Here is a 57,671-nt window from a genome sequence, read left to right on the forward strand (position 1 = left end):
CGTAAACGTATGCAGGCTGCTTTTGATGCCTTCGAGGTGCAGGAAGATTTGCTTGCCGAACGCCTTCTGGCATTTTTGCGCCAGCGCGAGGGCGTCCGCATCATCGGCAAAGCGCACATTCGCGATCGTGTGCCAACCATCAGCTTTGTGGTCGAGGGCGTGCAGTCCGAGGCTGTAGTGCGCAGAGTCGATGAGCACCGCATCGGCATTCGTTTTGGTGACTTCTATGCGCGGCGACTTATCGAAGCCCTTGAGCTTGACCGTTTTGGCGGGGTAGTGCGGGTGTCGTTGGCGCATTACAACACGTTGGAAGAGGTAGACCGGCTCATCACTGCGCTGGATCAAGCAATCACCGCGTTGCGTTGACGCACACACTTCAAACTTTTACGAGCCTTCCCCATGGCCTTACCTGAAACCTTGCCAGAGCTGCGTGACTGTATCGCGGCCCAGCATGAACAACTGACAGGTCGTCTGCGCGATGCTGCCCGATTCCTGATCGACAACCCGCATGAGATCGCACTGAACACAGTGGCCGAGCTGGGTAAGCGTTCGAGCATCGCACCGTCGGCTTATATTCGGCTGGCTCAGGCGCTTGGTTTTGCAGGGTTCAAGGATTTGCAGCGCGTGTTCCGTGCGCCGCTGCAACAGGCTGCCGATACGCACAGCGAGCGAATTCGCCACTTCGGTGGTGAAACCTTGCTGGAGGATCCGAGTGATGTTGGGGGAATTCTGCGCGAATTCAGCCAGGCCAATATCGTTTCTCTCGAACACCTGGCCGAAGGCGGTGAACAGGCCAATATCGAAGCGGCCATCGTCCATCTGCAAGGAGCGCGCACCACGTTCGTCATCGGTATGCGCCGCGCCTTTCCAGTGGCAGCCTACCTGAGCTATGCGTTGAGTCGCGTGGGCCGGCGAACCGTACACATCAGCGGCGCTGGCGGCACGCTGCCCGAGCAGGTCAGCGCCATTGCCGATGATGATTTATTGATCGCCGTCAGCTTTCCGCCCTACGCCAATGACACCGTCGAGGCCTGTCGACAGGCGACGCAAGCTGGCGTGACGCTGGTTGCAATCACTGACAGCGTTCTCAGCCCCATCGGGCAGATCGCTGACACCGTGATCGAGGTCAACGACGCCGAATTATTGGGCTTTCGCTCGCTCACGGCGTCGTTCTGTATTGCGCAAACCCTGGCCATGGGACTGGCCTTCAGCGAGAGGCAGTCGGACAGCGGCACCCTTAGCCATGATCGGCTGGAAGATATCGACTGTTAAGTCGCAACTTTCACCGCGTACTTATTCAACCCGTCACTTCAGGAGAATATCCCGATGGTTTCACCTGCACGCGATTTAGTGGGTTACGGCAGACAACGCCCACAAGGCACCTGGCCCAATGGCGCACGACTGGCCATCAGCCTGGTGATCAACTACGAAGAGGGTTCCGAGCGCTCGCTGGCCATGGGCGATCCAGACCAGGAGTCAATGACCGAATGGGGCAGTTATTCGATACCCGACGGCACTCGCAACCTGGCGATGGAGTCGATGTACGAGTACGGCTCACGCGTCGGGATCTGGCGAATTCTGGATATTCTTGACCAGCAATCGGTGCGTTCCACGTTTCATGCTTGCGCAGTGGCGTTTGAACAGAACCCGGATGTTGCACGCGCCGCAGTCGCCGGTGGTCATGAAATCTGCAGCCACGGCTATCGCTGGGAGGAAGTGTTTCGCCTGACCGAAGAGCAGGAGCGTGAACACATGCGCCTGGCCATCGAGTCATTCGAGCGCACGTGCGGCAAGCGTCCTGTCGGCTGGTATTGCCGCTACGGCGCCAGCGTCAACACGCGGCGCCTGGTCGCGGAGGAGGGCGGTTTTCTCTACGATTCCGATGCCTACAACGACGATGTTCCCTACTTTGTCGAGGTCGAGGGCAAGCGCCATCTCGTGGTGCCCTACACCGCCGACGTGAACGACTTTCGCTACTGGAACTCGCCGGGATTGTCGCAGGCATCGGACTTTTTCGAGTACATGAAGGAAAGCTTTGAGGTCCTCTATGAAGAGTCTGCTGAAGGTCCACGCATGATGTCGATCGGGCTGCATCCACGCATGGTGGGTCGTCCTGGCCGGGTCCGGGCGATAAAGCAATTCATCGAGTACGCCAAGCAACACAGTGGTGTCTGGTTTGCCACGCGCGAAGAAATCGCCCGTGCCTGGCATGAACGAACCGAGGCTTAAGGCTGAGTCGCTACACTGACATCTCTGCCAAAGGAGTCACCCATGTCAAAGCTATATCCCAGTATTGATCCTGAGGGGCTGGTCGAGTACTCAGTGGTCTACACCGACCGCTCGCTCAACCACATGTCGCAGTCATTTCAAGCCGTGATGAAGAACATTTCCACGACCCTGAAACAGGTCTACAACGCCCAGGCTGTTGCGGTGGTCCCGGGCAGCGGTACATTCGGCATGGAAGCGGTGGCGCGACAGTTTGCCACCGACCAGCAATGCCTGGTGATACGCAACGGCTGGTTCAGTTATCGCTGGAGCCAGATCCTTGAGATGGGCAACATCCCGGCGGCCACTACGGTGCTGAAAGCCCGACCGGTCGACACCGGTCGCCAGGCTGCCTACGCCCCACCCCCTCTGGACGAAGTGCTGGCAGCCATTGAGGCTTCGAGGCCGCTGATTGTCTTCGCCCCCCACGTTGAAACCTCATCAGGGATTATCCTGCCCGACGAGTACCTGCGGGCCGTCGGCGACGCCGTGCATGCGGTGGGTGGCCTGTTCGTGCTGGACTGCATCGCCTCAGGCACGCTTTGGGTTGATATGCACAAATGCGCAGTCGACCTGTTGATCAGCGCTCCGCAGAAAGGCTGGAGCGCCTCCCCTTGCTGCGCCCTGGTGATGCTCAGTTCCTTGGCCCTCGAGCGCATCGAGCAGACGCATAGCAGCAGCTTCGCCTGCGACCTGAAAAAGTGGCTTCAGATCATGCAGGCCTACGAACAGGGCGGACATGCCTACCATGCGACCATGCCCAGCGATTCCCTCGCGCGGTTTAACGAAGTGATGAAAGAGACGCAAGCCTACGGTTTCGACAAGGTCCGCGGCGAACAACAGGCTCTGGGCGATCGGGTGCGCGCAATGTTGACCGGCAGAGGCATCAAAAGCGTGGCCGCAGCCGGCTTTCAGGCCCCTGGTGTAGTGGTGAGCTACACCGATGATGCCGACATCAAGAGCGGCAAGAAATTTGCCGACCACGGCCTACAGATCGCCGCCGGAGTGCCGTTGCAATGCGACGAGCCGGCCGACTTCCAGACCTTCCGCATCGGTCTGTTCGGACTCGAAAAGCTGCACAATATCGAGCGCACGGTCAGCACCCTCGCGCAGGCACTGGACGAGGTGATGGTTAACTAAGCCGGCATTCGACACCGTTACCACAGTGGTCTGGGACATGTTGAAAACCGCGGGCTTTGACACGCGCCGCCTGACCGGCTGGGGCTGGTTACTTCTGGAAGAGGCCTGATATGCAACCTTTTGATACGGTGATTCGCAACGCCCGCGTGGTAACCGCCGCGGACACGTTCACCAGCGATATCGGTATTCGTGATGGGCGCATCGTCTCCCTTGGCCTGGACCTGCCGCCAGGTCACCAGGAAATCGACGCGGCAGGCCGGCATGTCACCCCGGTGGCATCGACAGCCACGTGCACCTCGACCAGCCGACTGGCGACGGCTCGGTGATGGCCGATGACTTCTTCAGCGGCACGGTCTCGGCGGCCTGCGGCGGCACCACCACCGTCATCCCGTTCGCCTGCCAGCAAAAGGGCGAAAGCCTGCGCTCTGCCGTCGATGACTACCATCGTCGGGCGGGTAACAAGCCGGTGATCGATTATGCCTTCCACCTGATCGTCACCGACCCCACCCCGCAGGTGCTGCGTGAAGAACTGCCGGCCTTGATTGCTGAAGGCTATACATCGTTCAAGATCTACATGACCTACGATGCGCTGAAGCTGGGCGACCGGGAGATTCTCGAGACGTTGTCGGTCGCGCGCCGTGAGGGCGCCATGGTGATGCTCCACGCCGAGAACAGCGATTGCATCGCCTGGCTTACCGAGCGACTACTGGCGGCCGGGCTGACTGCGCCGCGCTACCACACCGCGTCGCGGCCGATGCTGGTGGAGCGCGAAGCGACCCATCGTGCCATCGCCCTTGCCGAGCTGGTGGACGTGCCGATCCTGATCGTGCACGTGTCGGGTCGCGAGGCCGTGGAGCAGATTCGCTGGGCCCAGAGCCAAGGGTTGAAGGTGTACGCCGAAACCTGCCCGCAGTACCTGTTCCTGACCGCCGACTCGCTGGGGTGTGACGACAGCTTCGAAGGTGCCAAGTGCATCTGCAGCCCGCCGCCGCGCGATGCCGCAAACCAGCAGGTGATCTGGGATGGCCTGGAGAACGGCTCGTTCGAGATTTTCTCGTCAGACCACGCACCCTTTCGCTTCGATGGCCCGAATGGCAAGAAGGCCCACGGTGAAGAGGTGTCGTTCGACCAGATCGCCAACGGCATTCCCGGTGTCGAAACCCGCATGGCACTGCTCTGGTCCGAAGGCGTGCGCAGTGGGCGCATCACCCCACAAAGCTTTGTTGCGCTGACCTCCACTAATGCCGCCAAGATGTATGGGTTGTATCCGCGCAAGGGCAGCATCGCTATTGGTGCTGATGCCGACCTGGTGATCTGGAACGAAGGTGAGTCGGTGCACCTGTGCAACGCAATGCTGCACCACAACGTCGATTACACGCCTTACGCCGGCATGACACTGAGCGCCTGGCCGGCCATAACCCTGTCTCGCGGTGAGGTGGTCTGGGACGGCGAGCCGCGCGGTCAGGCTGGTCGCGGCCGGTTTCTGCCGTGCGAGCGCCCGGCGCCCGCGCAACTGCGCCGACGTAAGACTGAGTTGGCATTGTGAGTGCGGTCGCGCAGGTGGCCGCCATCCTGATTCGTGGTTGGCGTGAGGGGCGCCAACAACCGTTGCCAACCCTGGAACTGGCAAGCGTTGCCGAAGCCTATGCCGTGCAGCACCAGGTAGCGGATGCCCTCGGCTCGTTCGCCTCCGGGCCGCCAGCGGCCTGGAAACTGGGCGGCGCTCCGGGAGGGCTGATCAGCGCCGCCGGGGTACCGGCAATGGCGATACACCCGTCGGGTTGGCAGGTTCCGCCGGGCGATGCTTTCGGTTTCGGGATCGAGGGAGAACTGATCGTGCGCCTGGCGCGCGACCTCGACCAGCACACCGATCTGGCCATGGCCTGTGCGGCGGTCGATGTGTGGATGCCGGGCATCGAACTGTGTGGCACGCGCTGGCTGCACGGCGATCAGGCCGCGCCACTGCTTCGGCTGGCCGACCAGCAACTCAACCGCGCGCTGGTACTCGGTGCACCGCGAACGCTGGGGCAAATGCCGGATTGGTCAAGACAACAGGTGGCGTTGCGGGTGGCCGGGGAGCCTGAATTCGTCGGCGTTGGCAGCCATCCATTCGGTGAGCCGCTGAGTTCGCTGCCGTGGCTGGCGCGTCACGCTGCTGCACTGGGCAGCCCCTTGCGAGCCGGTGACCTGGTGGCTAGTGGTAGCTGGACCGGTATCTACTGGGCGCCGGCCGGGGTGCAAGTGGAAGTTGAGTTTGCCGGGATAGGACGGGTTGCCTTGTCGACTTGATGCGTTTCAAAGGCTTGCAGGAATTCGGCTTGAGCCCGGGCGACATTGATCGTCGTGGCACAGCTCTCTTATAGAGCGTGGCGCGGTTGGCGCACTGAGTTGAAGCAGGATGTGCATTGTGCCGTCCGTTCAGGCCACACAACAGAAGGGTCCACAACTTCGCCAGAACCTCCCTTGCCATGCCGATGGTTCGCTCCTTTCGAATTGGCCTGGTATTTGCTATTCGTTTTCCCATCCGAATGTCGCAGTTGGGGAAGTGAATGTCGCTATCAAGTAATTCGATGCAGTTATCCTTTAGTGAGAAGCGCTGGTTACCCTGGTTCGGCAAAACTGGAAAAATTGCGATGGGCTGGTCGTGTCGGCTCAATCAGTCGGCTTATCCCGTGATCGAACAAACTTTCGAAGCTATCGCTGAAACCCGTGTGGAGTTGCTGCACAACTGGACGCGCGAGCAGTGGGAACACTTGGCTGAATTGGCGGAAAACCTCGGTTGTGATCTCGCCCATCTCGACAGCGCTCCGCTGATGGACAAGCTCAGCCAGGCAGAAGATTTTTCGGAGTTGTTTGTCGTTGATGCCAGCGGCACTGTCATGGTATCGACTTGGAATCGACGCGACAAAACCCGGATCGAGCAAACCCGTGCATTGGCAGAAGGGATGAAAGGGCCGTTTCTCCATGGTCCTTACACCGATCCACTGACCTTGCAAATCGGTCCATCGTCTTCACGCTTCCACGATGAAGTCACGTTGATGTTCTATCAGCCCCTGAAGGCCGATGGAAAAGTCCTCGGCTGCCTCTGCGGTCGCGTGCCAAACGATGTGCTGGGCGATCTTATCCAGCGCGAAGCCGGGCACATTTTTGCCGAGTCGGGCGATAACTATCTGTTCATGGCGCAATCACGCTTTGATCCCGCTATCAAGCCGGGAACCGCGTTGTCACGTTCACGTTTCGAGGACGGTACGTTCACCCACGGTGAAAATTTGAAAAGTGGCGTACACACGCCCTGGAAAACCGTGCAGATCCAGCGACACACCGAACTGGAACTGCGTTTCACCGACCCGGCGACGCAGCAACTGCACCCAGGCGTACGCGAAACCATCCGCACGGGCACCAATCTGTTCGTTACTTATCCGGGTTACTCGGACTACCGGCACGTTCCGGTGGTCGGTAAGGGCGTTACGTTTCAATTGCCAGGATCACCTGACCGCTGGGGCATGATGTGTGAAGCCGATCTGGAAGAGGTATACCGCCGGCGCTCACTCAGCTACGGTTTGATGAAGCCTTATATCGCGACCATGACGGGACTCTTTGCCTGCAATTTCATGGCCCAGCATTACAGTGGTCTGACGCAAAGCTTGATCGATACCGTCGAAGTATCGAGCATGGTATGCGCCACTGTCCTGTTCGGCCTGCTGGGGCCCAAACGTCTTGCGGCAAGGTTGAACGAGATGACGAGTGTGGTAAGGACCATCGCCGAGGGCGAGAGCAACCTTCGTCAGCGTCTGGATACCACGCGCATGGCCAACGATGAGACCGGTGACATGGGGCGCTGGATAAACAGTTTCATCGACCGTCTGGACTCGGTTGTCGGGCAAGTGGTGAAAGCCAGCCACAACGTCGGCACCACCAATCAAATGATGCTGGGACGCAGCCAGCAAGCCGGTATTACGTCCACCGAGGTCGCGCAAGCGGTGCATCGCATGATGATTATCGTCGAAGACCAATTGGGCGAGATCCAACAAGCATCTGCCAGCGCTGAACAAATGAAGCAGGCGATGGATGAAGTCGTCACGCGTTCCCGCGAGCAATTTCTCGCCGTTCAAAAAGGGACGCAGTCCATTCGGGACGTGGTCGAGCGCTCTTCTTCGAGCGTGCAGTTGCTCGACAGCAGGATGAGTCAGATCGGCAACGTCACGGGCCTGATTAGCGATATCACCAACCAGACTAATCTGCTGGCTCTCAATGCGGCGATTGAGGCTGCACGCGCGGGTGAACATGGTCGAGGCTTTGCGGTGGTCGCCGATGAGGTACGCAGTCTCGCCTCACGCACGTCACGAGCTGCCGACGACATTCGCAAGATGGTCGAAGGCCTGCAGAACGAAACGCAACAAGCCGTCAGATTCATGGAGGAGGGCGTCAAGAACGTCGATAACAGCCTGCGCCTGGCCGAAGATGCATCCTCGGAAAATGTGCAGTTGCATCAAGCTGTGGAAAGTATGTTTGCGATCATTCAGCAACTCAACAAGCGCAGCCTCGACTACGGCAAGACAATCAAGAAGGTCGACCAATCCTCCACAGAGATGCGCCAGACAGTGGTCGTGCTACAAAGCAGTGCGGAAACCGTGAGGCTCAATGCCAACAAACTGCAAAAATTAGTCGGGCAGTTTGAGGTGAGTAGCAACATCGAAGGAGTTGCAGCGGCTTAAATCTGGGGAGCCGCCTTGGTGACGTTCACCGCGGTGACCCATTGAGCCAGCGCTCCAAGCGACCCTGCGGCCGCTCGAAGGCGCTCCGGTTACTTCAGGTTGCCGCTGAGGAATTGCTGCAGGCGTTCGCTTTTGGGGTTACCCAATACGTCCTCGGGCGCACCCTGCTCTTCGACCCGTCCCTGGTGCAGGAACAGCACCTGATTCGACACTTTGCGCGCAAAGCTCATTTCGTGGGTCACCATGATCATGGTGCGGCCTTCTTCGGCCAGACCCTGGATCACCTTGAGTACTTCGCCCACCAGTTCCGGGTCCAGGGCCGAAGTCGGCTCGTCGAACAGCATGATCTCCGGTTCCATGCTCAGGGCACGGGCAATGGCGACCCGTTGCTGCTGACCACCCGAGAGAAACGCCGGGTATTGATCTGCAACCCGTGCCGGCAAACCGACTTTGTCCAGGTAGCGCCGGGCGCGATCCTCTGCGTCCTTCTTGCTGACGCCCAGCACCCGGCGTGGGGCCATGGTGATGTTTTCGAGCACGGTCATGTGGCTCCACAGGTTGAAGTGCTGGAACACCATCGCCAGGCGAGTGCGGATGCGTTGCAGTTCTTTGGCGTCGGCCACGCGCATGCCGTGGTGGTCATGGACCATTTTGATCGGCTGGTTGTCCAGGCTCATGGCGCCGTCGTTGGGCGTTTCCAGGAAGTTGATGCAACGCAGAAAGGTGCTCTTGCCCGAACCACTGGCGCCAATCAGGCTGATCACATCGCCGGTCTTGGCGTTCAGCGAAACGCCCTTGAGGACTTCATGGTTGCCGTAACTTTGTGCAGGTTTTCAACGGTCAGTTTGTACATGAACAAGCATCCTGAATTAGTGAGCCGGGCCGAGGAAAGACAACCAACGGCGTTCAGCCAGGCGGAACAGACCGACCAGGGAGAAAGTGACTGCCAGGTAGATCAACGCGGCGATGCCGAACGACTGGAAGGTCAGGAAGGTCGCCGAGTTGGCGTCCCGCGCGACTTTCAAAATGTCCGGGATGGTTGCGGTGAAGGCCACGGTGGTCGAGTGCAGCATCAGAATCACTTCGTTGCTGTAGTACGGCAGCGAGCGACGCAGGGCCGATGGCATGATCACGTAGGTGTACAGCTTCCAGCCGGTCAGCCCGTAGGCCTTGGCTGCTTCGACTTCACCGTGGTTCATGCTGCGAATGGCTCCGGCGAAGATCTCCGTGGTGTAGGCGCAGGTGTTCAGGGCGAAGGCCAGGATGGTGCAGTTCATCGCATCGCGAAAGAACGCATCCAGCACGGGCTGAGCACGTACGGCGGCCAGGCTGTAAATGCCGGTGTAGCAAATCAGCAGTTGGATATACAGCGGTGTGCCGCGGAACAGGTAGGTGTAGAACTGCACCGGCCAGCGCACCCAGACATTGGTCGAGACCCGGGCAATCGACAGTGGGACCGACATCACGAAGCCGAAGAGGATCGAGGCGCTGAGCAGCCAAAGGGTCATGGCCAGCCCGGTGATGTGATTGCCGTCCTGGAACAGGAAAGGTTTCCAGTACTCCTGCAGTAGCTCGATCATCGCACGGCCTCCCGGGTGCCTGCGGCGTAGAAGATTTCCATCCGGCGCAAGACGTAGTTCGAAACGGTGGTTATCACCAGATAGATCAGGGCGGCCAGCAGCAGGAAGAAGAACAGCTGATAGGAGCTCTTGCCCGCGTCCTGGGCCACCTTGACCAGATCGGCCAAGCCAATGATCGACACCAGCGCGGTGGCCTTGAGGATCACCATCCAGTTATTACCGATGCCTGGCAGGGCAAAACGCATCATTTGCGGGAACACCACTAAGCGAAAGCGCTGGGCACGGGTCAGGCCGTAGGCGGTAGCCGCTTCCATCTGTCCTCGCGGTACGGCAAGGATGGCGCCACGGAAGGTTTCAGTGAAATACGCCCCGTAGATGAAGCCCAGGGTAATGACCCCGGCGCTAAAGGGGTTGATTTCTATATAGTCCCAGCCCAGTGCTTCGGTCAGGCTGGTCAGCCACGTTTGCAGGCTGTAGAAGATCAACAGCATCAGCACCAAGTCCGGCACCCCGCGGATCAGCGTGGTGTAGGCCTGCGCAGGGACACGCAGCAGTGCCGATTTCGAAAGCTTGGCGCTGGGCCGATCAGGCCCAGGCCAACGCTCACCAGCAAGCACAGAAAGGATAATTTGACAGTCATCCAGGAGCCTTGCAGCAACAGCGGGCCGAAGCCCTTAAGGCTGAAGCCTGACAGCCCCAGAATCATCAACAGGTTTTCTAGCATTGGGCACCCCTACATCAATCCAAAAAGCGCCCATCCGGAAATGGGCACAGGGTCATTATTTGCCGTTGTAGAGATTCAGATCGCCAAAGTGCTTCTGCTGGACGGCCGCATAGGTGCCATTGTCGTGCAGCGCCTTGATACCTTTGTTCAGCAAGGCCTGGAGCTCGGCGTTGCCTTTGGTGAGACCCACAGCGGTTTTGGCTGGCAGTAGGGGGCTTTCGACTGGCTCACTGACTTGGAAGTCGGCGCCGGGTGGCGACTTCAGGAAGCCCAGTTCGGCTTGCAGCATGTCCTGGATTGAGGCATCGAGGCGTCCGGAAATCAGGTCAGCGTACACCTGGTCCTGGTTGGCGTAGGCCTGGGTCTCTACTCCGGCCTTGTCCAGCACGGCCTTGGCGTAGGCCTCCTGAATGCTGCCTTGCTCGTAGCCGACCTTCTTGCCCTTGAGGGAGGCTGGATCGGTGCCGATGGCCGCGCCTTTCTTGAATACCAGCGCGGTTGGCCTGAGAACAGCTCGTTCGAGAAATCGATGACTTTCTCACGCGCTGGCGTGGCGGTCATGGAAGAGATCACGCCGTCGAACTTGTTGGCCTTGAGGCCGGGAATCATGCCGTCGAAGTCGCTTTCAACCCACTTGCACTTGACCTTTAGCTCAGCGCAGATCGCGTTGCCCAGGTCGATATCGAAGCCCACCAGGCTGCCATCGGCGGCCTTGGATTCGAACGGCGCATAAGAGGGGTCGACGCCAAAGCGCAACTCCTTGTACTCCTTGGCCAGCGCAGAACCGGCAGCCACACACAAAGCTAATGCAGAAAGAGTGAGAAATGCTTTTTTCATTATTTTATTCCCAAGGATCATCGAAAGCGCTTGTGCCGCAAGGGCATGGTGTACTGCGCAGCGAAAGGTCTGATGCACACGCAAACACCTGTACAGACAAGTGTATGCAATCACCCGGCCAATTCGCGGATTGGGCGATTGAGAAAGCGCGTAAAGCGCTCTGGGATGGGCTTGGCAGGAAGGTGAGCGCAGGGGTGAGGCAGCCTGCGGGTTGTTACCAAAGCGGGTTTTTACACCCGGTTGGGGTATGCGGTAACAAAGTGTGAGATTTGGGGCGCTGACTTTCCTGGCTCAATCCTTGTGCTCCTGCAGCATCGACGGTCAGAACGGCGGAGTGTCATCGTAGGCATTGAGTGCTTATGTGTACGACCAGTTCGACCCTGGGAACATGCTGCCCATTTCGGCGCCGGGCCATATAAGAAATATTTTCAGCTCGATTCCAGGGGGAGGCTTCGGTGTCTTCCTGAGGCTTTTGCACGACGCGCTTCCCGACTAGTGATGAATCAATGCTCCTGCAACGGGTTTGTTCGCGGAACCTGCATCAATCTCAATTCACTATTTCGGGTTCTGAAATGCTGTGTTTGTCCGCCAGTGCTTTAGTCGTGCCGTGCTTGCCAGTCATTGGCGACCCAGTTGACGAAGGCTTCTGCGACCGGTGATGGATGCATCGCTCGGGATTGGGCCAGAACCACTCGCTGAGGTGATACGTCCTCGATGACAGGGAGGCATGTCAGGGGCGTGCCGTCATAACAATGATCGCCGACAGGCCGGGTGCAAGACAGCGCCACGCCGTACCCGTGAGCCACCAGACCTCGCTGCATTTCGAAGGTCTGGGTGTACTGCTGGGTGCGCGGCCGAAGGTCATGGGCCCAGAACAGCGACAGGAAATACTCGCGAGTCTGGGCGATGTCTTCGAGAATCAGGCATTCCTGGGCAAGTTCATGGAGCGAGACGGCGTCCTGCGTGGCCAATCGATGATCCTTCGATAACAACGCATAGGGTGTCAGTTCCGCCAGCACCTGCCGGGGGAGGAGGGGGTCCAGCCCCAGGTCGTACGTGAGCGCCAGCTCCGCCTTCCCTGCGGTGATGCTCCTGTGAACGCCCGCCAGATCCGTTTCGAACAGCGTGACCTCAATTTCAGGATGCGCCTTTCTGAACCCCGACAGCAGGCGCGGGGCGTAGTACGGCCCCAAATCCTGAAAGCAGATCAGCGACAGGTTTCCGCGCAGCACTTGAGGCTGGGAGTCAGCCTGAACGCTCATTTTCGCGGCCATGCTCAGGATGTCTCTCGCCTGACTGAGCAAGCGCGTGCCAGCGGGCGTCAACTCCAGCCCTCGACTGACCTGGCGCCGGAACAATCGGTCATTCACGGCATCCTCCAGTTGCGAGATGGCGATGGAAACGGACGGCTGCGAGACATGCCGCGCCCTGGCGGCCGCACTGATGCTCCCATGCTCGGCCACTGCCACGAAGTACTCGAGTTGTCTGAACGAGAAACCTATCAATTTTTTTTATACTCAAGAATAGGAAATATATTCTTTTCCTATTGAAGGCGAAAAGCAATACTCCGATCACGTTACAGCAACGCGGTTACAGATCGGGAGGAATCAGGATTTGAAGTTGCGCCGGCTTATCGAATCAGCCGCAAATTTGTACCACTGAGCGGAGCTGCGTAATGTTTTAACAACGGGCATGGATACGTTCGCGACAGAGCGGTCATTAAATTGATCGACAACGAAAATAACAATTACAAGAGAGAAAGACATGGCCATTTTTACACACGTTAGTGTCGGCACTAATGATTTGAATAAAGCCCGTGACTTCTATGATGAAGTCTTGAGCAAGTTGAATCTCAAACGCATTGCCGACCTTGATGATAACGGTTCGATCTGGGGTGAAGCTGCACCTTCCTTTTTCGTCCTCAAACCTGCCAATGGTGCGCCTGCCAGTGTAGGGAACGGTGTGACCGTCAGTTTCGAAGCACCGAATCGCGCTTCGATCGACGCATTCCACAGGGCCGCCCTGGCCGCTGGCGGTGTCTGTGAAGGTGCGCCAGGTCCTCGCGATTGGGCGCCACATGCCTACGCCGCTTACGCCCGTGATCTGGACGGCAACAAGCTGGCCGCTTACTGCTTCAGGCCCGTCTGAACCCTCGAAGTGCAGTAGGGTCGAGTGACCGTTCGCTCGGCCTGCATGAGTGCGATGTCGGCAGGTTATTGAGTCCTGTCGACAGTCGCGCGGTCACGAGCGCGAGAGATGACCATGGAACTTATTTCCAGCAACAAAACCTTTGGCGGTCATTTAAACAAGTACAGGCATGCGTCCAGCGCTGTGGCGTGCGAGATGACGTTTTCGGTATTTCTCCCTGCGCAGGCTGACGTTGGCCCTCGGCTCCCTGTTCTTTATTGGCTGGCAGGGCTGACGGGCAATGAAGATACCTTCGTTCAAAAAGCGGGTGCGCTTCGCGTCGCAGCGGACTTGGGCCTGATCATTGTCGCGCCTGATACCAGCCCTCGCGGCAGCGAAATTCCTGACTCGGCTCCCGAAGAGTGGGCGTACGGGCAAAGCGCCGGTTTCTACGTCAACGCAACCGAGAAACCCTGGTCCGATCAATACAACATGTACGACTACGTTGTGAATGAGCTTCCCGAGCTGATCGACCGCCATTTCCCGACGTCGGGTCGGTGTGGCATTTCCGGTCACTCGATGGGCGGTCACGGAGCATTGGTCTGTGCATTGAGAAACCCGCAGAAGTATCTCTCGATATCGGCGTTTGAACCGATCTGTAATCCCGCCAGGTCTCCCTGGGGGATCCAGGCTTTTTCGAGCTACCTGGGTGCCGATCGACAATCCTGGCTGTCTTGGGATGCTTCTGAGTTATTGGCGAGTTGCCAGTCGAATTTATCGATCCTCGTTGAGTTTGGCGGCGCCGACGAATACCTCAATGAAGAACTTAAACCGTGTACGTTACTGGGGCGATGAGCAACAGTCGTTGCGAACTCGAGATCAGGGTGCGTCAGGGTTATGACCATAGTCATTACTTCATCGCTTCTTTTATAGAAGACCATCTTCGTTATCACTACAAGAAACTCGTGAGTTAAACATCATCAGTGGGTGATGTTTTTAACGGCCGGTCGACAGTGCGTGTTGGGCGGTAGCGTGTTGGCGAATGATCATTGAACTTTCATTTAATAAGTAACGTATTTGCTTAGAGGTGCCAGATGGAACAAGTCTCAGCATTTAAACTTCCCGCCGGAACGCAGGAGGCGTTTCAACGTGATGGTGCAGTGTGCGTTCGCCAACTGTTCTCTTCAGAAGAGGTGGCGTTGCTGGAAACAGGTATCGAGCAAAATCTCAGACATCCAAGCCCTCGCGCCAAGGTCGCCAGCCGCCCGGACGATCCCGGCTGGTTCTTCGAAGACTTCTGCAATTGGGAAGACATCGATGCCTACAAGGCTTTCATCTTCGAAAGCCGGGTCGGTCATGTTGCCGCGCAACTGATGGGAAGTGACACCGCCAGGCTTTATCACGACCACCTGCTGGTCAAGGAGGCGAACACGCGTCAGCGCACCCCTTGGCACCAGGACCAGCCGTACTACAACGTCGATGGCCGTCAGAACTGCAGCATGTGGATGCCGATTGACCCGGTCGCCCGCGAGTCGACGCTGGAGTTTGTCGCCGGATCGCATCTGGGGCCCTGGCTGATGCCCCGTAGCTTCATGGACAGCCAGGCCCAGTGGTTTCCCGAGGGCACGTTGAGCGACCTGCCTGACATCGAAGCGGATCGCAGTGCATGGAACATTCTGGGTTGGGAGCTCAACCCGGGCGATGTCGTGTTTTTCCACATGCTCACATTGCATGCTTCTGGTGGGGTGGGGGCAACAGACGTCGGCGTGCGTTCTCGGTGCGTTTCCTTGGTGATGACGTTACCCATGCACCACGGCAGTGGAAAACATCCCCGACTTCCCGGGACTCGAAGCGGAACTCGCGGCCGGGGCCAGGATGGAACACGCGCGGTTCCCGTTGCTCTGGTCCAAGCCCTGATCCGAGGCGCGAGTGTGAGGATGACCGGCTATTTGGCGGATGAGGAGGCGAATGGCAGACACCGTCTGTGTGTGATCGAAGAACGTAAATCCCGTGCAAAACCATTGATTAGCTAAGCAGGATAAAAATATGAAGAAGATTGTGTTAGCTACGGTATTCGCTGTCGTTTCGTCCGGTGTCATGGCCAGGGACCTGACGGAAATAAAGTTTGGTGTGGACCCGACCTTCGCGCCTTTCGAGTCCAAGGCGCCTGACGGCAGCCTCGTGGGTTTCGATATCGATCTCGGCAACGCGATCTGCGCCCAGCTCAAGGCCAAATGTGTGTGGGTCGAAACGTCCTTCGACAGCATCATTCCGGCGCTGCGGGCGAAGAAGTTCGACGGGATCATGTCCGCACTGTCGATCAACGAAAAACGTAAAGCGCAGATCGATTTTTCCGATCGCCTTTATAACTCCCCGACCAAGCTCATCGTCAAAAAGGGCAGCGACCTCGATGCGACGGTCGAGTCGCTGAAGGGCAAGCACGTGGGGTGACGCAAGGCACTACGCAGGAGGCCTACATGAAATCGGCCTGGGCCCCGGGTGGTGTCGTCATCAAGTCCTATCAGACGCAGGACCTGGTGTATCAAGACCTGATGTCTGGCCGCCTGGATGCCACGCTGACGGACGCACCCGTGGCGGATATCGGGTTTATCCAGACGGCCAGAGGCGCGGGCTACACCTTTTCCAAGACAGAGGTGAAAGACGAAAAGATCCTGGGCGAAGGCATTGCGATCGGGCTGCGCAAGAGCGACGCCGAGCTCCAGATTGCCATCAACGGGGCGCTCAAGGCGTTGCATGAAAACGGCACGTACAAACTGCTGGCCGACAAGTATTTCTCGTTCGACATCTACAACTGAGTTCACGGTTTTTTTCTGAATTCAACGGTGGGCCCCCAAGTTTTTCCTGGGCGCCCATCGCGCACGATCATTTCATATAGGAACGAGAGCCATGTTTCTAGAAGGGTTCGGGTCGATCATCCTCGACGGGACAATATCCACGATCAAGCTGGCATTACTGTCCATGCTGTTCTCGGTCGTGCTGGGTTTGATAGGCGCATCCGCCAAACTTTCCAAGAGTCGAATGCTACGAAATCTGGCGACGGCCTATACCACGCTGATTCGCAGCGTGCCCGATCTGGTGATCATGTTGCTGTTGTTCTACAGCCTGCAAATGGGGTTGAACAACATCACCGAGGCACTCGGTTTCAATCAGATTGACATCAATCCGTTTCTGGCAGGGGTCATCACCCTCGGTTTCATTTACGGCGCTTACTTCACCGAAACGTTTCGCGGGGCGTATCAATCCGTTCACGCAGGACAACACGAAGCCGCGATCGCTTACGGCCTCACGCCGACGAAAGCGTTCCGCAGAATCATGTTCCCGCAAATGATGCGTTACGCCATGCCGGGCATTGGCAACAACTGGCAAGTGGTCGTCAAGGCGACCGCTTTGGTCTCCATCATCGGTCTCACGGACATCGTCAAGGTGACCCAGGATGCCGGTAAAAGCTCGATGCAGCTGTTCTACTTCAGCCTGGTCGGCGGTCTCATTTATCTGGCGATCACCACCGTGTCCAACGGTGTTCTCGTCTGGCTGCAGATTCATTATTCGGCGGGCGTGAGGAAGGCGGATCTATGAACATGCATGAGTTCATTGCCCAATACTGGAAAGCGTACCTGTGGACGGATGGCTACCAGCTATCCGGCGTCGCCATGACGTTGTGGCTGTTGGTCGCTTCGATCGCCATCGGTTTCCTGCTCTCGATTCCCATGTCGGTAGCGGGGTGGCGAAGAACCCGTTCATTCGCGGGCCGGTGTGGTTTACACCTATGTCTTCAGAGGCACGCCGCTGTATATCCAGATGCTCGTTCTCTACACGGGCGTCTACAGTCTGAGCTATGTGCGTGATCAGCCTTTGTTGGATGCTTTCTTTCGAGAGGGCTTCAACTGCACGTTACTGGCGTTTGCGTTGAACACCTGTGCCTACACGACCGAGATCTTCGCAGGGGCCATTCGGGCCACGCCCTATGGGGAAATCGAAGCCGCCCGGGCTTACGGCCTGTCGTCGTTCAAGGTCTACAAACGAGTAATTCTGCCCTCGGCATTGAGGCGAGCGCTGCCGGCCTACAGCAATGAAGTCATCCTCATGCTGCACTCCACGACCCTGGCGTTCACCGCCACCGTGCCCGACCTCTTGAAAGTGGCTCGAGACGTCAACGCCGAAACCTATGCAACATTCGAAGCATTTGGCGTCGCTGCCGTGCTCTATGCAGTGATGGTGTTTGGGCTGGTCTGGATGTTCCGCAAGGGCGAGTCCCGTTGGCTCGCGTTTTTGAAGCCTCAAACACATTGATGGAGAGCACGATGTACAAGCTGAACGTAGAAAACCTCCACAAGAAATACGGCCCTCACGAGGTGTTAAAAGGCGTCTCTCTAAATGCGAAAGCCGGCGATGTGATCAGCATCATCGGTTCCAGCGGTTCAGGTAAAAGCACCTTCCTGCGTTGCATCAATTTTCTTGAGCAGCCCTGTGCCGGGAAAATCACCGTGAGCGGCGAGGAAATCAGGACCCGGCTGGACATGTCAGGTTCGATGATCGTGGCGGACCCCAGGCAGCTTCAGAAGGTGAGAACCAAGCTGGCGATGGTGTTTCAACACTTCAACCTCTGGCAGCACATGACGGTGCTGGAAAACGTCATCGAGGCGCCCATCCAAGCGCTGGGGCTGAGCCGAAAAGACGCCGAGGAACGGGCTCGCAAGTACCTGGAAAAAGTGGGCCTGGCCGCGAGCGTTGAAAAGAAATACCCGTCCACATGTCTGGTGGACAACAGCAACGGGTCGCGATCGCCCGAGCCCTCGCCATGGAACCTGAGGTGATGCTCTTCGACGAGCCCACCTCCGCGCTTGATCCCGAACTGGTCGGTGAGGTCCTCAAGGTCATGCAGGCGCTGGCCGAAGAAGGGCGAACCATGGTCGTGGTCACCCACGAAATGGGGTTCGCTCGACATGTCTCCAATCACGTCATGTTTTTGCACCAGGGCCTGGTGGAAGAAGAGGGCAACCCTGCCGAAGTATTGACCAACCCCCGGAGTGAGCGCTTGGGCCAGTTCCTGTCGGGGCGATTGAAGTAGCCGTGGCGTATGCGAGTGCGCTGAACCTGGCGCCCTCGCGACCTGTTCAGCCCTTTATTTTCCTAGCGTCTGCCCAGTAGGAGCACGCCAATGTCTTTAGCCATGCCTGAACTGCTTGAAGTGCAAGATGAAATCCAGCAGATACGCCATCTGATTCACTCCCGCCCAGAGCTGGGCTACGAGGAGTATATGACCAGCGATCTGGTGGCCGAACGGCTGACCTCATGGGGTTACGAAGTGAGCCGTGGGATCGCCAAGACCGGTGTCGTCGCGGTGCTGACCCGAGGAAGTGGAACTCGCAAGATCGGGCTGCGTGCCGACATGGATGCTTTGCCGATCCAAGAAGACACGCACCTTCCCTATCGCAGCCAGGTCGACGGAAAGATGCATGCCTGTGGCCATGATGGCCATACGGCGATGCTGCTAGGGGCGGCCTATGCCCTGGCAAAGCGAAGTCTCTTCGATGGCACGCTCACCTTGATTTTTCAACCCGCGGAAGAAGGCCTGGCCGGGGCGCGCCAGATGATCAGGGAAGGCGTACTCGAGCAGTTTCCCTGTGATGCGCTGTTCGCCCTGCACAACATGCCGGGCTACAAGACTGGGACCTTCGGTTTCCGCCCGGGGGCCTTCATGGCGTCAGCCGATCAGGTCGATGTGACCATCCGGGGAAGGGCGGGCATGGTGCAATGCCTCATCTAACCGTCGACCCGATTGTGGTGTGTGCGAGCATCATCATGGCCTTGCAGACGTTGGTCTCCAGAACCGTCTCTCCTCTGGAGATGAGTGTCATCACCGTGGGCGCGATCCACGCCGGTCGGGCGTCCAATGTGATCCCCGACAGCGCGCACATGCTCATCTCGGTGCGCGCGCTGAATCAGCAGGTTCGCGATCAGCTCGAGATCGATATCACTCGCGTGATCGAGTCGCAAGCGGCCAGTTACGGCGCCACGGCAGAGATCAAATACAGCGCTGATTATCCCTTGCTGGTGAACGATCCTGCCGCCACGGCGTTCGCCGCGAGCGTGGCTCGGGATTGGCTTGGCGATTGCGAAGTCCTCGAGAACATCACCCCCTTTAACGGCAGCGAAGATTTCGCCTATTTCCTTCAAGAGCGTCCGGGCTGTTACCTGATCCTGGGGAACGGAGACGGAGAAGGGGGCTGCATGATCCACGATCCCCGATACGACTTTAACGACGAAATACTCATGCGCGGTGCGGAGTTTTGGGTCCGGCTGGCCGAGTCCTTCCTGAAGAAAGATGCGTGAAACATTGACCCCTGTTGAGCGAGGCTTTGACATGAACAAGAAAGTTGCATCAGCACTCACATTGGCATCACTCTTCGTTGTACTCGGTGCCGAGGCCGAGCCCACACTGAAGTTCGGTGTGGACCCCAGCTATCCGCCTTTCGAGAAGAAGATGCCTGATGGATCCCTGAGCGGATTCGACATCGATCTCGGGGAGGCCATCTGCTCAAATCTGCAGGTCAAGTGCGTGTGGGTCGAGCAGAACTTCGACTCGATGATCCCTGCTTTGAAGGCCAAGAAGTTCGATGCCATTCTCTCGGCGTTCAGTGCGACGCCCGTACGCCGTCAGCAGGTGGATTTCACCAACAAGATTTACGTGGCCCCGTCTGCGTTGATTGCAAAAACCGATTCCGGGATTTTGCCAGGTGACGACTCGTGGAAAGGCAAATCTGTCGGGGTCATCCAGGGCTCATTGCAAGAGGCTTACGCAAAAAGCGAGTGGGCCCCGAAAGGCGCTCGTATCCAGTCCTACCAGACTCAGGATCAGATCTTTCAAGACCTGATCACAGGTCGCCTGCAAGCGTCTTTCCAGGCGGCGGTTCAAGGCGATATCGGTTTACTGCAGACGCCTCGAGGCGCTGGTTACGCGTTTGCCGGGCCTCCGATCACGGACAAGAGCATCATCGGAGACGGTGTCGCGATCGGCGTGCGTAAAGGGGAGGACGACCTGGTGCAGAAAATCAACGCGTCGATCGTCGCGATCCGGCAGTCAGGTGAATACGACAAAATCGCCAGCAAATACTTCAGCTTCAACGTCTACGGCGACTGATCCTGTCGTGCTCGAGCAGGCGGACACCCGGATGTTCGCCTGTTCCTGTCCCTCACCATTGCTGAAACGGCGCGATTTCATCCTTGGGCTTTTCAGCGGGAGCGCCAGTTTGCACTTCTCCTGACGGGGCACTGTCAGGCTAGCCGTTCGACCATGGCGACCCATAAATGTCTGTCAGGCTGAGTCCTCTCACATGCATTCGCGACTAGAATTTCACCCAACTATTCTAACGCCAGGTCGGATTTCAATCGTGCAACGTCAAGTCTCGAGCGTTATTTCGGCCTCTGGGAAACCGGTATGACAAATCCGCAAGATAATCCCGAATCCGACGAGGATTTAGCTCAGATGGTTATAGGGCTAGGGCCCTGCACCTATCTATTACTGCTCTTACTAGCATTGATCCTTCTGTTTCCCTTTCTTGAGGAAGGTATATTTGCTCGCACGTTGCTCGGCATTCTGTTTTCGATCGTGCTGCTCGTGGGCGCTTTCGCCACGAGGCAGACTCGGTGGGGGTTCATCCTCAAGCTGGGCCTGGCGTTACTTGGGGTTGGCTTTCAATGGGCAGCGTTGTGGGCTGAAAGTATCGCGATTCTTGAACTTGCCGCGATAGCTTATGCAGCGTCTCTTGCAGTCTCGTTTAGCGCAGTGCTTCGCTATATTCTCAAGCGCGGGCCAATTACAGCCGACAAGCTGCATGGCGCGCTTGCGGGTTACATCATGCTGGCCTTCGTTTGGTCCTTCGTCTATGCCTTGGTCGAGATAGCCAGCGCTGGCTCATTCGGCCCTAGCCACCTCGACTTCGCACAGCCCGGCACTTTCTTCAAACTGATCTATTTTAGCCTTACGACGCTCACAACCACGGTTACGGTGATGTTATCCCCTTGACTAACCACGCCCGCTCACTTGTGATGGTCGAAGAATTTTCAGGCGTCTTTTACGTTGGCGTTGTGATAGCGCGGCTTGCCGGGCTTTATCCATCGAATCAGACCAGGTGACTCTCGATTTGCCTGAGTCACCTGCGGGCATTAGTGATGACTCGTCCCTAATCCAGTAAGCACCTGTTGGGTATCAGCTGCCGTCTGGCGACCCACCTTGAACCATGCGGCGTACAACGCCGGGACGAAGAAAATCGTCAGCAGCGTCGCCACAGTGAGGCCGCCCATAATCGCGATCGCCATCGGCCCCCAAAAGACACTACGTGTGAGCGGGACCATTGCGAGCACGGTGGCCAGTGCCGTCAGCATTACCGGACGCGCTCGGTGAATGGCGGCATCCAGCACAGCATTCCACGTGTCGCGCCCTTGGGCGATCTCGATCTGTACTTGATCGAGCAGGATTACTGCGTTGCGCATGATCATGCCACCCAGTGCGATGACGCCCAGGATCGCGACGAAGCCCAGCGGCGACTGGAATACCAGTAGCGCCGGCACCACGCCGATCAGGCCCAGCGGTGCGGTGAGCATCACCATCCACATGCGGGAGAAGTTCTGCAATTGCAGCATGAGCAACAGCAGAATGGTGATTAACATTAACGGGGCCACCGCGAGTAGCGCCTTGTTGGCCTTGTCACTTTCCTCAACCGCTCCGCCCACGTCGATGCGGTAACCGGTCGGCAGCTTGGCTTCGATGTCCTTAAGCAACGGCTGGATTTCCTGAGTCACCGATACACCTTGCTCGCCATCCTTCACGTCGGCACGAACCGTAATTGCCATATCGCGGTTGCGGCGCCAAAGCACTGGCTCTTCCAGCTCAGTGCGCACTTGTGCGACTTGCGACAGCGGTACAACTGTTCCCTGGCGAGTGTAGAGGTTGATGTCTTTCAGGGTGTCGAGGTTTGAGCGTTCCTCTGGCACGGCACGGGCCACGATGTCGATCAGGTCCTCGTGCTCACGCAGCTGCGACAAGGTTGCGCCGTTCATCACGGTCTGGGTCGCCAACGACACGTCAGACGGCGTGAGGCCAAGCGCGCTCGCCTTGTCCTGATCAAGCTCCACTTTCAGCGTACGCACCGGGTCGTTCCAGTCGAGCTGGAGGTCGCGCACCTTCGGATTGGACGCAACCACGTTCTCCACCTCGCGAGCGATCTGGCGCACCTTCTGGGTATCAGGCCCTACGACGCGGAACTGCACCGGGTAGCCGACAGGTGGCCCCAACTCGAGCCGGGTCACGCGCACCCACGCCTGCGGGAATTGTTGGTCGGCCGAGGCCACCAGCCGTGCACGTACCCGCTCGCGTGCATCCAGGTCCTTGGTCATCACAACGAACTGGGCAAATCCCGGATTCGGCAACTCTGGGTTGAGCGAGAGATAGAAGCGCGGTGCGCCGGCGCCCGTGTAGGCGGTATAGAAACGCACGTCCTCGTCCTTCGCCAGGAGCTCCTCCATGTGCTTGACCTGCTCGGTCGTCGCGGCGAACGAAGAGCCTTCCTTGACGCGCAGGTCAATGACCAGTTCAGGACGCGAACTGTTGGGAAGAATTGTTGCGGCACTAGCTTGATACACGCCAGAGCAAGCACCAGGGCGCCAACCGTCGCACCGATGACCACCCAGCGGCGCTCAATGGCGGCGTCGATCAGGCGGCGCAGGCTGCGGTAGAACTTGGTGTCGTGCGGATCAGCGTGCTGGTGATTGCCCAAGTCGTTGGGCAGCATCTTGACCGCCAGGTACGGCGTAAAGATGCCGGAACAGATCCACGAGAACAGCACCGCGGCACCGACGATCCAGAAAATGCCACCCGCGTACTCGCCGGTGGTGGACTTCGAGAGGCCGATCGGCAGGAAGCCCACGACGGTGATGAGTGCGCCGGTCAGGCGCGGCATGGCGGTGGACTGATAGGAGAAGGCGGCCGCCTTCACGCGGTCCATGCCGGTTTCCATTTTCGCCACCATCATCTCAATGGCGATGATGGCGTCATCCACCAGCAGTCCCAACGCGATAATCAGTGAGCCGAGGGAGATGCGTTCGAGGTTCCAGCCCATCGCCAGCATCACCAGCGCCACGCCGCCGAGCACCAGCGGCACCGTGGCCGCGACCACGAGGCCTGCGCGCCAGCCCAGGCTGGCCAGGCTCACCGCGATCACGATGATCAACGCCTCGGCCAGTGCGTGCCCGAAGTCGTGGATTGCATCCCTCACCGTGGATGGCTGGTCGGCCACGAGTTCCAGTTCCACGCCATGTGGGAGCTCCGACTGGATTTTGGCCACGGCCGTGTCCATTTCCTTGCCAAGGTCCACGATGTTGCCGTCGCTGGTCATCGTAATGCCGAGCATCAGCACCGGCTGGCCGTTGTGGCGTACCGTGTAGGTTGGCGGATCTTCGAAACCACGTGTAACGGTCGCTATGTCGCCAAGCTTGATCAGCCGGCCGCCCGCGGTGATGGGCACGTTGCGGATAGCCTCTTCACTTTTGAACTGGCCGCTCACGCGTACCATGACGCGGTCGCCATGGGTGTCGATCTGGCCTGCGGGCAACATCGCGTTCTGGCTTTTGAGGCTTTCGGCGATTGCCAGCGGTGTAATGCCCAGCGCTGCGAGGCGCTCGTGCGAGAACTCGACATAGATACGCTTGGCCTGTTTGCCGATGAGATCGATCTTTTTGACCATCGGCACCTTCAGCATCTGGCGCTTGATGTTCTCGGCCGCGTCCGTCAGCTCGGCGTGGCCGACGCCATCGCCCTTGATGGCGTACATCAGGCCATACACGTCGCCGTACTCGTCGTTCAGGACCGGGCCGATCACACCGTCAGGCATCTCGAGGCTCAGGTCGTTGAGTTTCTTGCGCGCCTGATACCAGGCTTCGCGCTGGTCAGCCTTGGAAGTGCCGCCGCGCACGGTGAGCGTCATCCCTGCGTAGCCTTGCCGCGCGTAGGTGACCACCTTCTCGAAGTTGTCGATCTGCTCGAATTTCTTCTCCATGCGGTTGAGGACCTGGTCCTGCAACTGCTGGGCAGTGGCGCCCGGCCAGATGACCATGGCGGTCATGGAAGGCACGGAAAAGTTCGGATCCTCGAGCTGGCCGAGCCGGGTGAAGCTGAAGGCCCCGGCCACCGCGACAATGAGCAGCATGAACAGAACGATGGCGCGATGGCGCAGCGCCCAGTCGGTGAGGTTGAAGTTGTTCATCGGGCGGCCTGCTGTGTGGTATTCGCGTCAGCCATTGCCGCATCGGGGAGCGCGACTGTCAGTCCGGACGTCATCTTCTGGACGCCGGCGGTGACGACCAATACGCCAGCCTTTGGCCCGGAGACGAGCACCTCGTCGTTGCGGTAGCCCCAAACGGCCACTCGCTCCAGTTCGACGGTGCCTACCGGATCCTTGCCCGTGGGCGTGACCACCCACAGTGCCGGCTGACCGCCGCTTTGCGTCAGTGCCGTGGCGGGCACTGCCGCCACAGAGACATTTGTCATTTCACGCTCGGCCATCACCGTGGCGGTGGCGCCCAGCGGCAGCGCCTTCACCGGCTTGAGCCGCGCGCGATAAGTGCGCGTCTGCGCTGCAGCCTGCGGCGATAGCTCGCGCAGCGTGACATCGAAGACCTCGCTCGGCGCACTGGCCAGCGAGGCCTTGAAACGCGCGCCCTTGAAGACGGCCAGTTGATCCTCCGGCACGTCGATGACGATCTCGGATTCATCCGGATTCGCAATCGAGACAACCGATTGACCCTCCGCCACGACCTGGCCGGCCTCAAAGCGCAAAGCCGTGACGACACCGCTACGCGAGGCGCGCAATACGGTGTACTTGAGCCGGTTGCGCGCAAGCTCGAGCTTGCGCGCCTCGGCCTCGGCGGTCGCATGCGCGGTTTGGGCATTGGTCTGCGCGCGCTCGGTATCGGCCGCACTGACCGAGCCGTCGGCCTTCAGCGCAGTCAGGCGCTGGCGGTCCGAGTCGGCTTGGCGCGTCTGCTCGACGGAAACCGTCCACTGCTGTCGCGACGCTTCCTCGGCGAGGCGGTAGTCGCTGTCATCCAGTACAGCGAGTATGTCGCCTTCGCGCACAAACTGGCCGACATCGACCTTGCGCTGGGCTACCTTGCCGCCTACGCGGAAGGCCTGGTCGACTTCATGCCGCGACTGTACGGTGCCCACGTAGCGACTGTTGTTGCGGGCATTGTCGTAGCTGATTTCAACGGTGCGTACCGGTCGTGGCGCTTGCACGGTCGGCTTGTCCGGGCTACATGCGCAAAGCATGACGGCGACGGCCAGGGCGCCGGCCGCAGTAAGGGAGGTTTTCAAGGCGGTTCCTTTAGTAAAACGGCAGTTTCTTAGGAAAGTGGTGGCAAGTCGGCTTTGGTGGCTGCGGTCGGAGTGGCGGGTTGTTCGAACACCTGCCAGCCCCCGCCCAGTGCCTTATAGAGCTGCACGCTATCGAGCTGCAGACGGGTGTTGCTTTCGTTGGAGTTCAAGCGTGCCGCCAGGCGCGCGCGCTGCGAATCCAGCAGGGGCAACAGGTCGATCTGACCGCGGGTATAGAGCGACTGGGCGCGGTTCTGCGCAGCCTCGGCGGACGCGGCGGCCAATTGCAGTGACCCGGCGCGGCGCCGCTCCTGCGCCAGCGTGACGAGGGCGTTCTCCACATCCTCGAGCGCCCGTACGATGCCGTCTTCGGCGCGTAGCACGGCCTCTTGTTGAGCACTTTCGGCAGCCTCGTTGATCGCTTGCGTGCGCCCGGCGTTGAAGATTGGCATCGCCAGCAGGCCCGCCACGTTGGTGAAGCGCGCAGCGCCGAGATCGGCGCCATTCAGTTCCAGGCCCTGGCGGCCGAAGGAGGCACCGAGGAAGAGTCGCGGAAACCACTCGGCCGCAGCCTGCTGACGGCGCGCATTGGCTGCGTCGAGCTGCGCCATCAGCGCCAGCACGTCAGGTCGGCGTTGCAGCAGCTCGGCGGGCTGACCGGGCTTGGCTTCGGGCACCGCCGCCACATCGCCACTCGCGGGCTGGATGTTGGCGGTATTGAAGGACTGGTCGGCGACCAGCACGGCGATACGATGGCGCGCCACAGCCACCTGCGTTTCCAGCGGCGGAATCTGCGCCCGCGCCGACAAGGCGTCGGTCTGCGCGCGTTCGACGTCGAAGGCGGATGCCAGCCCTACCTGTTGACGCGCGGTGACCAGACGTAGCGTCTCATCCTGCATCGCCGAGATTGCGCGAAGTGTCGCGACCTGGCGCTGTGCGCCGACCAGCGTGAAGTAGTTGCTGACGACGTCACTCATCACCAGCAGGCGTACGCCGCGCATGCTGTGCTCCGCGGCCAGCGCATCGGCGTCGGCCGCCGCTGCGCCGGCGCGCAAGCGGCCGCTCAGGTCGAGCTCCCACGAGACGTCCAGGCCCGCACTGATGGTCTTGGTATCCGGATAACCCTGTTTCGTGGCCGAGTTGTAGCCGGTGCTGCGGTCACTGCCGGAGACGGATGCTCCGACGCTCGGGAGCAACCAGGACTGGCTGACCGTTTCTCCGGCACGCGCGGCACGCACGCGCTCGGCGGCAATCTTGACGTCGCGATTCTCGCGCGCTGCTCGGCGCACCAGATCCGTCAGCACCGGGTCGTGGTAGACCTCCCACCACGCCGCCTCGGGTTCCATCTCGGAGGCCGTGCTCGCGGCGTAGTTGCTCGGCAGGTCGATTGACGGCTTGACGACCGGCGTGGAACAACCGGATAGGGCGAGGGAGATCGAAGTGGCAAGGGCCGCCGCAATGGCGAACCCGGTCATACGCTCGGTCCGCTGCAAGATCGTCCGACCGGTATGGCAGGACAGCAGATGGGAGGTGGAAAGTCGCGGCATTAGTATGGACTCGTGTAGATTCGAGGTTGCGTCAGCGTAGGGGCGCTATGCGCGAAGTCGTCAGCGAACCGTCGCCGTCCGGTCGCCATTTCGAGCGCTCATTCGTGTTGAAGACGTCACTCGCCGTCGGAATCGGCCGCGTGCACGCCAACCGCCAACGCGAGGTCTGAGGCAATCGACTCCAGCAGCTCGTCGGCAGACGAAAATTCGTGCTGGCGCCCGGTGACCAGATTTTCGAGGCGGCCCACGAGGGCCCCGGGCGCGGCATCGCTACGCAGCTTCACTACGTACGAGCGGCGGCTCGGGTATTTGGATTCAGGGTTCAGGCTCATCGCAGACCAGGGGCAAGAAAGTTCGACGACAGCGTAGGCCGCCCCCTGGGTGGAGTCGTAAGAGAAAGGTCAGACTTCGGTCGTAATGCTGTTCACTTTAGGTTGGGGGCTGCAGGCGCATATTTGGATTGGATTGGGTGTATATCCATTGCTGCGGTAACGGCTGCTGGCGGTTTCGCTGCGTTCGGCCATCGTGGTTTAACGGGGCGCCTGGATCAAAAATAAACGAGGCGGCCTGACACCCGACCTGACTTTAAGTGAACGCATTCCCCTGTAGGAGCGATGCTTGCTCGCGATGGACGTCAACGAAAACGCGCCCTGTCTGAATGATTACGTTGTCTGGACGTTTTTCGCGAGCAGGCTCGCTCCTACAGGCCGGGCGTTCCGTTCTTCCAAGTGATGTAATTGGATGGACTCGCCCACGCCGAGGCGTCAATGCGCCGCGGTGGCAGTCTAATAAGCCAACGACAGCGAGCGCGCACGTTTCACCAGCTCGGTTCCGTCAGTTTCGGGTGACTGGTCAACCAGCGTGGCCAATGCCTGTTGGTCCTCGGCCGTAGCGTCGTGGTGCTCGCATAACTCGACCAGCGCGAGCAGTTCCAGCCACGGTGCTTCCTGGGCGCGAGCCTCCTCAATCGCGCGCCGCACCGCAGCGCTGCCGGCGTCGGGCTGACCCTGCGCCCGCGCGATCGCGGCCTCTAGCAACAATAGCTGCGGCAGGTATACGCGCTCGCCCAGTTCCTCGCCCACCCGAAGTGCTTCCTGTAGCTCGACTTGCGCTGCGTTGCAATCGCCTGCCAGCAGCAGCGCCTCGGCGGCGTAGCCGAGTACTTCGCTGGAACCGGAGCGCATGCCGAGGCTGGTGTGTTCTTCGTAGGCCTCACGGATGCGACGATAGCCATCGCGCGGCGCACCGTTGCGTGCATCGGCCCAGCCGCGCCACCAGCGACAAGCCGTCCGCCCAAGGGCGAGTGAATACTCTTCTACCAACTTCTGCATGTCATCAGCCAGCGCTGCTACACGCAGAGGGTTCCCCAGTCGCACCTCGATCAACACCTCCTGCCAGGCAGCGACAAGCCAGGTCATCGGCTGGCGAAGGGCCTGCGCGCGGGTTCGCGCCTGCTGCATGTGGGTACGGCCTTGCTCAACCAGACCAGAACGCACGAGTTCTAAGGCCAGCATGCCGTGCAGCATGACCTGTGGATCGGTCGCAAAGATATTGTTTGCCCCGATGTCCAGCGGCTCGGCGATCGCGAGGGCGCGTTCTAGCCAGCGGCGGGCCGTCTTTGTGCGCCCCTGGAGGTGATGCACCTCGCCCTGCACGATGCACGCCGCCAGCATGAGCTCTGGATCGTTTGCGTCGCAGCAGAGGGCTTCGGCACGCTCCGCCACCTCCAACGCCAGCGCATAGTCGCCCCGCAGGCCGAGCAGATAGCCGAGTCCGTGCAGCAAGCGACCGCGCATTGGGTGCTCGGGTACATTCGCTAGCAGCTTGTACGCGCGTTCGAACGCGTTCCTGGCTTCGCTGCCGACACCGAACGTGTGGAAAGCCGACACCCCGCGCAGCGTGGCCAAGGTGATTTCGAGCGCATCGCGCTCTGTCCCTTCTGGTGCCTGCGTCAGCAGGACCAATGCGCGCTCAGTAAGGCCGATGCACAAGATCGGGCTGAAGTGCAGCAACGCGGCTTCGGCGGCCTCGGCGTAGTAGCGCAGCGCGATCATCGGCAGCCGAGCGCGGTCGAAGTGCATCGCCAGCTCCGAGGCCGCAACCGGCACGCCGGCCGTACGCTCGTGTTCCAGGGCAGCGCCAACCTGGCGATGGAGTTGGGTGCGCAATGAGCGCGGCGTGCGGTCATAGAGCACCTGGCGGAAGAGAGCATGCCGGAACGAGTGGGGTAGTTCGACCGTCTCTTCAACTTCGGTGGCCCGCGACCGTATGAGCCATACCTGCTCGCGTATCAGCTCCTCACAGGTGTGGGCCACCGAAGCGAGGTCGCGCTCGAGGGCCAGTGAAACCGTCTCGACCCGGAATTCGACCCCGCACACTGCTGCGGCCGAGAGCAGCGCACGCTGCTGCGGCCCAAGCCTGGCGATGTAGTGATCAATGATGGCCGCGAGGTTTTCGGGAACCGCCACACCCGCAAGCCGAGCCTCGATGGTGGCTTCGTCGTCCTTTGGGTCCATCACATCACTGATGATGACGAAACGAACAACGGCACACCATCGGTCCGCTCGTGCAGGGCGCGCACGAAGGCTTCATCGCGCGCCAGCGAGGCTGAACGCAGCGCAATATAGTCTGCGACCTCGGTTTCCGAGAACGGGTCGAGCACCACTTCCTCGCACAAACGCTGCAGGCGCAGTTCGTGGCGCAACGAGCTGAGTGGATGATCGAGTGCTACGACCTCGGCGAGGCGGAAGCTCGACAGCCACATCAATCGCGTGCGGCCACGTCGCCGCGCCACATAGTTGATGAGCTGGACCGTCGCCCGATCGCTCCAATGCAGGTCTTCGGTCACCAGCATTAGCGGGCGCTGCTCTGTGTAGCGGTCAAGCAATTCGCCCATTTCCCTCAGCATGCGATCCGGGCCGACGCCCGCGAGCTCGCGCCGCAATACGTCTCTCTCCTCGGTGGTACTCAGCCACGGCAGTTGCAGTAGCCAAGTCGGTGCCACTGCGCGCATCAGCGCCGGCAGGGTGGGTCGCTGCGGCACAGATCGGCTAATGCCTCCAGCACTGGCAGATACGGTTCGCCGGTGCCGTAGTGCTCCACGCAATGGCCGCGAGCGCAGGCGATGCCGCCAAGGCTGGCGAGGAAATGTTCGATTAACGTGGTCTTGCCAATCCCCGGTTCTCCAGCGAGCCAGACCACGGCACGCTGGCCGCCATCCGCCCGCTCCCACGCCCGTTGCAGTCTTGAGATCTCGTCGGTGCGACCGATGAATGGCGGTGACGGGTGCGCGCCAGCCGCCGGCACCGTCGCGGATGCAGGCGGCATCGAAGGTGCAGGGGAGGGCGCGGCGATGAAGCGATAGCCGCGCCTCGACACGGTCTCGATATAGCGGGGCTGCCTGGGGTCGTCGCCCAGCACCTTGCGCAGATCGCTGATGGCCGTTTTCAGCACCGAATCGCTGACGAACCGATGCCCCCACACGGCATCCAGCAAGGCATCCTTGGTCACCAGTGATCCTGGCTGGCGTGCCAGCACGCATAACAACGTGAAAGGAGTCGGTGCCAATGCCACGGCTTCCCCATTACGCAACAAACAGGCGTTGGACTCGTCGAGCTCGAACTCGACGAAGCAGAGCAAGACTGGATTCGGATGGGGCTGCGGACGTGCCACGGTTGATTCCTAAAGACAAAACAGGGTTGTGCGCCGCGAAGCTTCACCAATGACAACGCTGATCGGCTCTGAAGCCAAGCGTCGTCTGTCGGAAACTGGCACACGCGCAAATTCAATTCACGCCGCACACTTCGGCTCGCCCCTGGGTCTCATCGCGGCTTGGCAATGATCCCAAAAATTTATGACAAAAACATCAATATTGAAATATTCCTCAAATTTGAATACCTTCACCTTGCCTGACGATGAGACCGCGCGTCTCACAACTTCAATCACAACAAGGGCTCGAGATGAACAACAACAAGAAAGTTTGCGAATTGCCTCCTGCCGCCGTCGACGTGCTGGTCATCGGTAACGGTCCGGTAGGTGCGACAATCGCGGCGCTGCTCGGCCGCTATGGGGTCACAACCCTGGTACTGGACAAGGTCCATGACGTCCTTCTGATGCCTCCTGCCATTGCTCTGGATAACGAGGCGCTACGCATCCTGCAACTCGCCGGTTTGTCGGAAGACGCTTTCGAGAAGATCGCTATCCCTGAAGTGAGGATGCACTCCCCGGTGCTCGGGCAATTCGGTCGAGCCAATACTGAGGGTGTATCGACGGTCATCCCAAGCTTGTGACTTTCTATCAACCCGACCTCGAACGAGCGATGCGCGGCCAGGTTTCCCGGCTGAAGTCCGTCACCAGCCTTGGTGGCTTCGAGCTTGAGAGTCTGGTCGAGGTGTCGGATTGCGTCCTCGCTTCGGTACGTGACCAAGACGGGCACTCGCATTCCGTTCGCGCCCAGTACCTGATCGGTGCGGACGGCGCTAGCTCCAGGGTCAGAGCACTGATTGGCCAGGAGTTCGAAGGGCAGACCTATGCGGAGGATTGGCTGATTGTCGATGTCATGAACCGGCATAAATCAGCGATTGATCACATTGAGTTTCTCTGTGACCCGCGGCGTCCAACGCCGCATATGCCAGCACCCGGTGGCAGGGAGCGCTGGGAGTTCATGCTACACCCCGGCGAATCCCGGGAAGAGCTCGAAAGCCCGGAAAGCATAGCCCGACTGATCGCGCCATGGATCAACCCGCAGGAGCTGGAAATCGAGCGCAAGGCGGTGTATCGATTCCATGCGCGGTGCTGCAACAAATTCAGCCAGGGACGCGTTTTTCTCGCTGGCGACGCCGCGCACATCACACCTCCTTTTGTCGGGCAAGGTCTCGTAGCGGGACTTCGAGATGGCGCCAACCTTGCCTGGAAACTGGCCTGGGTCCTTCGCGGCTATGCCGCGCCTGCAATACTCGATACCTATGACGAAGAGCGCCGCCCCCATGCCCAGGCGATGATCAATCTCGCGAACTCATGGGCCGCCTGGTGATGCCCAAGAACAAGATCGCAGCGTTCTTTATTCACGGCCTGATGCGTATGCTGGCGTTGACTCCCGCGACCAGAAGGTACTTCGAACAGCTGGACATCAAGCCGAAGAATATCTTCAAACACGGCCTGTTCGTGCAGCATCGTCGGGGCGACAAGCTGGTACGTGGCAGCCTGTTTCCCCAGGCCTGGATTCGTAACATGCAAAGCAGATCAAACTGAGCGACGATGCGCTTGGCGATAACCTGACCCTGGTTGGATTCGGCGTTGACCCGTTGTCACTGCTGACCGCTGATCAGATCGTTTACTGGGAAAAAATGGGAGGCCACTTCCTGGAGGTCAGAACACGCGGGCAACGATCCGGCGGCAGCTGTGACTTCATCGAAGACGTTAACCATGACATCCTGCCGCTGGCGGTTAAAGGAACGCTCGTCGCGGTTCGTCCCGACCGTATCATCATGCACCACGCCCCTGGCACAGAGGCCGGCCGTCTCCTTCGAGACTGCGGGGGCCTGCTGGCGAGCGAAGACGCCACTGCTGATAGCGTTTCCATTACTATCAACGAGCCCACTAGATTACGAGCTTGATCATGCATTCCCCCATTCTTCCTTTAGATGCTGATGCGCCAGAACCCTCACGCGAGGTCACAAGAAGCGTGAGCGCACCCGTCGCGGCCTGGTGGACGCGGCATTGCGTCTTATCGCACGTAAGGAGGTGGGGGAGATCGCACTGCTCGAGGTCGCCGCGGAAGCAGCGGTTTCCAACGGTACCATCTACAACTATTTTCGGACTCGCGACGAAGTGCTGGAGGCGGTTGGCATCGCCATGGCCGCCGAGTTCTCCGATGCCATTTCCACCAAGAGTACGGACGTACACTGCGGCGCGCAGCGGCTTTCGATCGGCGTGCGCATGTTTGTATGCCGGGCTGCCGACGACCATGAATGGGCCAACGCATTGCTGCGCATCATCCATTTCGATCAGGCCATGCGCTCGCGTTTGGCTGACCATGTACTTGGCGATCTGCGTGAGGGGTTACGTGCGGGCACTTTTGCTTACGAGGACGAAGGGGTCGCCCTGGATATAGTCTTGTCGTGCACAACCGGAGCAATGCGCTCGGTTGTCGAGGGGCGTGCAGTGGCGGAGCACGATCTGCGGGTTGCCGAAATGATTCTCAAGGCTCTGGGCGTAACGCCTGCCAGAGCCAGGAAAATCGCCGGCAAGCCGCTACCGGCTTGATCCGATGTCATCCTTGATTTGCCTGGCTTGATCAATCCACTGCCGATAGCTTTTCGCCTGGCGACGGGACTTCAATTGATTGCCGATTAATGCCATGAGGGGCGACGTGCCGGGTCTTGTGCGTTTCCCTCGACTCAACAAGCCGAGCTGCTTCTTGATCACCGACGCCACTGCAAGCGATGCCAGCGCCTTGTTCTTCCAGCGGACGACGATGGGCTCCACTTCGGTGTCCTGACCCGCCATCCACTGACAGGGTAGGGTCGGCTCGATGGCCAGCGCAGTGGCAAGCCCCACCATCGACACCGAACCGCTAACCACGCGCTCTGCAACCTCCTTTCTACGTACGCCGCCGGTAACCATCAGCGGCATGCGCGCTATTTCTCCTATTTTCTCGGCGAACTCGAGAAAATAGGCTTCTCGCGCCAGTCGGCTGCCATCGCGGGTCTGTCCCTGCATTGCCGGGCTTTCGTAGCTGCCACCCGACAACTCCACCAGGTCGACCGCCTTGGCGTTAAGCATTTGCACCACGCGCGCCGCATCCTCGGCATCGAAACCGCCGCGCTGAAAGTCGGCGGAATTGAGCTTCACCGCGACGCAAAAGCTCGGTGTCACTCGCTGACGTATTGCGTCGATGGTTTGCAGGAGAATTTGCGCACGATTTTCCAGGCTGCCACCCCAGCGATCACTACGCCGGTTGGTCAAGGGCGAAAGGAATTGGCTGAATAGATAGCCATGCGCTGCATGAATCTCCACGCCGGTGAATCCGGCACGCTCGGCCAGTGCTGCAGCATGGGTATAACGCCCGATCAGCTCTTCGATCTCCTGCTCATTCAAGGCCCGGGGCGGCACAAAAGCCTTTGAGAGTCCCGGAATGTCGACAGCAATTGCGGAGGGCCCCCGTGCCGGCTGCCCCATTGATGCCAATAGCTGCCGTCCGGGATGATTGATTTGCATCCAGGCTTGGGCTCCATGGCTGCGGCAAGCATCGGCCCATAGCCTGAACTTGCCCAGGTTACGATCGTCCTCAAGCACTACGCCAGCGGGTCCGGTCAAGGCGTGGCGGTCAACCATCACGTTGCCAGTGATGATCAGACCGGCACCACCCTGCGCCCAGTGTCGATAGAGCTTAATCAGCGCGTCCCCTGGAGCGTGTTCCTTATCTGCCAGGTTCTCTTCCATGGCAGCCTTGGCGATTCGGTTCTGAATCACCGTGCCATTAGGCAATCGAAGCGGTTTAAAGAGCTTGGAGCCGGTCATGTTCTGTCCTTCAGCTAATGAAAATCGGCCAGCCATCGCAAGCGTCATACCGTTTGAGCGCTGTCTGCACAGTGCTTACTCAGGTTGTTGAGATCCTGGTTTCCATCGATGGGCAGGGCTTGATAGCTTGCCGGGAAGGCAAGCTTGAGATACGACACAACTGAACACGCGTGTTCATTTTAGTCAATGTATAGACCTTTGATTGTTCCAGCAACATCAATTTATCCAGCCGGATTGGCGGGTTGCAGGTCGGTTTTCAGGCAGAAAAATCTACATTCTGAAAAATATTGTTGACGTGAAATGAACACGAGTGTTCAATCGAGCCATGAGGTAATCCTGGAGAGAGAACCGTGGAATCCCTGAATCCAACACAGCGCCGCATTCATCAAGCTGCCTTTCGCCTGTTCGCCGAGAGAGGCACCTCACAAGTGAACATCCTCGACCTCGCACAAGAGGCAGGCGTGGCGCGCGGAACGGTCTATAGCAACATTGACAGCATGGAAAGCCTGTTCGAGGCGGTCGCCAGCCATCTCGCGAGGGAGATGCATGAACGCGTCAACAAGAGCTTCAATTCAATCTCCGATCCGGCACAGCGCCTTGCCAATGGTATTCGTCTGTTCATTCGTCGAGCTCACGAGGACTCTCAGTGGGGAGCGTTCATACACAAGTTCGCCATGAGCAATTCTGCGTTGCGCGAAATGTTCAGCAGCCAGGCGACCACGGATCTTCTGAGCGGACTTTCCAGTGGGCGGTACAGGTTTCAGCAGGAGCAACTGCTCTCAGTAATGACGTTGATATCGAGCAGTGTCTTGGGCTCGATTTTCCTCGTGCTGGAAGGTCACAGAACGTGGCGCGAATCGGGCTCGGACACCGCCGAGCTGATTCTGCGGGCATTGGGCGTGCCACCAGAGGAGGCGCGAGCGTTGGCGACCATAGAGTTGCCGGCACTTCCATCTCTCGACTGAGCTCGTAACGGACTTAACTAGACAAACCCCTGGTTTTCAGGGGTTCGGGACAGCTTTGCCCTAAAAACCCGGAAAACAAAAACAATGAACAACAGAAATGAATTGCACCGGTTGGCGACACAACAACCCGCCCGGCATCCGCAGCCGACGATCAAGGCCCAAGCGCTGACTCACCTGATCTTTGAGAGACCGGACTTGAACGAGGCAGCGCGTTTCCTGACCGATTTCGGCCTGACAGTAAATCGTCAGGACGCCGATACGCTCTACCTGCGCGCCACCGAACCCACTTCATACTGTTACCGTATCCATCTAGCAGAACAGGCACGTTTTATCGGATTTGGGCTGGCAGTGCAGTCTCGTGAGGATCTGGAAAAGCTCACCCGAATCCCAGGTGCGTCACCGGTCGCGAAATCGGACCATCCGGGTGGCGGGTACTACGTCAGACTGACCGATCCTTCCGGTTTCATGGTGGAAGCTGTCTGCGACCAGATCCCAGGTAAAACCCTGGCACACCGGGCACCTCTTGCCTGGAATCTGGCGCAGGAACAACCGCGAATCAACGCCACGCAGCGCCCGCCTATTGCCCCGCCTGAAGTACTCAGACTGGGTCACATCGTGATGGAAGTGGCCGACTACCAAGCGACCTGTGCCTGGTATACGCAGCATTTCGGGTTTATTCCAAGCGATGTGCAGGTGCTTCCCGACGGTACGCCTATCGTCGCTTTCATGCGCCTGGATCTCGGTGACATGCCTGCGGCTCACCATACGCTCGCGATTGCGCAAGGGTTCATGGCGACCTATAGCCATAGCGCCTACGAGGTCGTGGATGCAGACGCCGTGGGCATGGGGCAGCGCGTCTTGCGGGAGCAGGGTTGGGAACACTCATGGGGCATCGGCCGACACATTCTGGGCAGTCAGATCTTCGATTACTGGCAAGACCCATGGGGCGATAAACACGAGCATTACTGCGACGGGGATGTTTTCACGGCCGCACAACCTACCGGCATTCATCCCGTTAGCCCGCAAGCAATGGCGCAGTGGGGGCAGCGCATGCCCAAGAGTTTTACAAAACCAAAAATGAGTTTCACCAATCTGCTTGTGCTGATACGCAACTTGCGACGCAGCCCGGATTTAACCATTCGCAAGTTGATGACCCTTATGCGGATGTTCGGTTAGAGCTGCCGCGATGTCGGGCAAATCAACCCGGTATGGCCGGCGGGACGTGCTTAAAGCCGGAGCGTTAATTGCCGGCGGCTCGTTGGTCTACAGCGTTGTCAGCCCCCCTTCAGAACAACACAGTTCTCGCGCCACCGAACGCGAGACAAACGCCGCTCCAGGAGTACCTTCAATGTCTGCTGTACACGTAGTCCGCTTTGAGTTTCAGAACGGTATCCACTGGGGCGTGCTTCGCCAGGGCCGTATCACGATTGTCCCCGGTACTTTTGAAACCACCGGTGACTTCATTAGCCAGAACAGTATCGACGACCTCGCTCAACTCAAGGGTGCGGAGTTGGCTGAGGGCGAAGTAAAACTGCTGTCGCCGGTAACCCGTAACCAGCAATTCGTCTGCCAGGGTGCCAATTACCGTCAGCACATGATCGAGTCAGGCATGGACCCGGACGCGAAGAAATTCAACATGATCTTCACCAAGGCGACCAGTTGCCTGGTGGCCGCTGACAGTGACCTGATCAAGCCGCGCACCGTGCGTTTTCTCGACTATGAGATTGAACTGGGACTTGTGATGAAACGCGCGATCACCGGTTCTGTTTCTGTCACTGACGCCAATCTGCATGAGTTCATCGCCGGCGTTGTCATTGTCAATGACTACTCGGCCCGCGACATTCAGATTCCTCAGATGCAGTTCTACAAGGGCAAGAGCTTCCGCACATTTGGCCCGGTCGGTCCTTACCTGTGCCTTCTGGATGCCAAGGACATGCATTACCTGAAAGCATTGCAGTTACGTTTGACGGTCAACGACCAGGTACGACAGAGCGACAGCACGGCCAACCTGGTTTACGGTCCGGCTGAAACCCTTACCGAACTCTCTGCAGTGCAAGATCTCGCCGTTGGAGACCTGATCGCTACCGGTACTCCTGCGGGCTGTGCGCTAACGATCCCTTCACCTGCAAAACAACGCATTGCGGCCCTGATGCCAGAAGCCACCAAGTGGCAACTTTTCCTCAAGGCGCAAGAGGGCCGGACGCAGTATCTCAAGCCGGGTGACGTGGTCGAGGCGCGCATTCGCAGCGCTGATGGGGTGATCGACCTCGGTGTGCAGCGCAACCGAGTCGTGGAGGAAGCCTGATGGTTGTGCAAACACTGAACGACATCGAAAGTCTCGAACGAGTCCCCTTGACGGAGCGCGGCCTGGCGTCCAGCACTTATGAAGCGTTGCGACATGCGGCCGAGTGCACACCACAGGCGCCGGCGCTAAGCTTCTTCACCGATGCTGCCGATTTCAAGCGCACCTACGAGTGGAACTACTCCCAGCTCTTCGCGGATATCACCCGCGCCGCAAATGCCTTCCATGACCTGGGCATAACACCGGGCGAGGTGCTTGCCTTCATCCTGCCCAACCTGCCGGAAACCCACTTCACTATATGGGGCGGGGAGGCGGCGGGCATCGTCATGGCGATCAATCCTCTCCTTGAGGCCAAGCAGATGGCTGGCTTGCTGAATGCCGCGAAGGCATCGGTGGTGGTGACGCTTGCGCCGACTGCGGGCAGCGATCTGTGGCCAAAACTGGCTTCGCAGCTGGATCAGTTACCCACGGTCAAGTCTGTCGTTTGGGTCAGCATGGAGCCCTATGTCGCCGAACCTGTGCGTGGGGCTCGCAAAGCCATGGCACAGAAGGAACGAGACCTCCACAGCGGTATCGCAATCCACGATTGGCTATCGCTAATGGGAACTCAGCCGCACACACACCTCAAGAGCGGTCGGAAAATCCGCCAGGAGGAGTGCTCCTCCTACATCTGTACTGGCGGCACCACCGGGCTGCCCAAGATCGCGGCGCGTACCCATGGCTCGGAAGTATTCAATGCATGGGCGATGGCCGCTCACATGCAGCCACGCAGCAGTGGCCAGGTCATCTTTTGTGGCCTGCCACTATTTCATGTCAATGGACAACTGGTTACCGGGCTGATGCCTTGGACGCAAGGCGACCATGTGATCCTCGGGACGCCTCAGGGGTATCGTGGCGAGGGGGTGATCCCGCGATTCTGGGAGATGGTCGAACACTTCGGTATCAACTTCTTTTCCGGCGTGCCAACTGTCTATGCAGCACTTTTACAAAATGAATGCCAGGGCCACGACCTATCCAGCCTTCGCTATGCAATGTGTGGCGCCGCACCCATGCCAGCGGAGCTTTTCCGAGAGTTCGAGCGTCGGACCGGGGTGAAGATCCTTGAAGGTTATGGGCTTACTGAGGGCGCCTGCGTTTCCTCAGTCAATCCGCCCCATGGCGAGCGCCGTATCGGCTCCATCGGGATACGGATCGCCCACCAGCATATGCGCGCGGTTTTGCTCGATGATTCTGGAGAGTACCTGCGCGACGCCGACGTGGATGAGATCGGCCTCATCACGATCAGTGGTCCGAACCTTTTCGAAGGCTATCTGGAGGAGCGTCATAACCAGGGTCTTTGGATCGATATCGACGGTCAACGCTGGCTGAATACGGGCGATCTGGGTCGCCAGGATGCGCAGGGTTACTTTTGGCTGACCGGCCGCAAGAAGGAGTTGATTATCCGTGGCGGCCACAACATCGATCCCAAGCAAATCGAGGAGGCACTGCAGGCGCATCCCGCCGTCGCCTTGGCTGCTGCTATCGGCAGCCCCGATGCCTACTCGGGCGAGGTGCCGGTCGCCTACGTTCAACTGCGCCCCGGGCAAGTTTGCAACGCCGAAGAACTTGAGGCGTTCGCTCACCTCAACATCAGCGAGCGGGCAGCCGTTCCCAAGCGCATTGAAATTCTTGAAGCGCTGCCACTGACTGCCGTGGGCAAAATCTTCAAGCCCGCCTTGCAGCAGCGGGAGATTTCCAGAGTTGTCCAGCAGGAAGTGGAACGTATGTGTCTGCAGGAAGTTGAGGTAGAGGTGGTACAGGATGGACGACGCGGGCTGGTCGCACGCATCCGGGCGGGAGGCAATCAGGAGGCCCTGACCCTTCTTCTAGGACGGTATAGCTTTCAAGTGGAGTGGCTTAAATGAGTGCGAGTTCACCTGCGTAAGTTAAGCAAACATGCCCTGGTACTCATCAGCCAGGGCCCTTTTCACAACTTCGATCAACTCCAACCGGCACTGACATGTGCATGGGAAGGCCAAGCCTTGCCTGCGTGCAACCAACAAAAAGAATAAGAGGTGGATAATGAAAGTGAATAACTGCGCGACCCCGTGTTTCTCTGTTCAACAAGGGTTTGCTTTCTGGATCAAGTTAACCGGCGCCGTAGCCATACTCAGCGCTTCAACAACCGCGGGCGCCAATGGCATCGCCTTGAACGAACAAAGTGCAAGCAGCGCGGGAACTGCTTATGCGGGAAGATCGTCTTCCGCGCTGGATGCCAGCACCATCTATGGCAACCCTGCAGGCTTGACCAAATTGAAGCGTAGTGAGATTTCCGGCGGCGCCGCGGTCGTCTCGGCGAGCGACGACATTAGTGATGCGCAGAGCAGTGCTCCAGGAACGAATAAGGGCGACTCAGTACCTTTGGGGGTTGTGCCCTTCCTTTACATGTCCACGCCGCTTGATGATCGTTTTTCGATGGGTCTGGGCCTCTATGTTCCAAGTGGTCTGATCAATGATTACGAGAACTCTTTTCAGGGTCGCTACCATGGCTCCTATAGCACGACCAAGGAGATAACCCTGCAGCCCACCATTGCTTATCGGATCAATGATTACGTGTCCATTGGTGGTGGACCGACCATCAACCATTTCAATGCAAAACTTCAGAATTACCTGGCCACCGGCGCCCTGAACAACGGCCAGGACACACGGGTCACCATGAAAGGCGATGACACGGCACTTGGCTACAACGTCGGCATCTTGTTTGACTTGAGTGATGCGACCAGTTGGGGGATTAACTATCACTCGAAGGTGAGCTATGAACTCAAAGGGCATACTGAGGTTAACGGCTCCCCGAGCGTGATCCCGCTGGACGGAAAGTATGACAACAAGATAGACATCACTATGCCCGAATCCGTGGACACGTCCATCACCCATCATTTCAATAGTCGCTGGACGGGTTACCTGGGGACCACCTGGAAACGTTGGAGCCGGATCAAGAAGATCGAGGCAGACAACAGCGGTCTTTCCCCCGTGGGCGAGGCGGCTGGCCTGGGACGCATGACCGAAGAAATGAACTGGCGCGACACTTGGTCCACCGCAGTTGGCGCATCCTATCAATTGAACCAACAATGGCTGCTGCGCGCAGGCTACGCCTATGATCCGTCGCCCATCACAAATGCCGATCGCAGCGTGCGCGTTCCGGTTGGGAATCGCCAGGCCGTGACCTTGGGCGGTGCTTATTCGCCGAACTCCGATCTGACGATAGACTTTGCTTACGGTTATCTCTGGGATTCCAAAGTTTCAGTAAATCAGGCGAACAACTCCGGTCTTCAACCGCAATACAGTGCCAACTATGAAAATAGTGCGAACGGAGTTTCAGTGCAGGCAACCTATCGGTACTAATCGACCTGACCCAGAGCATTTGCGCCCGATGCGCTCGGCTATCGGTCCAGCAGAGGTGCCAGCAGTGCACACATGCCGCGCCAGTGCGAACCCTCCCAGTAAACCCGTTGGCAGCCGTCGCAGCGCAGGAAGCGCGAATAGAGGGCGCCAACGAGTCAGTATGGCAGGGCTGCAGGATGAGCGAGTCTTGTCCGGACATCTTCTGCGGCAGGCCCCAAACTACGATCGTAATCATGTTGAAATTGACTACGCCATGGAGCCCGCTGATTAACCAAGCGCTGGCAGATTTACGTAGCAACGCAGACTTCAAAACGGCGCATGCGTTCTCACACAGCCTCGACCCAGCGTAGACATTGCCCCTATAAGGTTCCCAAACCAGACGACTTGCGGCCCGCGTTTGTTTCAGACTCTCGCGGGGCGGTCAAGGGTAGGGTCTGTGCGATGGCGAATACAGCCTCAAAAAACGTAAACCCAAGGATCAGGAAACTAGCGCCGTGCGCAACTGCAAAGAGTTGCCATATAGCGAACAGCACTCTCGCCAGCGCGTCATAAAAACCGACACTGCGGCTCGGATTCATAAGCCGCCAGAGTGACCAGACGACTACGACACTGCCCAGCAGGTTTGCGAAAAGCATTCCACTACCGTCCAGGGTGGGCGCCGGGCGGTCCAATGCCAAGGCGCCGGATAACGCAGCGAAACCGTTGAAAACCAGTGACGCTGTCCAGGGCGTCATGAAGCTCGCCGTAACGATAAGATCGTACAAAGCGCTAGCCCGGACGATGTGCAGATTGCTCTTTACGCTGACCATACTCATCCCTCACAGTTTGGACCCGCAGGCTAAAGCCTGGTCTTAGGTCCAGAGTCAACAAGAGCATTGATAATTATGAGAATCGGCGAGGTGGCAACACGCACGGGTGTATCGGTCGACGCACTGCGGTTTTATGAAGAGAAAAAGTTGATCAAGCCTCAGCGCACCGCCAACGGCTATCGGCAATATCCGGAACAGACGCTGCAACTGGTGGGATATATCAAGCTGGCGCAGCAGCTAGGGTTTTCCTTGGCAGAGATTGGCGAAAATTTGCCATTGCTATGGAACAGCGAAGGCGTCTCTAAAGACCTGCTGGCTCAGCTATTTGCAGAGAAAATCGCTTTGTTGGATGAGCGCGTCGGGCAAATGCAGGCTCTGCGCAATCTACTGGCCGAGCGAGCAAGTCAGGTATGTCCTTTGTTGGGCGACGGGTTGATTTCCCCGACCTGAATGTCCGCATTTGGCCGATTCTGTTGAAAAAGTCGGCCGTGGTTTTCGCAGCTGAAAAGTACGCGTCCGAGATTGAAATCTGCAACACCGTGACCATCGGCAGGTCACACTTTAAAGATCATCGGTTTTGTGAAATCACACCACCCATGTATTGATTTAAATCGCGCAGATCTTTAATGCTCCATGAGTACGGCGATAGCTTTACACCATTCTCACGCAAAGTTTTGGGAATCAAATCTCCATTTGGGCGAAGTATTATCGAAGATACAATCACGCCCGGATAATCATTTAATCGTTTTTTGAAAGCGGACGTTGTTAGATCAGGTGTAGGAGGATTGCTTTTATTGGCCAGTGGTCCTGTTGCTTGGAGATCCATTCCGTGGCACATGCTGCATCGCTGTAGATAGAGATTTTTTCCATTAGCATTATCCGCGAAGGATAGTAATGTTTGAGTCAGCGATAAAATTCCTAGCGAAGCAATGAATAATATTTTCATTGTTTTTTTCTTCCTTGATGGAGTCAGCGTCGATTGGACGCGATTTGGTACGCGGGAAAGATATCAGCCATCGCGTCGGCACACACAGTCATTTCTGCTGCTCAACTCGTTTTCCCGGCGCACCCAAGTGACCACTCTTGGACGATTTTTGCCGTCATGACTGAACAAATTACCGACAATCGTAAGCATAGGTATTCACTGAGTTTTTTTTGATTTCGTGCTTGACGCCCCGGCCGTAAAAACGTTTAATTCCGCCGCGGCCCAGATAGCTCAGTCGGTAGAGCAGGGGATTGAAAATCCCCGTGTCGGCGGTTCGATTCCGTCTCTGGGCACCACTACTTCTAAACCCCTGATTCCTAATGGCCTCAGGGGTTTTCTTTTTTTGGCCGCCGCAGCTATGCCATCTGCCGATGCGGATCTTCAGATTATGAGCGCCCCATAGGGATGCGAACCGTAAAAGTGGTACCCCTATCAGCTCCTGAGTCGACTTCTATATCTCCCTGATGGGCACTTACGATTGCGGATGCGATGTAAAGTCCTAGCCCGAGCCCCGCTTCAGCGCCGTACTCGCCGTCGCCGCTATGTAGATGACGAATCATCGGATGAAAAAGGCTCGCTCTTGCGCTGTCCTGGATTGGAAGTCCGGCATTGTGGACCGACAGTTGGGCGTACTCATTACTGGCTTTTAGAGTGACGGTAACAGGCGTGCCGGTCTCTCCGTGCTGGATCGCGTTTTCAATGAGATTAGCGATTACCTGCTCCATCCTGGATTTATCAAACCGCCAGGGCACTGTGTATTTCGACTGAAAATCTATCCGTCGATCCGGGTGGTAGGCACTTGCTTCGTCCACCATCCCCTTACACGTCAGTGCTAGATCATCTGGTTCGATGCGCACTGGAATTCCCGATCCCAACTGAGTGCGCGTGAAATCCAAAAGGTCACCCACGATCTTTATGGAGCGCTTCACACTTGTGAAAATACGCGACACGTTCTTGGTTGGTTTGGGCGGTAGATTCCCAGCGCCTAAAAGGACTTCAGAACTGAGTAATATGGCACCGAGCGGACTTCTCAAATCGTGGCCGAGAACGCCAAGAAATACGTTGCGCGCTGTAGTGACAGCATTGGTGTATGTCACCACCGACTCAGCGAGCGCTTGATCAACTGCTTCATTGAACCGAATGACATCATGAATCTCTTCAGCCTCGGACACATGATCAGGCGGCAACCACAACGCAAGCACGCTGGTACGCAATGCTCTGTATTCGGCAATCATTTGCCCGAGGGTGAAGCCTGAAGAATGACGAAGGTCCGCGTGCGTTTCTGATGAGCTGACCCCAAGTGCGGGAGGGGCACCTCCTTGAGATTTCGCGATCCTTGCTTCATGGCTCTGCGGAGTTTGAAGGTCGGCGGCGATGGTCCGCAGCATTTGTTCCGCATGATCTCGCAGGGCGGGCGAATCCATCCCGTCAGCGGCGGGCGTCAACGTCCTGGCGAAGTCCTCCCACTGCTGAAGGATGGGTTCCATATTTGAAAGGATGAAGTCGGCCAGGCGCATGGTGTGCTCACAGTAATCAGAGTCTTTCTTTAACGGAACTCATTAGGCAATGAGCATAGGAAACTCTCAATGAGCCGTTTAAATCTTTTCGTCATTGACTACAAGTTTTTCGGAAAGTCGAAGAAATGCGGTTGCGCTATCCAAGAATGATGAAGTTGCGAAAAATGCAGCAATGTTTTTTGAGGCAGATCGCCTTGAGGCAGCCCGGGACCTCACTCGTCCTGACGGCGGGTGTAATGCAACAGCCGGTCGGTTTCGGTCTTGACCACCACGTAGCACTCGCAGCTGAGGCGTTCGAGGCGTGCTCTATCGAGTACTGTGATCTGGCCACGGCTGTACTCGATGACGCCTTGGCGCTGCAGTTTGCCCGCCGCTTCGGTGACGCCTTCGCGGCGCACGCCCAGCATGTTGGCAATCAGTTCCTGGGTCATGTTGAGGCGATTGCCGGGCAGGCGATCCAGCGACAACAGCAGCCATCGACACAACTGCTGATCGATCGAATGATGGCGATTGCACAGGGCGGTCTGTGACATCTGCGTGATCAGTGCCTGGGTGTAACGCAGCATCAGCAGGAGCAGATCGCCATGACGATTGAACTCTTTCTTGAGCTTTTGCCCAGGCAGGCGAAATGCAATACCGGCACTCTGCACCACCGCCCTACTGGACGTGCTTTCGCCGCCCATGAACAGCGCGATGCCGATCAAACCTTCGTTCCCGACCACGGCGATTTCAGCTGACGAGCCGTTTTCCGTGACATGCAGCAGGGAAACGATGGCGTCGGTCGGGAAGTAGACGTGCCGCAAGGTATCCCCCGGTTCATACAGCACATCACCCAGCCCCAGGCTGACCTGCTCCAGATGCGGAACAAGGCGCTGGAGGTCGTCGGCGGGTAGCGCCGCAAGCAGATGATTGTGACTTGGCTGGGGTGAGGCAGACATGGCGGAGCACCGTGGCGGAATAGGGGCGTGCCGACTCAGGGTACTCCCATGCTCGCCAAGGCTGGTGATCAATGTCTATTTATCGACGGCATGCTCGTATTCCAGCGCCTGAGGCCTGGGTAATCGGGCGCGACAATCTACCCGGACCCAACGCTCCAGGCCGTCGTCATCCAGTGTCAGTGCAGTGCTGCTGAATGGCTGGCCATCGACGGTCATGGAGGTGACGGTTGAACTGCCCTGACGCACGTCAAAGTGGTACAGGGTTCTGCCAAATCGGTAGTGCAACATGAAGCCCGGCCAGTCGACGGGGATCAGCGGTTCGATGCTCAGATTGCGGCCGCTGCGTTGTACACCCAGCAATGACTCGACAATCAGCCGGTACATCCAGCCGGCAGAACCGGTGTACCACGTCCAGCCACCTCGCCCGGCATGGGGCGCGGCGCCGTAGACATCGGCGGCCATCACGTAGGGTTCGACCTTATAGGTGTCGATTCGAGCGTTGTTGGCAGGCGCGGCGGGGTTGATCAGATCCAGCAGTTCCCACGCTTTGCCGGCTTCACCCAACTGTGCGAACGCCATGCCCGCCCAGACGGCAGCATGGGTGTACTGACCGCCGTTCTCGCGCACGCCAGGCACGTAACCCTTGATATAGCCTGGGTCCAGGGTGCCCTTGTCAAACGGTGGATCAAGCAGCAGCACCGCGCGGATTTCACGTTTAACCAGATGCTCATCCAGGGACTGCATGGCCTTGATTTGGCGGACCGCAGAGCCGGCACCAGACAGTACCGACCAGCTTTGAGCAATGGAATCGATGCGACATTCTTCGTTGCTCGCCGAGCCGAGCAATTGCCCGTCATCGAACCAGGCACGGCGATACCAGGCGCCGTCCCAGGCACTTTGTTCGAGCTTGCGTTGCAGTGTCACCGCGCTGTCGCTGCAGCGTCTGGCAAATTCGTGGTCACCGTGCAGACGAGCGGTCACCGCAAATTGCTCCAGCACCTGATAGCTGAAGAAGCCCAGCCAGACACTTTCACCTTCACCCAGATGGCCGACGCGATTCATGCCGTCGTTCCAGTCACCGGATCCCATCAGCGGCAAACCGTGATGACCGCGGCGCAGGCTATGTTCGATGGCACGCACGCAGTGTCGATACAGGGACTCTTGCAGGGGGGATTCCCCCGGGAGGTCGTAGTAGGACTCTTCGCCAGCAGCCAGCGGTCGTCCTTCCAGGTAGCCGACGGGCTCTTCCAGTACCCCCACGTCTGCGGTCATTTCGACATAGCGGTTGGTGGCGGTCACCAGCCACAAAAAGTCATCGGAGCAGGCGGTGCGAACACCTCGATTCATCGGCGGGTGCCACCAGTGCTGCACGTCGCCTTCCATATACTGATGGCCGGCGCACAGCAACAGATGGGCGCGCACTGCTGCCGGATCGGCGTGGATCATCGCCATGCTGTCCTGCAACTGATCGCGAAAACCGATGGCGCCACCCGATTGGTAGTAACCGCTGCGGGCCTGGAAACGGCAGGCGATGACTTGATACATCAACCAGCCGTTGACCATCACATCGACCGCGGGCGCGCCGGTTTCGATGCGAATGACCCCGAGCAATGAGCGCCAGTGTTCTCGTACTTTCTGCAACTCCGCGGCTGCCACAAGTCTGCCCCGATAGCGCTGTACCAGCTGTGTGGCGGTGTTGCTCGAGGTTGCCGACCCCAGGCGCAGGATGACTTCCTTGCTTTCGCCATCGGTGAGATCAACCGACACTTGCAGGGCGGCACAAGGGTCCAGACCGCCCCCCATGCGCCCGGACAACCCGGCGTGTTGCATTGCTGCCGGTGAGGCCAGGGTGCCACTGCGGCCAACGAATTCAGTACGGTCACCGCTGACACCGTGATCGATCGTGTCGGTGTCAAAGAATGCCACGCGGTCGGAAAACTCCACCGAGTAGGCGTTGCGAGCGAAGAGGGCGCCGCTGGCCGGATCCGATTGGGTCACCACATGCATCGCCGACTTGCTGCGCAGATCGCCCAGCACCCATTCCACATACCCGGTGACCGACAATGAGCGGCTGCGTCCCGAGCGGTTGCGCAGCAGCAGCCGCGAGAATTTGATCGGCGCATCCAGCGCGACATAGATCCACAGTTCGCTGTAAATGCCGTCTTCTTCATGTTCGAACACGCTGTAACCGAAACCGTGGCGGGTCTGGTAGGAGCCTTTTCCGGGGCAGGGTTGAGGCGCTGCGGACCAGAAATGCCCCGTCTCTTCATCACGCAGGTAAATGGCTTCGCCGCTGTGATCGGTGACCGGGTCGTTGTGCCAGGGCGTCAAGCGAAATTCATGAGCGTTTTCAGTCCAGGTATAGGCGCTACCCGCTTGCGAGACCACCGTACCGATTTGTGCATTGGCAATCACGTTCACCCAGGGGGCGGGCGTCGGATTGGCCGCCAGCCCGCTGATGATGTACTCACTGCCATCGGCGCTGAAGCCGCCATACGTGTTGCCCAGCAGCAGTGCGCAGGGGGTCGGTTGTACCAAAGCCGACCCGGACTGATAACGGCGGGTCGCAACGAACGGCGCGTGCACCGGCGATACCTTGCGCCGATGAATCTGTTCGGCCAGGCTGCCCAGGCTTTCGCTCAGCACCAGTCTGGCCACCGCGAGGACCAGCACGCGATCTTCACTCGACATCTGCTGCGCCGGACGCACAAAAACCCCGCCCGGACGATCCAGCAGCGTGGCTTCACTGCCGGAGGTGATCAGGCCCATGATCGCGTCCTGCAGTTGCTGGCGATAACCCCCTCATCTTCGTTCCAGATCAACAGATCGACCACCAGGCCTTTTGCCGCCAGTAGGCGTGGGCCTGAATCAACTGCTGCACCAGGTCTATGTTGTCCAGGCTTTGGATCTGCAGCACAACGATGGGCAGGTCGCCGGAGATGGCCTGACCCAGAGCCCCTGTTGATTGCGGCGATTGGCAATCAGCACGGCGTTGTCGGCGCGCATCGAGGCATTCGCATACAGCAATGACGAGGCCATCTGTTCGAACAGTCGGGCGTCGGACAATGAGATATTGAGCTGACGCAGAAGTACCTGGCTGTGGGTCCACGACAGGTCGAACACCCGGTCGGCGAGGTGGCGGTCGCGGTATTTGTTGATCAGGTAGACGCAGTCATCACGGCTGTCGGCGACACCGGTGACCAGGTCGATGGTGGCCTGCTGGCCGGGTTGCAGGGTAATCCTGCAGCGAATCGCGACCACCGGATCGAGCACCGCGCCTGCGCTGCCTGACAAGCGCTGGCAATCGTCATCGAGAGCAGCTGGCGACACAAGGCTGCGTCCTCGTCCGATGAAGCGGGCGCGATCGGTTTCGTACGAGATCGCATCGATGTCCGCGCCGTGTGCCGCCAGCAAATGGCACATCCACGGCGTCGGTTCATCGCAGGCCCTGGGGCGGCGGCTGCAGACAATGGCTTGAAGCTCAGGCAGTAATTCGGATTGCACGAACAGCTTGCTGAACGCCGGGTGCATGGCGTCGTTGGCCGGGGATGTCAGCACGACTTCGGCATAGGTGGTGATCTCCAGTGTTTTGGCCGATGACGCTCGGTTTGTGACATGCAGGCGGCGCAGTTCGATGTCGTCTTCAGGTGAGACAACAATCTCCAGATGCGTGTCGAAATCCAGATTGCGCGCGCGGAACTCCGCACGGGAGTCGCTGAAGATCGCCTCGTGGCTTTCGGGTTGATGCAAAGTCGGTTGATGCGCAGCCGACCAGACCGTGTTGGTCTGGACATCGCGCAGGTAGCAGAACATCCCCCAGTTGTCTTGTGAAATGTCCTCCTGCCAACGGGTGACTGCCATGTCATTGCGGCGGCTGTATCCACCGCCACCGCTGGTCAGCATGACGTGGTAGCGACCGTTTGAGAGCAACTGCACGGCCGGACGTTTGCGGCCTGGATCAGCGAACACTCGAAGCCCGGTGTCCTGGCCCTGGCCCATATCGCCGAGCACTGGCGACTGTGCGGTTTGCAGGTAGGGCGCGGCGGATTTGGGCACCCGCTCCTGCAACAGCAGCAGGGCTGATTGCAGCGCCGGGTCGGCCTCGAATCGCCGTTGCATGGGTTGATCGAGCAGGCGGCTGGTCAAGGCCAGCAGGCTCATGCCCTGGTGGTGAGCCATGAACGAACGGACCACAGCGATAGTCTGGCCGCGCGGCACGCGGGCCTCGGTGTAATCCAGCGCTTCATACATACCGAAACGCCCTGAGGAGCCTTGCTGGGCAAGGCGTTGCAGGTTTTTGCAGGCCGCCTCGGCATCGACCATCAACGCCAGGGCGCTGGCGTAGGGCGCTATCACGATGTCATCGCTCAGCCCGCGCTTGAGTCCCAGGGCCTGAACGCCGAAGGCGCGATATTGATAATTGAAGTGCGCATCGACGGTGTAGTAACCCGACTCCGAAACACCCCAGGGAATGCCCAGCCTGTTGCCATGTTCGATCTGCACCGCCACGGCTGCGCGGCAAGTCTGGTCCAGCAGGCTGCCGTCATAGTTGGGCATCACCAGCATGGGCATCAGGTATTCGAACATCGAGCCCGACCACGACAGCAGCGTCGGTACGCCAGCGTTCTCACCCAGCAGCCTGCCCATGGTGAACCAGGCGCGTTGGGGGATTTGTCCTTGAGCGATGGCCACGAAACTGGTCAGCCGCACCTCGGATGCCAGCAGATCGTAGTAACCGCTGTCGAGCCTGCGCTCCTCGGCGTTGTAACCGATGACGAACAGGTCACGCTGGGTGTCGTACAGCAGCGAGAAGTCCATCTGCGCAAGCTTCGTTGCTAATAACGCCAGACGCTCCAGGGTCTCCAGGCGCTCGCCGGCAATACTGCGCACGCGCTCGATTTGAAGGTGATGGTCGGCTGCCCAGTCGGCGGGGTTCAGGCCTGCAATCTGACGCAAGGTGCAAGGTGGCGACTGAGGGGTAGCCAGGGGGCAGGGAGTTGAAAACGCTGCAGTTCTTCTGTCCAGTCGCTGCATTGACGGGTAAACGTTTCTCGCCAATAGAGGCTTTCCTCATCGGCGTGCGCTTGCAGGTTCGTGACCGTGATGAGAGCAGTGTGCAACAGCTCTGCCAGCGTCTCGGTGCTCGCGGGTTGCGAGACATCTTCAAGGCCTTTTCTCAGTTGTTCCAGGGTGTCTTCATCCACGCCAGAGGCGCGCTGGGCATCTGCAAGGATATCCAGGGTATCGCGCAGGCCCTTGATCACGGCAGGGCCGAACATCGGCGCGTCTGCAAGTTGCGCAATGCCGGCGCTCAAGGTCAACAGCAGACCCGCCAGGTTGCCGCTGTCGACGGTGGAAACGTAATGCGGGCGTAGCGGTTCGAGGGTCTGCGTGTCGTACCAGTTGTAGAAGTGCTGCCGATAGCGCTCCAGACCGTCCATGCTGTCCAGCGACGCGCCGAGCCGGTACAGCAACCGTTCAGTGCTCAAGTAAGCGAAATCGTGAGCGGCCAGGTGGGCGAGCAGGGACATGCCCATATTGGTCGGCGAGGTGCGGTGGGCAATGGCGGGCCTGGGTTTTTCCTGCACGTTGTCCGGTGGCAGCCAGTGATCCTCGGGCCCGACGTATTGATCGAAGAACGCCCAGGTCTTGCGCGCCAGCAACCGCAGAAAGCGCAATTGCTCCGTCGACGGAGCGAACACCGACTGCTCGGGTATCGAACTGAGCCGCCAGGCGATCCAGGGTCCAACCAACCACGACAGCAGCAGCGGACTGGCGATGGCCAGCGTCTGCGGATCGTCCGCCAGCAGGGTCAGTGAAACCAGTGCCGACACCGGCGCGATCCACATCTGGCGATAGAGGCCGGACAGCCGGTTACCGGTGATGCGCTCCACCTCACGCGAGGGCTGCCATTGCAACAGCCGGCGTCTGCTGAAGCAGATTCGCCAGAGCGAGCGCAGGACCGCATCGACGCTGTAGAACATCTCGAAGGGCAGCCAGGCGAGCGTCAGACAAGCCCGGGCGAGGTCCTGTCCCAGATCACCCAGCAGCGCCCTGAGGAATTGTCCATAGGGCACATCGGCGGGGGCCTGCATCAGATCGGTTACCGCACGGAGCAACGGTTGAATCACCAGCAACCCGATGACCGTAAGCGTCCAGTTCATTGGCTGACTGCTGGCAAACCAGGCCCATGCAAACATCAGCAATAGCGCCAGCGGTTCCAGGCTGCGTCGCAGATTGTCCAAAATCTTCCAGCGTGCCATGACGCTCAGCCTGTTGCGCACCCACTTGTCGTCGGCGTTGCGCGCCCATGGCAGTAGCCACGGCAGCAGTTGCCAGTCGCCGCGAATCCAGCGATGCCGTCGTTTGACATCGGCACCATAGCGCGAAGGGTATTGCTCGTAGACTTGCACATCACTGAGCAGGCCGGATCGTGCATAACAGCCTTCGATCAAGTCATGGCTGAGAATCTGGTTATCCGGCAGGCAACCTTCCAGGGCGCAGGTAAACGCATCCACGTCGTAGATGCCCTTGCCGATGAACGAGCCTTGCTGGAACAGGTCCTGGTAAACGTCCGACACCGCCCGAGTGTACGGATCGACTCCCGCGTCGCTGCCAAACAGTCTGGCGTAAGTCGAGCGGGTGGCGCTGGTCAGGCTGATACCCACTCGCGGTTGCAGCACCGCGTAGCCGGAAACGATCTGCTCGCCAGCACTGTCGAACAACGGACGATTCAACGGGTGCATCATGGCCGCCACGCATTGGCGAGCGACGTCACGCGGCAGCAGGGTGTCGGTGTCCAGCGTAATTACGTAACGCACCCCGCGTAACGGCGTGAGGTCGCCGACGATGGCGTCGAAACGCTCCTGACCACTGCCGCGCAACAGGGCATTGAGTTCAATCAGCTTGCCGCGTTTGCGCTCGTGGCCCATCCACACGCGTTCGCTCGCGTTCCATCGGCGCGGCCGATGCAACAGAAAGAATCGGTCGCTCAATCCGTCCGCGTACTTTTGATTGAGCAGGGTGATTGCGCGGGAGGCGTGAGTGAGCAGCTCGGCGTCTTGCGGCTGAATCTCCTCAGACGCATCCAGAAAATCGCTGAGCAATGCGAAATACAGATTGCTGTCGCGGTTGGCGAGAAAACGAACTTCAAGGCCTTCCACCAGTTCGTCCACATCGGCAAGGCTTGCGATCAGTGTCGGGATCACTACCAGGCTTCGCCCGTCGTCGGGAATACCGCTGGCGAAATCCATTTTCGGTAGCGTCGTCGGCAACATACTGAGCGTCACCAACCAGTTGATCAGGCTGATTGCCAGGCGGCTGGTCATGATCAAACATGGAATCGCCAACACTAGAAACGCCACATCGGATATCCCGTCGCGCCGCGCAGAGGCCAGAAGCGGCCAGGCGAAGATGAGCGTCAGAAAAGCCACCGGCGCCAGATAGAAAATCAGCGGCGACTGCTGCAACAACCGTTTCCAGCGCTCATGAAGCGGCACCCGTGCGTTGATACGTCGCTCCAGCGTCGGCAGCCCGGCGCTGATGAGGTAATACCCGACGTGACGGGCCAGCAATTGGCAGGAGACTGAGTCCGTTGCGGCGGTGGCGAGATTGATCGCGACACGGGCGACCTGGATTTCCGAATGTTTGGGGCTGCGTCGGGCAAGGCGTTCAATGACATGCCGGTAGCTGTCACGAGTGCTGAAATCCATCGCCCGGTAAATCGCCGCCGGGTCTTCACTGAGAATCTGTTCGACATGGCTCATCGACTCGACGAACGTACGCCAGTCTGTGGCGGACAAGAGCCGCAAGCTGCCGATGCTGTTGCTGATGGACACCTGATCCGCAGCCTGTTGTTGCGCATCGAGCTGGACCTGGCGTTCGATGCTGGAACCTGATTCACCGAGCATCTGCTCGATCCAGTTCAGCGGCAGCGCCAGGGCTGCGCTTTGGCCCTGCAGGCGGCGGGTGAATTCGGCGACAAAGGCCGGGGTCATCGGCGGCGCGGAGCGGGCCATGTCGGCAACGGTCAGCACCACGCTTTTGATGTCTCGTTCCGAGGTTTCAATCAACCGCTCGGCCCAGTCATCGGCCAGGTTTCGATCATCGGAGTTGGCCATCACCCGCGAAGCCACGCGCCGCAGGTTTCGATCAACGCCAGACGCAACATGATCGGTATCGCCCACAGTTCGCCCAGCGCCAGTGGCATCACTGTCTGATAGGAAACAATGAAGCGGCTCAGACTTTGCTCATCCACACGACCGTCACCATGGGAGATGGTCTCCAGAGCGATGTCATAGACTCGAGGCAACCCGGCCGACGGGCCGTTGATCAGGCGTGGCAACTCCCGGCTATAGCCTTTGGGCAGGTGCGTTCTGGCGGTGCGAATGTGGTCCTCGACCAGAAAGTAGTTGTCCAGCAACCATTCCGCTGCCGGCGTCACCGCTCGACTGGATAATTGCGCGCTGACCAGCGCCGTGCAGCTGCGTTTTAGCAGTTGCTCGTTGTCATCGAGCCTGCGCAGCATTGAGTCCCGTGCGGACAACGCGCTCAGGCGGTGCTGCCCGGCCAGGGCGATGCCGTGACTGGCCATCTGATCGGCACTGAAAAGCTCCGAGCGCAAGATCGGCTCGTATTCGTATCGGGGTTGGGAAAACTGACCTGTTCGCCAAAAGCCGGACGAGCGGGAAAACACCCTCTTTATGCGTGTCCATATGCTGTTCATAAAGTCCTGAGCCTGAAACGCACGAGTTCAATTGCGCGCATTTTGAGAGGTGCGCCAACGCATTGCGCCAGCACCGAGCAGCGCCTTTAGGACGTAGCTTTTCAGCCTTGAGTGTGAAGACCTGGAGGGCTGGTCGTCTGTTCGCTGGCGAACATAGCCAGCGTTCTTTGGCCCTCATCCTGTAGGAGCGAGCCGGCTCGCGAAAAACGGATGGACAACGCGATCATTCAATGTGGATTTGGAGGGGGCGCGTGCCCACGGTTCTCTGTCGCTGATCGTTCCCATGCTCTGCGTGGGAATGCCGCCAGGGACGCTCCGCGTTCCGCTGACGACGCAAGACTTGAGCCCTGCGCAATGGTGACGCGGAGCGTCACGGGATGCATTCCCACGCAGAGCGTGGGAACGATCAGGGTCCCCTGGTTCACCGCAGATCAAACTGTAGGAGCGAGCCTGCTCGCGAAAAACGACCAGACAACGCGATCATTCAGACAGCGCTGCCGCCACCGGCCACTTCCTGTTCCAGCCAGTCAAGGAACTCGCTAAAGCCGCTTGAGCGCTTCACCCGCTTTGGATAGACCAGCGTGTAACGTCCGCCGGTAACGATGCTGCCTGAATGCACTCGCACCAGTTGCTGTGTGAGCAGCTCATCGCGGGTGAGAACGGCGTCGACCAGCGCGATGCCCTGGCCACATTTCACGGCGACGATGGCGGACTCCAGCGTATCGAACGTCAGATGAGCGTTGTCAGGCCCGGTTGAACCCGGGTAGTACTCTTCCCAGCGGCGCCAGTCCAGGCGATCCATGCTCGCATCCACGAGTCGTGCGGTCTTGAGTACCTCTTGCGGGGTGGTCCCGGCGAGCAATGACGGTGAGCACACTGGTATCAATTCATGGGTTGTGCGTGCGCGTACTACCTTGGCAAAGCGGGTGCGAAGGTTCTGCTCCTCGAAAAAAGCATGCTTGCAGGTCAGCAATCGTCACGTGCGTGGGGTTTTGTGCGCCAGCAATCGCGTGACGAAGCGGAAGTGCCGCTGATGCAAGCTAGCATCGGGATCTGGCGCTCGCTGGAACACGAACTGCAGACTGACCTTGGGTGGCGCAACGACGGCTGCCTTTTCGTCGCGGGAAATGAAGCCGAACGTGATGGATACGGATCGTGGCTGAGCGTCGCGCGCAGCTTTTCAGTCGATACCGTGATGTTGTCGCCGCGTGAAGTGGCAAAAAAACTGCCGGGTTACGCCGTGCCGCAAATGGGTGGCCTGTATACCGCCAGCGATGGTCAGGCGGAGCCCACGCTCGTGGCCCGCGCCTTCGCGATGCGTGCCCGTGAGTTCGGCGCGCACATCGTCGAACAGTGTGGTGCCACGGGCATCGACGTCGCCGCCGGCCAGGTGGTGGGTGTTGAAACCGAGCGGGGTTACGTGAGGGCTAAAACCGTGGTGTGCGCCGCTGGCGTCACAACGTTCCGCCTACTGAAGATGCTCGGCATCTCCCTGCCGCAGCAGCTGGTCAGGGGAACCGTGGCGCGCACCACGTCGGGTCCGACGCTGAGCGGCATATCGACGATCGCCAACGGCGTGGGTTTCCGGCAAAGGCTGGACGGCAGCTTCAACATCGCCGACGACGCCCATGTCGACGTCGATATGACGCTGGGCCATCTGCGCGCACTGCATTGGTATGCGCCGTCGCTGTGGGCACACCGCAAATCGTTTCGCTTCAACCTGAACGGTGCGTGCCTGACGGATCTGCGCCAGCGCATGCCATGGTCGGAATCGTCGCGGCTAGGCGCGGGGATTCACCAGCGCAATCCGCTCATCCCACCCAATGACAAAGGTCTGGGCACGGCCATGCGCGCGCTCAAGGCCGCGTTCCCCGGGCAAGTGAACACGCAGATTGCCGACCGCTGGGCAGGCGCTATCGATGTCTTGCCGGACGGCATTCCCGTCATCGATGCACAAACGTCGCCGCGCGGCCTGGCCATCGCCACCGGGTTCTGCGGCCACGGCTTTGCCATGGGCCCGATCGTGGGCAAAACCCTGGCTGACTGGATCGACTCCGGCGATCCGGGACTGGATATGCGCCAGCTGCGTCTGTCGCGATTCGCCGAGGGCGACGTCAAGCCGCCTTCATCGCTGTTCTAGTCGACACCTGCATGCCAAAGCTCGCGCGTCCGCTCTCAAGCGCATACATCTCGGGGGAAACACGGTGACCACACAAGACATCTACTACGATCCCGCCTCGGTGGCAGGCAAAGCGCCGCCGATCAGCGACGAGACTGACATTCTCATCGTCGGCGCGGGTCCGGCGGGACTCGCTGCCGCATTGGCCGCCGCCGGGCATGGCCTGCGCGTCACACTGGTGGACGAAAATCCGGTCCCCATCGAAACCATGGGCGAAGAGGTGCCGCTGCATTTCGGCGGGAGAATGGGCGCTGCGGTTTCCAACCACAACAGCGTGCTGCAATCGCTTCTCGACGCTCGCCCGCAGATCGCCGAGGCCCTGGAAGCCGGTGTCGACGTGCGGCTCGGCACGGCGGTCTGGGGCTGTTTGCACAACAACCCACCGCGACGTGGATCAAGGGCGCCGTTGCTGGCCTCGCCGATGAAAAAACGCCTGGCTGCTGCGCTTCAAGCAGGTGATCGTCGCCGCTGGAAGGCGGGACATGGGCCTCGCGTTTGACGGTTGGCATCGCCCCGGCGTGATGGGCGTCAGCGCAGCTAATAGACTTGCGACCCTTTACGAGGCGCTGGAAAGCAAGCACGCCGTGCTGGTCGGTAGCGATACGCAAGCGCTAGCGTCGGCCCATGCGTTGATCGGCAAGGGCGTGCACATCGCTGCAATCATTGAACAGGCCGGGCAGGTGACTGGCGATTCAGCGTTGCTTGGCTCGCTCGTCGAGCAAGGCGCTCAGGTATTGACGGGGCATGTCGTTCGCGAGGCGGCCGGGGATGCATTCGGCGTCAAGCGCATTACCGCTGTTGCTGTCGATGCGGCGGGCGCCCCGTGCACGGGTCCTTGAAGGAGATCGAATGCGACACGGTGCTGCTTGGCGTGGCCGCCATTCCCGCGATCGAACTGGTCGAGGCGGCGGGTTGTAGCACGACGTTCAAGGCCGACCGCGGTGGTCACGTTCCCGACACGGACTCTGCACAGCGCACGTCGTTGCCGTTCGTTTTGGTTGCCGGCGACTGCGCTGGTGTCTG

At 59.1% G+C, this 57,671-nt stretch carries 32 protein-coding genes, 1 tRNA gene and 16 pseudogenes (2 of these 49 running past the window's edge); 31 read left to right on the forward strand and 18 right to left on the reverse strand.

The genetic code is table 11. The features are described from left to right. The 8 genes from CES87_RS19820 to CES87_RS34445 all read left to right on the forward strand — a co-directional run. Positions 1-366, forward strand: the end of a protein-coding gene (locus tag CES87_RS19820; RefSeq protein WP_128607444.1) for a cysteine desulfurase-like protein. It extends 870 nt beyond the left edge of the window; only the last 366 of its 1,236 coding nucleotides appear in the window; its start codon lies off the left edge, out of view; the stop codon is at positions 364-366. A 33-nt stretch (positions 367-399) separates the two neighbouring features. Beyond that, the gene (locus CES87_RS19825) at positions 400-1,272 is read left to right on the forward strand and encodes a MurR/RpiR family transcriptional regulator (protein ID WP_128607445.1); all 873 of its coding nucleotides are present in this window, start codon (positions 400-402) and stop codon (positions 1,270-1,272) included. A 54-nt stretch (positions 1,273-1,326) separates the two neighbouring features. After that, a complete protein-coding gene (locus CES87_RS19830; RefSeq protein ID WP_128607446.1) occupies positions 1,327-2,229 on the forward strand; it encodes an allantoinase PuuE in 903 nt (300 codons plus the stop codon). A gap of 42 nt (positions 2,230-2,271) precedes the next feature. Further along, positions 2,272-3,405: an aminotransferase class V-fold PLP-dependent enzyme gene (locus tag CES87_RS19835; RefSeq protein WP_128607447.1), complete on the forward strand. Its 1,134-nt coding sequence runs from the start codon at positions 2,272-2,274 to the stop codon at positions 3,403-3,405. 110 nt (positions 3,406-3,515) lie between these two features. After that, a complete protein-coding gene (locus CES87_RS33370) occupies positions 3,516-3,731 on the forward strand; it encodes a hypothetical protein (RefSeq protein ID WP_256591001.1) in 216 nt (71 codons plus the stop codon). Next, positions 3,695-4,951: a dihydropyrimidinase gene (gene hydA / locus CES87_RS19845; protein ID WP_256591002.1), complete on the forward strand. Its 1,257-nt coding sequence runs from the start codon at positions 3,695-3,697 to the stop codon at positions 4,949-4,951. The genes CES87_RS33370 and hydA overlap by 37 nt, the downstream gene beginning before the upstream one ends. After that, a complete protein-coding gene (locus CES87_RS19850) occupies positions 4,948-5,694 on the forward strand; it encodes a 2-keto-4-pentenoate hydratase (RefSeq protein WP_128607448.1) in 747 nt (248 codons plus the stop codon). The genes hydA and CES87_RS19850 overlap by 4 nt, the downstream gene beginning before the upstream one ends. A 1,775-nt stretch (positions 5,695-7,469) precedes the next feature. Next, a complete protein-coding gene (locus CES87_RS34445; protein ID WP_371858235.1) occupies positions 7,470-8,120 on the forward strand; it encodes a methyl-accepting chemotaxis protein in 651 nt (216 codons plus the stop codon). Positions 8,121-8,209: 89 nt separating this feature from the next. Here CES87_RS34445 and CES87_RS19860 read toward each other — a convergent pair. From CES87_RS19860 to CES87_RS19880, 5 genes and pseudogenes are all read right to left on the reverse strand, one after another. Beyond that, a pseudogene (locus CES87_RS19860) lies at positions 8,210-8,973 on the reverse strand (ABC transporter ATP-binding protein). Between the two features lie 16 nt (positions 8,974-8,989). After that, positions 8,990-9,700 (reverse strand): ABC transporter permease, encoded by a 711-nt coding sequence (locus CES87_RS19865; RefSeq protein WP_128607450.1) that lies wholly within the window; start codon positions 9,698-9,700, stop codon positions 8,990-8,992. After that, positions 9,697-10,424 (reverse strand): annotated as a pseudogene (locus tag CES87_RS19870) (ABC transporter permease). The gene CES87_RS19865 and the pseudogene CES87_RS19870 overlap by 4 nt, the downstream one beginning before the upstream one ends. Before the next feature lie 55 nt (positions 10,425-10,479). After that, a pseudogene (locus CES87_RS19875) lies at positions 10,480-11,261 on the reverse strand (transporter substrate-binding domain-containing protein). 596 nt (positions 11,262-11,857) lie between these two features. Continuing rightward, a complete protein-coding gene (locus CES87_RS19880; RefSeq protein ID WP_128607451.1) occupies positions 11,858-12,766 on the reverse strand; it encodes a LysR family transcriptional regulator in 909 nt (302 codons plus the stop codon). A 259-nt stretch (positions 12,767-13,025) separates the two neighbouring features. Between CES87_RS19880 and CES87_RS19885 the strand changes: the two genes are divergently transcribed. From CES87_RS19885 to CES87_RS19930, 10 genes and pseudogenes are all read left to right on the forward strand, one after another. Further along, the gene (locus CES87_RS19885; protein WP_128607452.1) at positions 13,026-13,409 is read left to right on the forward strand and encodes a VOC family protein; all 384 of its coding nucleotides are present in this window, start codon (positions 13,026-13,028) and stop codon (positions 13,407-13,409) included. 108 nt (positions 13,410-13,517) lie between these two features. After that, a pseudogene (gene fghA, locus CES87_RS19890) lies at positions 13,518-14,362 on the forward strand (S-formylglutathione hydrolase). 120 nt (positions 14,363-14,482) lie between these two features. Next, positions 14,483-15,305 (forward strand): annotated as a pseudogene (locus tag CES87_RS19895) (phytanoyl-CoA dioxygenase family protein). A 129-nt stretch (positions 15,306-15,434) separates the two neighbouring features. Continuing rightward, positions 15,435-16,204: pseudogene (locus CES87_RS19900) on the forward strand (ABC transporter substrate-binding protein). A gap of 91 nt (positions 16,205-16,295) precedes the next feature. Next, positions 16,296-16,985 (forward strand): ABC transporter permease, encoded by a 690-nt coding sequence (locus CES87_RS19905; RefSeq protein ID WP_128607453.1) that lies wholly within the window; start codon positions 16,296-16,298, stop codon positions 16,983-16,985. 2 nt (positions 16,986-16,987) lie between these two features. Beyond that, positions 16,988-17,699: pseudogene (locus tag CES87_RS19910) on the forward strand (ABC transporter permease). Between the two features lie 11 nt (positions 17,700-17,710). Continuing rightward, a pseudogene (locus CES87_RS19915) lies at positions 17,711-18,477 on the forward strand (ABC transporter ATP-binding protein). Positions 18,478-18,567: 90 nt separating this feature from the next. Next, a pseudogene (locus CES87_RS19920) lies at positions 18,568-19,742 on the forward strand (M20 aminoacylase family protein). A 31-nt stretch (positions 19,743-19,773) separates the two neighbouring features. Further along, complete coding sequence (locus tag CES87_RS19925) at positions 19,774-20,550, forward strand: transporter substrate-binding domain-containing protein (protein WP_128607454.1); 777 nt, start codon at positions 19,774-19,776, stop codon at positions 20,548-20,550. 297 nt (positions 20,551-20,847) lie between these two features. Beyond that, positions 20,848-21,545, forward strand: a pseudogene (locus tag CES87_RS19930) (potassium channel family protein). 30 nt (positions 21,546-21,575) lie between these two features. Here CES87_RS19930 and CES87_RS34450 read toward each other — a convergent pair. The 5 genes and pseudogenes from CES87_RS34450 to CES87_RS34455 all read right to left on the reverse strand — a co-directional run bounded on the left by CES87_RS34450 (position 21,576) and on the right by CES87_RS34455 (position 30,998). Then, positions 21,576-24,670 (reverse strand): annotated as a pseudogene (locus CES87_RS34450) (efflux RND transporter permease subunit). Continuing rightward, complete coding sequence (locus tag CES87_RS19940; protein ID WP_128607455.1) at positions 24,667-25,779, reverse strand: efflux RND transporter periplasmic adaptor subunit; 1,113 nt, start codon at positions 25,777-25,779, stop codon at positions 24,667-24,669. The pseudogene CES87_RS34450 and the gene CES87_RS19940 overlap by 4 nt, the downstream one beginning before the upstream one ends. Positions 25,780-25,808: 29 nt before the next feature. Next, the gene (locus CES87_RS19945; protein WP_256591004.1) at positions 25,809-27,254 is read right to left on the reverse strand and encodes an efflux transporter outer membrane subunit; all 1,446 of its coding nucleotides are present in this window, start codon (positions 27,252-27,254) and stop codon (positions 25,809-25,811) included. A gap of 188 nt (positions 27,255-27,442) precedes the next feature. Beyond that, the gene (locus CES87_RS19950; RefSeq protein ID WP_128607457.1) at positions 27,443-27,658 is read right to left on the reverse strand and encodes a hypothetical protein; all 216 of its coding nucleotides are present in this window, start codon (positions 27,656-27,658) and stop codon (positions 27,443-27,445) included. A 453-nt stretch (positions 27,659-28,111) separates the two neighbouring features. Then, positions 28,112-30,998 (reverse strand): annotated as a pseudogene (locus CES87_RS34455) (AAA family ATPase). Positions 30,999-31,285: 287 nt separating this feature from the next. Here CES87_RS34455 and CES87_RS19960 point away from each other — a divergent pair. Next, positions 31,286-32,941 (forward strand): annotated as a pseudogene (locus CES87_RS19960) (bifunctional 3-(3-hydroxy-phenyl)propionate/3-hydroxycinnamic acid hydroxylase). A gap of 2 nt (positions 32,942-32,943) precedes the next feature. Further along, positions 32,944-33,590: pseudogene (locus CES87_RS19965) on the forward strand (TetR/AcrR family transcriptional regulator). Here CES87_RS19965 and CES87_RS19970 read toward each other — a convergent pair. Next, positions 33,579-34,847, reverse strand: a complete 1,269-nt coding sequence (locus CES87_RS19970) for an NADH:flavin oxidoreductase/NADH oxidase family protein (protein ID WP_128607459.1) — start codon at positions 34,845-34,847, stop codon at positions 33,579-33,581. The pseudogene CES87_RS19965 and the gene CES87_RS19970 sit on opposite strands and share 12 nt — an antisense overlap. Before the next feature lie 350 nt (positions 34,848-35,197). On the opposite strand from CES87_RS19970, the gene CES87_RS19975 reads away from it, so the two are divergent. From CES87_RS19975 to CES87_RS19995, 5 genes are all read left to right on the forward strand, one after another. Continuing rightward, positions 35,198-35,812: a TetR/AcrR family transcriptional regulator gene (locus CES87_RS19975; RefSeq protein WP_128607460.1), complete on the forward strand. Its 615-nt coding sequence runs from the start codon at positions 35,198-35,200 to the stop codon at positions 35,810-35,812. 84 nt (positions 35,813-35,896) lie between these two features. Further along, positions 35,897-36,988 (forward strand): VOC family protein, encoded by a 1,092-nt coding sequence (locus CES87_RS19980; RefSeq protein ID WP_128607461.1) that lies wholly within the window; start codon positions 35,897-35,899, stop codon positions 36,986-36,988. Positions 36,989-37,160: 172 nt separating this feature from the next. Next, a complete protein-coding gene (locus CES87_RS19985) occupies positions 37,161-38,117 on the forward strand; it encodes a fumarylacetoacetate hydrolase family protein (RefSeq protein WP_128607462.1) in 957 nt (318 codons plus the stop codon). Continuing rightward, positions 38,117-40,018 carry an acyl-CoA synthetase gene (locus CES87_RS19990; RefSeq protein WP_128607463.1) on the forward strand — a complete coding sequence of 634 codons (1,902 nt, stop codon included), beginning with the start codon at positions 38,117-38,119 and terminating at the stop codon, positions 40,016-40,018. The genes CES87_RS19985 and CES87_RS19990 overlap by 1 nt, the downstream gene beginning before the upstream one ends. A 157-nt stretch (positions 40,019-40,175) precedes the next feature. Beyond that, entirely contained in the window at positions 40,176-41,495 is a 1,320-nt protein-coding gene (locus tag CES87_RS19995) for an outer membrane protein transport protein (protein WP_128607464.1), read from the forward strand. A gap of 38 nt (positions 41,496-41,533) precedes the next feature. Here CES87_RS19995 and CES87_RS20000 read toward each other — a convergent pair. Beyond that, a pseudogene (locus tag CES87_RS20000) lies at positions 41,534-41,647 on the reverse strand (Mut7-C RNAse domain-containing protein); the annotation flags it as partial. A gap of 207 nt (positions 41,648-41,854) precedes the next feature. Next, a complete protein-coding gene (locus CES87_RS20005) occupies positions 41,855-42,304 on the reverse strand; it encodes a hypothetical protein (RefSeq protein ID WP_128607465.1) in 450 nt (149 codons plus the stop codon). A gap of 75 nt (positions 42,305-42,379) precedes the next feature. Here CES87_RS20005 and CES87_RS20010 point away from each other — a divergent pair, with 75 nt between their 5' ends. Further along, complete coding sequence (locus tag CES87_RS20010; RefSeq protein ID WP_128607466.1) at positions 42,380-42,754, forward strand: MerR family transcriptional regulator; 375 nt, start codon at positions 42,380-42,382, stop codon at positions 42,752-42,754. A 118-nt stretch (positions 42,755-42,872) separates the two neighbouring features. On the opposite strand, the gene CES87_RS20015 is transcribed toward CES87_RS20010, so the two are convergent. Next, the gene (locus CES87_RS20015; protein WP_128607467.1) at positions 42,873-43,250 is read right to left on the reverse strand and encodes a c-type cytochrome; all 378 of its coding nucleotides are present in this window, start codon (positions 43,248-43,250) and stop codon (positions 42,873-42,875) included. A gap of 259 nt (positions 43,251-43,509) precedes the next feature. Between CES87_RS20015 and CES87_RS20020 the strand changes: the two genes are divergently transcribed. Then, positions 43,510-43,585: transfer RNA gene (locus tag CES87_RS20020), tRNA-Phe, on the forward strand. Between the two features lie 90 nt (positions 43,586-43,675). Here CES87_RS20020 and CES87_RS20025 read toward each other — a convergent pair. From CES87_RS20025 to CES87_RS20040, 4 genes and pseudogenes are all read right to left on the reverse strand, one after another. Next, positions 43,676-44,806: a sensor histidine kinase gene (locus tag CES87_RS20025; protein ID WP_128607468.1), complete on the reverse strand. Its 1,131-nt coding sequence runs from the start codon at positions 44,804-44,806 to the stop codon at positions 43,676-43,678. Between the two features lie 212 nt (positions 44,807-45,018). Then, positions 45,019-45,744 (reverse strand): Crp/Fnr family transcriptional regulator, encoded by a 726-nt coding sequence (locus CES87_RS20030; protein ID WP_128607469.1) that lies wholly within the window; start codon positions 45,742-45,744, stop codon positions 45,019-45,021. Between the two features lie 75 nt (positions 45,745-45,819). Further along, a pseudogene (locus CES87_RS20035) lies at positions 45,820-54,469 on the reverse strand (GH36-type glycosyl hydrolase domain-containing protein). Positions 54,470-54,953: 484 nt separating this feature from the next. Further along, positions 54,954-55,346, reverse strand: a complete 393-nt coding sequence (locus tag CES87_RS20040) for a LysR substrate-binding domain-containing protein (RefSeq protein ID WP_178081456.1) — start codon at positions 55,344-55,346, stop codon at positions 54,954-54,956. Positions 55,347-55,358: 12 nt separating this feature from the next. On the opposite strand from CES87_RS20040, the gene CES87_RS20045 reads away from it, so the two are divergent. From CES87_RS20045 to CES87_RS20060, 4 genes are all read left to right on the forward strand, one after another. Next, on the forward strand, positions 55,359-56,609 hold the full coding sequence (locus CES87_RS20045) for an FAD-binding oxidoreductase (RefSeq protein ID WP_128607471.1): 1,251 nt from the start codon (positions 55,359-55,361) through the stop codon (positions 56,607-56,609). 64 nt (positions 56,610-56,673) lie between these two features. Continuing rightward, positions 56,674-57,147 (forward strand): FAD-dependent oxidoreductase, encoded by a 474-nt coding sequence (locus CES87_RS20050; protein ID WP_128607472.1) that lies wholly within the window; start codon positions 56,674-56,676, stop codon positions 57,145-57,147. Further along, positions 57,131-57,487 (forward strand): hypothetical protein, encoded by a 357-nt coding sequence (locus tag CES87_RS20055; protein ID WP_128607473.1) that lies wholly within the window; start codon positions 57,131-57,133, stop codon positions 57,485-57,487. The genes CES87_RS20050 and CES87_RS20055 overlap by 17 nt, the downstream gene beginning before the upstream one ends. Beyond that, positions 57,484-57,671 carry the start of a hypothetical protein gene (locus tag CES87_RS20060; RefSeq protein WP_128607474.1) on the forward strand. 646 nt of this gene lie beyond the right edge of the window, so the window shows 188 of its 834 coding nt (coding positions 1-188); the start codon lies at positions 57,484-57,486; the stop codon falls past the right edge of the window. The genes CES87_RS20055 and CES87_RS20060 overlap by 4 nt, the downstream gene beginning before the upstream one ends.

This window comes from Pseudomonas sp. ERMR1:02 (assembly GCF_002277815.1).
Taxonomy (GTDB): Bacteria; Pseudomonadota; Gammaproteobacteria; order Pseudomonadales; family Pseudomonadaceae; genus Aquipseudomonas.

Bases quoted from the DNA above. Each gene is read 5' to 3' on its own strand.
- CES87_RS19825 (WP_128607445.1), top strand. From the start codon at position 400: ATGGCCTTACCTGAAACCTTGCCAGAGCTGCGTGACTGTATCGCGGCC.
- CES87_RS19830 (WP_128607446.1), top strand. From the start codon at position 1,327: ATGGTTTCACCTGCACGCGATTTAGTGGGTTACGGCAGACAACGCCCA.
- CES87_RS19835 (WP_128607447.1), top strand. From the start codon at position 2,272: ATGTCAAAGCTATATCCCAGTATTGATCCTGAGGGGCTGGTCGAGTAC.
- CES87_RS33370 (WP_256591001.1), top strand. From the start codon at position 3,516: ATGCAACCTTTTGATACGGTGATTCGCAACGCCCGCGTGGTAACCGCC.
- CES87_RS34445 (WP_371858235.1), top strand. From the start codon at position 7,470: ATGGATGAAGTCGTCACGCGTTCCCGCGAGCAATTTCTCGCCGTTCAA.
- CES87_RS19865 (WP_128607450.1), bottom strand. From the start codon at position 9,700: ATGATCGAGCTACTGCAGGAGTACTGGAAACCTTTCCTGTTCCAGGAC.
- CES87_RS19885 (WP_128607452.1), top strand. From the start codon at position 13,026: ATGGCCATTTTTACACACGTTAGTGTCGGCACTAATGATTTGAATAAA.
- CES87_RS19905 (WP_128607453.1), top strand. From the start codon at position 16,296: ATGTTTCTAGAAGGGTTCGGGTCGATCATCCTCGACGGGACAATATCC.
- CES87_RS19925 (WP_128607454.1), top strand. From the start codon at position 19,774: ATGAACAAGAAAGTTGCATCAGCACTCACATTGGCATCACTCTTCGTT.
- CES87_RS19945 (WP_256591004.1), bottom strand. From the start codon at position 27,254: ATGACCGGGTTCGCCATTGCGGCGGCCCTTGCCACTTCGATCTCCCTC.
- CES87_RS19950 (WP_128607457.1), bottom strand. From the start codon at position 27,658: ATGAGCCTGAACCCTGAATCCAAATACCCGAGCCGCCGCTCGTACGTA.
- CES87_RS19970 (WP_128607459.1), bottom strand. From the start codon at position 34,847: ATGACCGGCTCCAAGCTCTTTAAACCGCTTCGATTGCCTAATGGCACG.
- CES87_RS19980 (WP_128607461.1), top strand. From the start codon at position 35,897: ATGAACAACAGAAATGAATTGCACCGGTTGGCGACACAACAACCCGCC.
- CES87_RS19985 (WP_128607462.1), top strand. From the start codon at position 37,161: ATGTCTGCTGTACACGTAGTCCGCTTTGAGTTTCAGAACGGTATCCAC.
- CES87_RS19990 (WP_128607463.1), top strand. From the start codon at position 38,117: ATGGTTGTGCAAACACTGAACGACATCGAAAGTCTCGAACGAGTCCCC.
- CES87_RS19995 (WP_128607464.1), top strand. From the start codon at position 40,176: ATGAAAGTGAATAACTGCGCGACCCCGTGTTTCTCTGTTCAACAAGGG.
- CES87_RS20005 (WP_128607465.1), bottom strand. From the start codon at position 42,304: ATGGTCAGCGTAAAGAGCAATCTGCACATCGTCCGGGCTAGCGCTTTG.
- CES87_RS20010 (WP_128607466.1), top strand. From the start codon at position 42,380: ATGAGAATCGGCGAGGTGGCAACACGCACGGGTGTATCGGTCGACGCA.
- CES87_RS20015 (WP_128607467.1), bottom strand. From the start codon at position 43,250: ATGAAAATATTATTCATTGCTTCGCTAGGAATTTTATCGCTGACTCAA.
- CES87_RS20025 (WP_128607468.1), bottom strand. From the start codon at position 44,806: ATGCGCCTGGCCGACTTCATCCTTTCAAATATGGAACCCATCCTTCAG.
- CES87_RS20030 (WP_128607469.1), bottom strand. From the start codon at position 45,744: ATGTCTGCCTCACCCCAGCCAAGTCACAATCATCTGCTTGCGGCGCTA.
- CES87_RS20045 (WP_128607471.1), top strand. From the start codon at position 55,359: ATGGGTTGTGCGTGCGCGTACTACCTTGGCAAAGCGGGTGCGAAGGTT.
- CES87_RS20055 (WP_128607473.1), top strand. From the start codon at position 57,131: ATGGGCCTCGCGTTTGACGGTTGGCATCGCCCCGGCGTGATGGGCGTC.